This window comes from uncultured Corynebacterium sp. (assembly GCF_937999985.1).
Classification (GTDB): domain Bacteria; phylum Actinomycetota; class Actinomycetes; order Mycobacteriales; family Mycobacteriaceae; genus Corynebacterium.
Genome location: NZ_CALLDG010000019.1, coordinates 1 through 45,616, shown reverse-complemented (window position 1 = coordinate 45,616; position 45,616 = coordinate 1). Strand labels below are relative to the sequence as shown.

Below are 45,616 nucleotides of genomic sequence, written 5' to 3'. Positions count from 1 at the left end.
GGTGGCCAACGTTACGCACGAACAGCAGGGAACGACCATGCAGACGCAGCTCCTCGCCATCGCGGGAGGTAAACACACGATCCTCGTTGAGCTTACGGGTGAAGGTCTTGCCGCCCTTCTGAACTTCCTCGGTGAGGTTGCCGGTGTTCAGGCCCAACCAGTTGCGGTAGCCCAGGGTCTTATCGGTTGCGTCGACAGCGGCGACGGAGTCCTCGAAGTCCATGATGGTGGAGACTGCGGATTCGAGGTTCAGGTCCTTCACACCAGCCTTGTCGGTCTTGCCGATCGGGGACTCCGGGTCAATCTGGATGTCGATGTACAGCCCGTTGTTGTACAGCAGGATGTCGGTCGGGTTGGCCTTGTCGCCGCCGAAGCCTGCGTAGACCTCCGGGTTGCGCAGGTGCACATCGTTGCCGTCGATGGTGGCGGTCAGCTGGCCGGACTCAACGGCGTACTTGGTGACGTCCTTGTGGGAGCCGGACTCCAGCGGTACAACGCGGTCCAGGAACTCGCGACCCCACTCGATGACCTTGTCACCACGGACCTTGTTGTAACCGGTGCCCTTCTCCTGGCCGTTTTCCTCAGAGATAGCATCGGTGCCGTACAAAGCGTCGTACAGGGAACCCCAGCGGGCGTTCGCCGCGTTCAGCGCGAAGCGGGCGTTCAGGATCGGCACCACCAGCTGCGGGCCGCCGGTCGTGCCGACCTCCGGGTCGATGTTCTGGGTCGTAATCTCAAAGTCGCCCGGCTCGTCGACCAGGTAGCCGATTTCCTTCAGGAAGGCCTTGTACTCCTCCGGATCCTGAGCACCCTTGTGGTCGGCGTACCAGGCGTCCATCTTCTTCTGCAGCTCGTCGCGAGTGTTCAGCAGCTCGCGGTTGCGCGGGGTGTACTCCTCGACGATCTTGCCGAAGCCATCCCAGAACTTCTCCTGCTCCTCGGCGGAATCCTTGCCGATGGCGGGAAGCACCTCAGTGTTAACAAAATCGTAGAGAGTCTTGGCAACCTGAAGGCCGCCGGCTGTTACGCGCTCGGTCTGGGTCATAGTGACGTGGCTCCTCACATATCAATCGATTTACCTACTTAAAGGTCTCTACCCTCAAAGACTAGGTGAGTTCCCTCACGATCGGTATGAAGTTGGTCATAGATCGCACTCTGCCCACCCCCACCGACGGGGGCTATCGGGCAAGGTTGTTCCTCTTTTTCTTTTTGACGCCACGATTCAACCCGTGGCGCACCACACCTATAAGCGCAGCAAGAGAGCCACATCACGTTCAATCGTTAAGGCGTCACTTAGAAACAGTGTGGAGAAAATCTTTACAAGATTCACAAAAAGGAGAGCCACCCCCACACAGAAATATCCGCCTGACCGGCATTGACGTGGTTATTTAGGTTGGTACTCTCGTAGGTAGAGACACGGAACGCAGACTTCACCTAGGCTGCACTGAAGAGTGCTGTCGAGGTCCTCGAATATGCGGCTCGGTGTCCCCCCCGCCAGGAACCCCCGGGCAGGGACCAAGACATAACTCTCCCCTTAATTAGTAAGGAAGTGACCCCTACATGTCGAACGTCGGCAAGGCACGTACCGCTGAAGAAATCCAGAAGGACTGGGACGAGAACCCCCGCTGGGCTAACGTCGAGCGCGATTACACCGCAGAGCAGGTCGCTGAGCTGCAGGGCACCGTTGTTGAAGAGCACACCCTGGCACGCCGCGGCGCTGAGATCCTGTGGGAAGCAGTCAACAAGGATGACGACTCCTACATCAACGCCCTGGGCGCCCTGACCGGTAACCAGGCCGTTCAGCAGGTCCGCGCAGGCCTGAAGGCTGTTTACCTGTCCGGTTGGCAGGTTGCAGGTGACGCTAACCTGTCCGGCCACACCTACCCCGACCAGTCCCTGTACCCGGCGAACTCCGTTCCGTCCGTTGTTCAGCGCATCAACAACGCGCTGTCCCGCGCAGACGAGATCGCTCGTGTTGAGGGCGACACCTCCGTTGACAACTGGCTGGTTCCGATCGTTGCCGACGGCGAGGCTGGCTTCGGTGGCGCACTGAACGTTTACGAGCTGCAGAAGGCCATGATCAAGGCCGGCGCTGCAGGTACCCACTGGGAGGACCAGCTGGCCTCCGAGAAGAAGTGTGGCCACCTGGGCGGCAAGGTCCTGATCCCGACCCAGCAGCACATCCGCACCCTGAACTCCGCACGTCTGGCAGCTGACGTTGCCAACACCCCGACCCTGGTTGTCGCTCGTACCGACGCTGAGGCTGCTACCCTGCTGACCTCCGACGTTGACGACCGCGACAAGCCGTTCCTGACCGGCGGCCGTACCGCTGAGGGCTTCTACAACGTGCAGAACGGCATCGAGCCCTGCATCGCCCGTGCGAAGGCATACGCTCCGTACGCTGACCTGATCTGGATGGAGACCGGTACCCCGGACCTGGAGCTGGCTAAGAAGTTCGCTGAGGCAGTCCGCGAAGAGCACCCGGACCAGCTGCTGGCTTACAACTGCTCCCCGTCCTTCAACTGGTCCGCACATCTGGACGACGACACCATCGCCAAGTTCCAGAACGAGCTGGGCGCAATGGGCTTCAAGTTCCAGTTCATCACCCTGGCTGGCTTCCACGCTCTGAACTACTCCATGTTCGACCTGGCTTACGGCTACGCCCGCAACCAGATGTCCGCATTCGTCGACCTGCAGAACCGCGAGTTCGACGCTGCCAAGGAGCGCGGCTTCACCGCTGTGAAGCACCAGCGTGAGGTCGGTGCTGGCTACTTCGACAAGATCGCCACCACCGTCGACCCGAACTCCTCCACCACCGCCCTGAAGGGCTCCACCGAGGAGGGCCAGTTCCACTAAGCCGCTTGCTTCCAAGCGCTAGGAACTAGCTGCGCGGGCTGAAAAACCCGCACACTGCTAGGGCTCGGTCAGCACGAGAGTGCTGGCCGAGCCCTTTCTCTTTTCTGACAAACGGCTACTACGGATAAAGCCAATGGCAACTTCACCCATGCCCCAAAGCCTCCGAATATACTGGTGAGCACCATGGGAAAACCGACTGAACGCAGATCTGCACGCCCCCCTGCACGCAACTCAGAGCGCGATATCGAGCGTCCCTTCGTCGGCTCCCGCCTTCGCCAACTACGCAAGGAACGCGGAATCTCCCAGGCTCGCCTCGCGGAGATCTTGGACCTCTCCGCCAGCTACGTGAACCAGATCGAGCACGACGGGCGCCCTCTTACCGCCGCCGTGTTGGAACGCATCACCGCCGCCTTCGGCGTCGACCCGACCTTCTTCGCCGACCAAGACTCCACTCGCCTGCTAGCGGAAATACAGGATGCCACCCTAGATCCAGAAATCAGCCCCACCCCGGCTGACGTAACCGAGCTCGCAGCACTGGTGAAGAACCACCCGGACCTGGCACGTGCCTTCGTGGATCTTCACTCCCGCTATCGCAACGTCTCGGATACCCTCTCGCTGCTCACCGAGGAGCGCGTGCAAGGCTCTGCCATCCTCTCCATCACGCCCAAAGGTGAGCTCTTCGGCCGGGCCTCCGGGCCAGAGGCGTTCTCCATGCCGCACGAGGAAGTCCGCGACTTCTTCTACGCCAGGCAGAACTACATCGATGTTCTGGATGTAGCGGCGGAGAAGTTGGCGTCCAAAATAAACATCGGGGCGAACCAGATACACCACACAGAACAGATCATCGCCGAACGGCTCCAACAGGTGCACCACGTGCAGGTGATCTATTCGCGCGACCTGGGCGACACGCAGCACAAGTTCGACCCGAAGCAAAAGACACTCCACGTGTCGGCGAAGATGCGCCCCGGGCAGATCGCGTTCCGGCTAGCCACCGAGCTGGCGTTCCTCGAGGCCGGAACGACCATCAGCTCGCTGGTGGAGCTGGGTCACTTCCAGTCCGAAGAATCCCGCGCTCTCGCCCGGCGCGGCCTGGCCAGCTACTACGCCGCAGCGCTACTACTGCCCTACCGGCAGTTCCATAGTTCCGCGGAGGAATCGCGCTACGACCTGGAGTTCCTCATGCGCGAATACGGCGTGGGCTACGAGACTGTCTGCCACCGCCTCTCCAGCCTGCAGCGCCCCAGCCTGCGCGGTGTGCCCTGGACCTTCGTGCGCGTGGACCGTGCGGGCAACATGTCCAAGCGCCAGTCGGCGACGGGCCTGCACCTTTCGAACTCCGGCGGCACGTGCCCGCTGTGGAATGTGTACGAGACGTTTAGCTACCCGGGCAAGATCATGCGGCAGATCGCGCAGATGCCAGACGGGAGAACCTACCTGTGGATCGCGCGCACCGTGAACCACCACCGTGCGGCATGGGGCCAGCCGGGGAAGATGTTCGCCATCGGTTTGGGCTGTGAGCTGCGGCACGCCGACCGGACGGTGTATTCGGACGGACTGGACCTAGAGGACACGTCCGCGGCGGTGCCGATCGGCTCCGGTTGTCGTCTGTGCCCGCGCGATAACTGCCCACAGCGCGCATTCCCGCCGATCCACCGCTCGCTGGAGATCGACCCGCACCGTTCGAGTGTGTCCCCCTACTAGTTCGTCCCCCTACTAGTTCGTGCCTCCCAACTAGCGCTAGTCGCCGTCGAAAAGCCCGACGATCTGCCTGCGCTGTAGCTCTCTGCGGTTATATGTAGCCTCGCGCACCGATTCGTCGGTATCGAAGCTCGAGCCCAGGGCCCCGCCGAGGGTGCCTAGTGACGCCGCAAACCATGCCAGCGTCAAATAATCCAGCGGCGTGATAGTGGAGTTCACTCGGCTTTCGAAGAAGGGCACCGGCACAACGGCGGCGCTGACCAGCAGCATCGTTAGGTAGATCAGGGCATACACGCCGGTTGCCGAAATCAGTACTGTGCCGATGGTGGCCAGATTATCCATCCGGGCGCGCCACCACTCGACGCTGTCGGAGGAAGCCTGTGTGGAGGTTGCATCGGCGCCGACGCTCAACACGGACGGTTCCGCCTTACGGCTATAACCCCCGTTCCACAGGCCGTTTTTGTAGATCAACCAGAAGGTCAGCAGGGTTATGGAAAGGATAGTGATCATGATCTGCCGCCACGAGCTGATCAGGTAGGACATCTCCCACACCGAACCGTAAAAGATGCCGAAGCCGCCGGTGGCCACGCCCGTGGCCAGGCAGCTGGAGAGCACCTTGATCAACTGGCCGGGGCGGTTACCGCGGATCATTCCCAGCAGCAGGCGCAGGGTGCGCCCACGGCCTTCGAGTACGCGGGTGGTATCGGCCTCTACGTCGCCGCCCTCGATCTCGTCTACGCCCTTTTCGCGCTGGCCAGCTCCGGCGTGCTTGCCACAGACCAGGCGCGACAGCTCCTGCCGCAGGCCCTCCTTGGCCCGCAGCAGGCCGAAGGCGGGCAGGCACAGCATGGTGGCCTTGCCCTGCTCGACGGTCTGGCTGATTACCGGCCTGCGGGTGGTCAGTGGCAGGTCGGTGACGTACACCAGCCGGTCCCAGCCGTAGTCGCGCAGGATTCCGGGGGCGGTGTCGGCGAGGCGGACGTTGCCGAACTCGTCCATCGGCAGCGTTCCGGTGCGGAATTCGAGGATGGGTTTGGTCCCGGAGACGTGATTCTCCGAGGCCTTAGCGAGCTGTTGGAGCATGGCGCGCACGCGCACCGCTGGCAGTCCTCGGTCTGCCAGCAAGCCAATCTTCTCTGGCAAGTCTGGGCACCAATCGTGGCAGGGGGGGAGGGATTCGGAGGGATTTGCTCGAAATCCTACTCTACCTGCGTCTTAACAGGGAAATGCTGGCCGTTAAACGCAAAACCGGCCCGCGCCCCTTCTGGGGGAGCTTCCAGGAGAAGCTTCCGGTACAGGCGCGGGCCGGCCAGTGAGCCGATGAACCTTCTTAGAGGTTGATCATGTGGCCGCCGGCGATGCCGTGAGCGGCCTCCTTCATAGCCTCCGATAGGGTCGGGTGCGTGTGAACGTTGCGGGAGATCTCCTCGGCCGTCAGGTCGAAGCGCTGTGCCAGGGTCAGCTCCGGCAGCAGTTCGGAGACATCCGGGCCGACCATGTGGGCGCCCAGCAGCTCGCCGTATTCAGCGTCTGCCACCAGCTTCACAAAGCCCACTGCGTGGCCCAGGCCCTGTGCCTTGCCGTTGGCGGTGTAGGGGAAGGTGGCGACCTTCACCTCGCGGCCTTCCTCCTCTGCCTGCTTCTTGGCGGCTTCCTCGGTGTAGCCGAAGGATGCTACCTGCGGAGAGCAGAAGGTAGCTCGCGGCATCATCTGGTAGTCGCCGAGCAGTTCGGTCTCCTCGCCCGCGATAATCTCGGCGGCAACCACGCCCTGTGCTTCGGCAACGTGTGCCAGCTGCAGCTTAGCGGTGACGTCACCGATGGCGTAGATGTGCGGAACGCTGGTGCGCATCTCGTCGTCGATGTCGATCGCACCGCGCTCGGTCAGCTTCACGCCGGTGTTCTCCAGGCCGAAGCCCTCCACACGGGGAGCGAAGCCGATTGAGACCATCACGCGGTCTGCCTTCAGGGTCTCGGTCTTGGAGCCGTCGGCGGACTCGATGTCCACCTCCACGCCCTTGCCTTCGCCCAGGTCGCGGACAGCAGTGGTCTTGTGACCAGTCTTCAGAGTTACGCCCAGCTTCTTGTACTGCTTGGCGATTTCCTTGGAAACGTCCTTGTCCTCATTCGGCAGGACGCGGTCCATGAACTCTACGACGGTGATGTCCACACCAAAGTTGGACAGCACGTAGGCGAATTCCATGCCGATGGCGCCAGCGCCGATAATGACCATAGAGTCCGGCTTGTTCTCGTCCAGGATCTGCTCTTCGTAGGAGACGATGTTGCCGCCCAGCTCTACGCCCGGCAGGGACTTCACAACGGAACCGGTGGCGATGATGCAGTTGTCGAAGGTGATGGTCTTGCCTGCGTCGTCACCGTCGGAGACCTCGATGGTCTTGTCGTCAACAAAGTTGCCGCGGCCGTGGATCTCCTGAATCTTGTTCTTCTTCATCAGGTAGTGCACACCCTTGACGATGTTGCCCGAGACCTTGCGGGAGCGCTGGTGCGCAACCTTAAAGTCCATCGAGATGTTGTCGCCGGTAATGCCGTAGGTCTTGGCTTCCTTGGTGATGGTGTGCGCAAGTTCGGCGTTGCGGATCAGCGCCTTCGAGGGGATGCAGCCCACGTTGAGGCATACGCCGCCCCAGTACTGCTTTTCGATAACGGCGGTCTTCAGACCCAACTGAGCGGCACGAATCGCCGCCACGTATCCGCCAGGGCCTGCTCCGAGTACTACTACGTCAAAATGTTCTTTAGCCACAAGCCCCAAGGGTACTTAATGTTTGTCGCTCGTGTTTAGTGAGCTCCGTCTGGCTCTTGGTCTCTAGGTCTTCCTCTTTCTCTTTCTTATTGACGCCATTCCTCCTCCCATAGTGCCCACCTCAGCCTTCCAATTAACTTCCACACCACTTGCCCCCAAAGGAAACACCCCCGCTTTCGGGTTCAATAGAGAAAGTTTTTCCTCCTTTGGGTTCCCAAAATTCTCGCGGATTGGGTAAAGTCTCGTGTGTCCTTAGAGATTTGCTGTGGATTTCTTGAATATTCCCCGAATATCCGCCGAAAACGCCCTGCAGGTCTTTTTCACACATTCGACTGAGCACCTCACGCCCCGGGCAAGAATTACTGACGTTTCCCCCAGCGTGCCCCACAGAAGGATCAATTCTATGAAGCGAAGCATCGTCCGCACTCTCGCCGCTGCCACGGCTGCGATCGCCCCGTTCGCAACCGTCGCGGTCACCGCACCGGCCGCTCAGGCCGCTAGCGTCTCCGCCACCCAGAAGGCAGACGGCATCGCGCCGGCAACGCTGAAAATGAACTCCACGACTCCGAACCAGCCGGAGGATTCCACCACGTGGCGTAAGAACATCAAGTACTGGAACAACCAGGGCTTCGACAACGTGCAGGAAGTCTCCGCGTACTCCCCGTCGATGAAGCGCCACATCCCGCTGGTCGTCATCCAGCCGAAGGACAAGGCAAAGCGTGACAACGCCCCGACCCTGTACATGCTGAACGGCGCAGACGGTGGCGAGGGCATTGCCAACTGGATCCGTCAGACCGACATCGTCACTTACTACGGCGGTAACGATGACGCGAACAAGGGCACTGTCAGCCCGGGCATCGGCGCCAACATCGTGATCCCGATGAGCGGTGCGTTCTCCTACTACACTGACTGGGTCACCGAGCCGAACACCCCGTACATCAAGGGGCCGCAGAAGTGGGAGACCTTCCTGACCCGCGAGCTGCCGCAGGCCATTGAGCCGGCCCTGAAGGCTAACGACAAGCGCGCCATCGCTGGCATGTCCATGACCGGCACCACCTCCCTGCTGTACGCGCAGCACCACCCGGGCTTCTACGACTCCGTCGGTGCCTTCTCCGGCTGTGCCGCAACCACCACTGGCCTGACCCCGCAGTTCATCAACCTGGTTCTGAACCGCGGTGGCACGGACTTCACCAAGATGTGGGGGCCGGTAAACGGTGAGGTTGCCCGCAACAACGATGCTCTGATCAACGCTGAGAAGCTGCGTGGCCAGAAGAACATCTACGTCTCCACTAGCTCCGGCTTCCCCGGCGAGCACGATATGCCGTGGTCCGAGCGGGTGAACGGCCAGCTGTCCTCCGCAGCTCAGGTGATCTTCGAGGGCGCTGTCATCGAAGGCGCCACTAACGCCTGCACCCGCGACCTAGAGCGCAAGACCAGGGCGCTGAACATCCCGGTGAACTACAACTTCCGCCCGGCAGGCACCCACCAGTGGGGCTACTGGCAGGACGACCTGCGCGGCTACTGGGGCGACCTGGTTGCCGGCCTGGGCACGGGCGCCAAGCGCCCGCCGCTGGAGCCGACCAAGCCGATCTCCCCGGAGGACTTCTGGGAAGGTTCCACCGCGGGCTCCCGCTAGTTCTGGATTGCCGTTCCAGCCCGGTGCTCTTTCGCAGCGCCAAGTAGCCGCATAACCAGATAAAACACCACTTCCCCCGCCACAGACCACCTCCGTGGCGGGGGTTGTCCTATGCAGATAGTAGTGTGCCTTACATGAAGCAATCCCAACATCAGCCTCGCCCTTTCCGCAGCTCCCCCATCGCCGGAGCTCGGGATGCCTACACGGGCGTGGACTTCAACCTCGGGTTCCACGTGCTGCGCTACGACCTACAGTTGGACTACGACGTTGAACCCAACCACCTGCGCGGCGTGGCCCGCCTGGCGGTCGAGAACTACCGTCCCCTGAAAACCATGACGTTGGACCTGGCCAACAACTTGGCTGTCAACCGCGTGGAGGTCGCCGGCCACGGCGCGGCTGCCAACAACGGGGCAATGAAGATCCGTCGCTTCCGGCACAACGGCAACAAGCTAACGATCACTTTCGCAGACGAGATTGCCGAGGATCAGTCCTTCGACCTGACCATCAAATACGGCGGCTACCCGCGCCCGCTGCGCTCCAAGTGGGGCGAGGTCGGCTGGGAGGAAACCGACGACGGAGCCCTGGTGGCAGGCCAGCCCAATGGCGCCCCCAGCTGGTTCCCCTGCGACGATACGCCGGACGAGAAGGCAATGTTCCGCGTGGCCATCACCGCCCACCGGGACATCACCGCCATCGCCCACGGCACCTTGGTGGAGCAATACAACAAGGGCAACAACACCACCCGGGTGTTTGAAACCAATTACCCGATGGCCACCTACCTGGCTGCGGTGTACGTCGGCCCCTTTAGGCGGATTGATTTCCGCAGCGCGGAGCTCGGTCGCAAGACCGTCCCGGTGTTCGGCTGGCTCCCCGAGGGCACGGAGCACGCCAAGCGGGTCCGCGAGCTGGTCAACGAGGATTTCGGCCAGCAGACGGAGATGGTCGAGGTCTATTCGGAGCTCTTCGGCGCCTACCCCTTCCCGGAGTACTCCGTGGTGGTCACGGACGAAGAGATGGAGATCCCCCTCGAAGCCCAGGGCATGAGCATGTTTGGCTGCAACCACGCCGACGGCAAGCACACCTGGGAGCGCCTAATTGCCCACGAGCTATCCCACCAGTGGTTCGGTAACTCCGTCGGTCTAGTTGAGTGGCGGGATATTTGGCTCAACGAGGGCTTCGCCTGCTACTCCGAGTGGCTGTGGTTCGAAAAGTCTCAAGGCATCCCCGCCGCCCACCATGCATGGGCGCACCACCAGGCGCTCGCGGAGAAGCCGCAGGACATCCTGCTGATCGACCCCGGTGCGGAAGACATGTTTGACGACCGGTTGTACAAGCGCGGAGGTGTGACCGTCCATGCCCTGCGCGTGCTGCTGGGTGACGGGGCTTTCTTCGACATGGTCAAGCGCTGGACCACGCAGCACCGCATGGGGCTGGTGGAAACTCGCGACCTGGAGAACCTGGCAAACACCGTCGCCGAAGAAAACGGTGTGGCCCGAAGTGAGGTGCAGGGGCTGTTCGACCGCTGGTTGCGTCACCAAGAACTGCCCGACTTCCCCGGCGGCGAGGGCATCGAGCTCAGCGAGGAACAGCTGCGCGACCTGCCTGCGGGACCTGCCGCGGAAATGGTCGATGCCTCCGGGCCGGCGCGTGCCGTGGATGCGCTGAAGCGCGTCGGGCAGCGGCTCGGCGAGCTCGGCGAAAGGCTGCAGGACTAGCCCCCCTCTGGGCCGTCGGACGGGTTAACTAATGCGCGCCATATCGCTAGCCACAGTCTTCGTAGCCATCGCCGGTTACCTGGTGATTTGGGTTGCCAACAAGGGGCTGACCACCGCCGGGTACGAAGACTTCATGGTCTACTGGTCGCTGTTCTTCGCGATGACGGGCGTGCTGGATGGGCTGATGCAGGAGACCGCCCGGGCCGTCTCCACCCGGCGCGCAGCGATGGATGCCTCGCAGGCTGGCACTACGCGGGCAGGCACCCCGCGCCCGTTCGCACTGACAAGCTACATCGCCCTGGCTATCGGTCTGATAACACTCGTCACTGGACCGCTGTGGATCGGCCAACTCGTGCCCGACCTGACCGGGTGGGGGCTGGTTCTCATAGCCGTCGGCCTGGCCTGCTATGCCTTCCAAGCGACGGTCTGCGGGCTGCTGTCCGCCAACCACTCGTGGCCGAGCTTCGCCTGGTTGATGGCCATCGATTCCGGGGTGCGGCTGGCGCTGGCCATCGCCGCGTGGGCTCTGGGCTGGCAGTTGCTGGCCTTTCTATTCGTCACGGTCATCGGCGCGGCCACCTGGCTGCTGATTCTCGCCTGCTCCCCCGCTGCTAGAGCCACCCTGCGCGACCGGGCGGACGTGCCCACCCGCCCGTTTCTCTCGCGCACGGTCAAGGCCATGATCGCTTCGGGCGCGAACGCCGTGATGATCACCGGCTTCAGCGTACTGCTGCGCTACACCTCGGGCGCGGACGTGGGCCCCGGTGCGCTCGCCGCCACCATCACCGCTATCACGCTCACGCGCGCGCCGATCCTGGTGCCCCTCCAGCGCTTCCAGCCTGCGCTTATCGTGCACTTCACGAAACACCGCAAGCGCGTCCTGCGCGCCGCCGCGCTGCCCATAGCCGCCGTGGGAGCCGTCGCAGCCATCGGAGGTATTGCCGCCTACTTCCTCGCCGCGCCACTGATGGGGCTATTTTTTGACGCCGCCGTTATCTCCTCCCCAGCCACCCTCGGTTGGCTCACGCTCGTCTCCGGGGCTACGGCCATCCTGATGATCAGCGGCTCGGCAGCGCTTGCGGCGGATCGCCACAACCTCTACACCGCCGGGTGGCTGATTGCGATTATCCTGTCGACGGCGGTGCTCATGCTGGACTACTCCCCCGATACGCGCGCCATCTGGGCTCTGGCAGTCGGTCCGAGTGTGGGCGCGGCGGTGCAGCTGGGCGTGCTCGCGCTTGCTGCCCAAAGCACCGCCCAAGCCCCCGCTCAGACAAGGGAAACCGAAGCCTAGTCCCGCTGCTGCTCCGGGGTGGGAATGAACTTCTTGGAAGTCAGCGTCACCAAAATAAGACCAATAAAGGCAATGACCGCACCGAAGCCCAACATCTCGGTGTAGGTGAACCAATCTTTCAGGCGCGACAAGATCATCGGGAAGAAGAATCCGATGTAGGTGATTGTGTAGAAAAAGGCGGTGAGCCCGCCGAGGTCATCGGCGCTGGCGATTCGCTGTACTTCCGTCAGGCCGGTGATCAGGCACACGCCATAGCCGGTGCCCAGGATGAGGCCGACGGCGACCGTTCCGGCCAGCGAGCCGACGTGAGCGGTCCAGGCTGCAACGACCATGCCGATGATCACCAGTACCAGGCCGATCTGCTGGGCCTGGGAGTTATTTGGGTTGATGTACTTGGTGGAAACCTGCTGGATGCCAAAGCCACAGGCCAGCGCGATGGCTGTGATGCCAGCCGAAAAGGCGATGGGGTAAGGAACCTGATCCTGCGCCAGGCTCGGCATGATCGCATAGGCCACGCCCGCGCAACCGAAGACCCACGGCGCGATAGGAATCACGGCGGTGAGGAAACGCGGGTGACGCAGAGAGGGCACCTTGAGGTCCGACCAGAAGGAGCCCTCCATCTTGAGGTGTGCGTTCTGGCGGGTCTCCGGCACACCGAGGATTCCGATCATGGAGACGGCGCACAGCAGGATGCTGAGGATGTAGGGGGTCTGGCCCGGAGCGGGACCCCATTCCGCCAGCACGCCCGCCAGCGCGGCACCGACGGCGAATCCCAAGGTCAGAGACATGGTTGCGCGGCGGGCACCGGAACCCTCCTGCGCACTGGGGTCGAACGTCGGGGTAGAAAGCTCCTTGATCCACGCACCGCCTGCGGTCATCACAATGCCAACGGCAAAGCCGCTGAGCAGACGACCGGTGAAGATCAGTGGCTCATTCATTTCACCGGCGGCGATGAGGACACTGCCGACAAGGCTGATGATCGGGGCGGGAAGCATGACGACGCGGCGGCCGTAGCGGTCCGAAAGCGGGCCGCACAGCAGCAGGCCCGCTGCGATGCCGGCGGCGTAGCAGGCCAGGAGGGCATCGACGAAGACGGAGCCGAAGACGTTCTCACCCCGGTAGAAGACCATCATCGGGGTGAACTCGTTGCCCGCGTAGGCAACCGCCAGCACGGCGAAGGCAACCAGCAACCAGTACTTCTTCTCCGCGCGGGTCTTCGCCCCGCGAGTGGAAGGCGCTACCTTGCGGCTGCGCATGGCGTTGCTCTGCTTGCTCTGCTCGTTCTGCTCGGGCGTATCCACTTCCCGGTGATTCTCGTCAAATGTGTCCTCGGCCATAGGGGCAAGCCTAGTCACCCGGTAGGAGACCACCAACGCAACGCTGCAGCTACTACGCTCTGTCCAATGATTTAGTCATAGATTTATTAGCAAATTTTCGAGTTGCGGATCACACTCTTGCGTATCATTAATTTCATGTCACCAAACAATTCCGAGAACACAACCGAAAACATCGCAACGACTGATAGCTCGGTCACATCGAGCCCAGCCGATGGAATTGCTGACAAGTCTGGAAACAAACTCCGCCGCTCCACCTCGGCGCCCAAGACCTTGTCCACGGCTCCAACCGCTGAAGCGCAGGCGTCAATAGCAAAGGCTCTGCAGACCGTCCTCGACGGCGACTTCCCGGAAGCACGCGAGGAAACCCGCGGCCTGCTGGCAGACCCAGATATCCTGCCACGCACCGACCTAGACCTAGAGCAGTCCCGTGCCCGCACCACCGAGCACCTGCAGCGTGTGCTCGAATCCGGCATGCCGAACCACGCCTTCCGCGCCGACCAGGGCGGCACGGGAGAAACCGGCCGCTGCCTGACCTCCATCGAGATGCTGGGGCACGCCGACCTGTCGCTCATGGTGAAGTCCGGAGTGCAGTGGGGCCTGTTCGGCGGCGCCGTCGGCAACCTGGGAACCGAGCGCCACCAGGAGATAGTGGGGAAGCTGATGAACCTCGAGGCTCTCGGTTGCTTCGCCATGACCGAACGCGGGCACGGCTCCGACGTACAGCAGCTGGAGACCACGGCGACCTATGACGCGGAGACGCAGGAGTTCATCATCAACTCCCCCACCGCCTCTGCCGAGAAGTGGTTTATCGGCAACGCCGCACGCGACGGCCGCTGGGCGGCAGTGTTTGCACAGCTCATTGTCCCCGACGCTAAGAACGCGACCGAGGCTGGCGACGACGCGCAGGCCGAATCGCAGGGCGTGCACTGCCTGCTGGTGCGCATCCGCGAAGACGACGGCTCCCCCATCGACGGCGTACGCATCGGCGACCACGGCCACAAGGGCGGGCTGAAGGGCGTGGACAACGGCACCATCAGCTTCGATAACCACCGCGTGCCCCGCGAGGCGCTGCTGAACCGCTTCGCCGACGTAGACGAGGCCGGCAACTACACCTCCCCCATTGAAAACCCGAACCGCCGCTTCTTCACGATGCTCGGAGCCCTGGTGCGCGGGCGCGTGACCGTGGGAGCTGCCGCAGGCGCGGCCGCCCGCACCGCGCTAGACATCGCTGTGACGTACGCGAACCTGCGGCGTCAATTCGCTCCCGACGATTCGCTACCCGAAAACCGCCTAATCGAGCACCGTTGGCACCGCCTGCGCCTCATCCCGCGCGTGGCCCGCGCCTACGGCCTGCAGTTCGCCACGAACAAGCTGATCGCGCGCGTGCACGAGTTGGACCAGCGGGGCGTGGAGCCGACCGAATACACCAAGGAACAGCAGGCCGACCAGCGAGAAGTTGAAGCGCACGCCGCAGCGTTGAAGGCCGCCAACACCGCACACGCCACCGACACGATCCAGGAGGCCCGCGAGGCCTGCGGCGGCGCGGGCTACATGGCCGAGAACCTGCTGACCACGCTGAAGGCGGACTCGGATGTGTTCACCACCTTCGAGGGCGACAACGTAGTGATGATGCAGCTGGCAGGGAAGGAGCTGATGACGGGCTTCGCCAAGGAGCTCGGCGGCCTGAATCCGATGGAGATGGTGCGCTTCGGCCTGGATAGCTTCGGCAACCTGCTGCGCCGGCGAACCGCCGCGGACGCGCTGATCCAGAACCTGGTGGATACGTTCAGCGACTCCGAGGAGACCTCGCTGTTCGATCCGGCCTACCAGATCAACCTGCTGAGCGAGCGGGAGGATCGCCTGATGCGCTCCCTCGCCCGCCGCCTGCGCCCCGCCCGCAAGATGGATGTGGACGAGGCGGCGAAGGTGGTCGACCGCGCGCAGGATCACCTGCTGGCCGTCGGCTGGGCGCACGTGGATCGCATCATCTTCGAGGCCTTCTTGGATGCAGAGTCCAAGTTGGATTCGGAAGACGCGCAACGAGTACTGGAGCAAGTGCGTCTGGTGTACTTCCTCAGCTGCATTGTGGACAACGCCAGCTGGTACTTGGAGCAAAACCTGCTGACGGGTACTCGCACCAAGGCCGCCCGCGCAGCGCTGAACGACCTTGTAGATTCCCTGGGCCCCTGGTCGCAGACGCTGGTGGACGCTTTCGGCATCCCGGACCACATCACGGATCTGAAGCTGATGGAGGGCTACGAGGCGATGGTTCCCAAGTACGAGTCGGACCCGGCCGTGGGGCAGGCAGGGTAGCTACTCGGCCTCTTCGGACTGCGCGATGGCGTAACCGGCAAAGCTAAAGATAATGGCTAGCGCCGCACCTACCAGCGGGTTAGCCATCGCAACACCGGCGGCCACGCCAAACGTAGAGCCAACCATGGGGTAGGTCCATTCTTTCTCTGTGTAAGAAGCCATGTTCTGTGTCCTTTCCGTTGTGAGATGCTTACGCCATCCATGGTGCTGGCAAAGGAAGCTCCCGAAAAGGGCATCTGGGAAACACGGTACGAAAGTAGACTCCGACCTATCGATTATGTGAAGGAAGCTGTGGCCATCAAAGAGCAAGCACCGCAGGATGTATCCACGAAAACTCCACTCGTGGTGTTTGCCCTGTGCGCTCTCACCTTTGCTTCCAGCCTCGCGCTCGCACCCGATGCCCTGTCCATCGCCCTGGTTCTTGTGGCACTTGGGTTTTGCTTAGCGACCGCGCTAGGCATGCGTTATCCGCGCTGGGCAACTGCGCTCTTCCTTCTCACCTTCAGCGCTGCGATGCTGCTGCAAGTAGATGAGTTTCCCGCATTCGTCTTCCTTGCACCCTTCTTCTGTGGCGTAATCGCCTTTTCGGGAAAACGCCTGCTTACCACCGCAGTTACCCTCAGCGCGTTCGTGCTGGGCACCCTTGACCCTACAGTCACCTCCCCGCGAGACTATCTGGAAAGCCTCGCCCCTTCGGCGGTGTTCGCCTGGCTGATTTTCCTCCTCCTCGGAACCGGCGCAGGATGGCTCATCGGCTACCTGGATCGCAGAAACGCTTTCCTTAACGACAGCTGGGAAGCAGACCTCGAACGCACCCGCCAGGACCTGGCGGAGACCCTCCACGATTCCGTGGCCGGCCCCTTGACCTCTGTGGTTATGCAAGCGGAGACGATGGAGCTACAGCTAGACGCGGAACCCGATTCGCACCTGGACAGCGAAACCATGCGCAAAAATCTGAATGCCATCGCCGACAATAGCCGGGAGGCGATGGCACAGAGTCGCAAACTCCTCGACCTCCTCCGGTCGACGGAACAAGAATTATCGCATGCTAAGGCCCCCTCTCCCGGCCAGTCGCTATCGGCTTTCACCGAGCGGCTCAAGCCCCATGGCTTTCGGGTGGTCTTCACCCAGGGCTCTCCGGCAAAAGACTGGTTGGCAAACCCCTCCGCTGCCACGCCTGCCAATTCCATCAGCCAGAGCCAATGTGCCGCACTCCTCCCGCAAGAAACGCGACCGTGCATGCTGGTACACCGACTACTGATGGAGGGCGCGACCAACATTGTGAAGTACGCAGCTCCAGGCAGCCCCGTTGTGGTTGCTGTGGAAAACCCTACAAAAACCCATTCGCTGTGCATCTGGAACGAGGTGGCAAGAGACGGCACAGCTTCCTCTGCGCTCCCCGCCGACCTATCCTCCAATCTCGGCCTGGCCAACCTGCAACGCTGGGCCAAGCGAACCAAGAGCACGGTCAAGACAGAACAAGAAACCTACGGCTCGCGCACTTTTTGGCGGCTCAGCCTAAAGTCAGTATCACCATGAATAACGCCCCTGTCACACGAATCCTCGTAGTCGATGACGACGCCCGTGCGCTGACCGCCCTCCGCCACTACTTCTCTGTCGCCAAGGACATCGAGATCGTAGCCGAGGCCGAGAACGGCGCCGTCGCCCTCGAACAGATCGAGCGACTAGGGGGAGACCTCGACCTCGTGTTGGCGGACATCCACATGCCAGAGGTCGGCGGAATCGAGCTACTCCGCACCCTGCAATCTCAGGACAATCCCCCTGTGTTCGTCGCCATGACTTCCATGGACACCGACGAAACGATGCTGGAGATCCTCACCAGCGGCGGCGCGGGGTACATCATCAAAAGCGCCCGCCCCGTGCAATTCATCCAAGCCGTCCGGGACGCGATGAACGGCGGCACCGCCGTCTCCCCCGAGTGCCTTTCACGCCTCGTGGACTTTATCCCCGAACGCTCTGTTGGTGGGGCAGCTGTGCAGGCGGGGAAGTCGGCGTCACCAAATAAACAAGAGAAACCCGGCGCGGCGCCAGACCCGGATAGCATCCCGGAAGGCGAGCGCACCACCCTCCAACTTCTAGTCCAGGGGCACTCCAACGCGGAGATCGCGAAGGAGGCACTCTACGCGGAATCGACCGTGAAGAAGCACGTGTCTTCGCTGATGAAGCGCTTCGGGGTGGACTCGCGCCTGCGGCTCGCGATCAGCGCAATCCGCGCGGGGTACTAGCCGAAAACCCTTACGCGAGGTACGAACACCTGCGTTCTGTAGCGCCGAGGCTGATCCGAGTCTGGTTCAAGGCCGGTCCAAGGCTAGTCCAAGGCAGAGCCGCACCTGGCCAGGTCGTATTCTTAAGGAATGAGCTCTACCCCCTCCACCTCCCCAGATAACGCCAGTTCACACGCGAACTCGCGCACCGGCGATGACAAGCTAGGCAGTAACAAGCTAGGCGATGACAAGCTAGGCAACGGACTGAAGGTCCGCCACCTCACGATGATGGGCCTGGGCTCCACCATCGGCGCCGGGCTGTTCCTGGGCACCGGCGTGGGCATCGAGGCCGCCGGACCGGCCGTGCTGCTGGCCTACATTGTGGCGGGTTTCATCGCGATCCTCGTGATGCAGATGCTGGGCGAGATGGGCACCGTCATCCCCGCCTCCGGCTCGTTCTCCGAATATGCAGAACACGGCATCGGGCGCTGGGCTGGCTTCACTCAGGGTTGGATTTACTGGCTCGCCACGGTGGCGGTGCTCGGCGCCGAAATTACTGGTGCGGCGAGTTTTATGGGGGCATGGTTCGGTATTGACGCCTGGATCCCCGCCGCCGTATGCGTGATTTTCTTCGGCGTGGTGAACCTCCTGCAAATCCGTGCCTTCGGCGAGTTCGAGTTCTGGTTCGCGTTCATCAAGGTGGCGGTGCTAGTAGCCTTCCTGGTCATTGGGTTCCTGCTAGTCTTTGGTCTCCTGCCCGGGCATACCTTCATCGGCACTGAGGTGTTCACAGCCGACGGCTTTATGCCCAACGGGGTGGGCGGCGTGGCCACGGCGATTCTGGCTGTGGCCTTCGCCTTCGGGGGCATCGAGGTCGTGGCCATCGCCTCTGCGGAATCCGAGAATCCCCAGCGCTCACTGATCAACGCGGTGCGCTCCACCATCACCCGAATCTCGCTGTTCTACTTAGGTTCGGTGCTGGTGATCACCTTCCTACTCCCCCACTCTTCCCTAGGACAGGCGGAAAGCGCAGCCGATAGTCCCTTCACTAGGGTGCTGAATCTGGCCGGTATTCCGGGCGTGGTCGGTTTCATGGAAGCCATTATTGTTCTGGCGCTACTGTCTGCCTTCAATGCGCAGATCTACGCCTCCAGCCGCATGATGTTCTCCCTGGCTAATCGTCATGAGGCACCCCAAATTTTCACCCGTGTAGACCGTCGAGGCGTGCCCGTCGCCGCGATCATCCTCTCGGTGTGTTTGTCCATCGTGATGGTGGTTCTGAACTACCTGGATACCGGCTGGCTACTGACGTTTATGCTGAACTCCGCGGGTGCATCCCTGCTGATCGTTTGGACGTTCATCGTCGTCTCCCAGCTACGCCTGCGCCCCCGCCTGGAGCAGCAGGCGAGCGGAGCGTTGCCGATCCGCATGTGGGGCTACCCTTGGCTGACCATCGCCACGCTGGTTGTACTGGCAGGGCTGGCGTTGCTGATGCTGACGGATCCGGGTTCCCGGGTGCAGCTTTTCTCTGCAGCGACGATGTTTGCGATCTTGGTCGTGGCCAGCTTCGCCAACTCCGCCATCCGTGGGTTGAGCCCCTTCGAGAAACTGCCTCTGCCGGAAGTTTCCCGCCCCTCCCGCTAGCTCAGTCTCAATGCTTGCCTCCCCCCATAGAGCTCGCCATGGATACGCTAGCAGCACAGCAATCTGGATCTAAGTACGGTATCTAAATAAGGTTCCCCGCCTTCCCGTCGGGCGCATGTCCCGCCCACACGAGAATATCTAGAAAGGACTCCCCCGCATGATTCGCACCGCCATCATTGGCTATGGAAATCTGGGTCGCAGCGTTGAGAAGGTTATTGCCGACCAGCCCGACATGGAACTCGTCGGTGTGTTCTCCCGCCGCGATTCCCTCGATACGCAGGCCCGTGTTCTGCCAGCTGCGGACGTGGAAAAGCACAAGGATGAAGTAGACGTGCTCTTCGTCTGCCTGGGCAGTGCCACCGACGTGCCAGCGCAGGCCCCTGAACTGGCCAAGCACTTCACCACAGTCGATACTTACGACAACCACGGCGAGATCCCGAATTACCGGACGGTAATGGATAAGTCCGCGCAAGAGGGCGAGAACATTGCGATGATTTCCACCGGTTGGGATCCGGGCATCTTTTCCTTGAACCGTGTACTCGGCGGAGCGGTGCTGCCGGGAGCCGACCAGATGACGTTCTGGGGGCCTGGACTCTCGCAGGGTCACTCCGATGCGGTGCGTCGCGTGCCCGGCGTGGCCAAGGGCGTGCAGTACACCAAGCCAAATCCGGAGGCTATCGAAGCCGTGAAGCGAGGCGAGGGCGCGGACCTGAAGGCCAACGAGTGCCACCTGCGCCACTGCTTCGTGGTGGCGGAGGAAACCGGCGATGCGGCAGCGGATGAGAAATTGAAGGAGCAGATCCGCGAGGCAATCGTGACGATGCCGGACTACTTCGCGCCCTACGAGACGATCGTGGAGTTCATCTCCGAAGCTGAGTTCGAGCGCGACCACCAGGGCATGCCGCACGGCGGGCAGGTGATTACCCGCGGCCAGGCGGGCACTTCCGGTCACGTGATTGAGTTCGGCCTAGAGCTGGAGCGCAACCCCGACTTCACCGCTGCGGTGCAGGTGGCCTACGGCCGCGCCGCGTGGCGCATGCGCCAGGCTGGCGAGACGGGCGCCCGCACGGTCTTCGAGGTAGCACCTTACCTGCTTTCTGCAGAGCCTCTGGACGATCTGGTAGCCAAGAAGCTATAAGCCCCAACGCAAAACCCGACCTCCTCCTGCTGGCATTCCCGCAGGTTGGACGGTTTTTAGTGGAGCCGCTTACGAGAATCGCACTTCCGATACCGGGTTAAGAAAGACTGCCGTAGTATGGCGCGTCGGAGTTCTGAGCGCCAACTAGGCCGTAAATAACGGCCCAGATGAGTCCCAGCGGTGCAAAGAGGGGGAAGCGCAGCCAAGCCGGGGTGTTTTCCCAGATGGTGTTCACTGAGCCGAGCGGGGACTTGGTGTTCGGAGTTTCTGCAGCCTGTACTTGAGTGGTGGGGGTGTGGGTTTCGGCCTGGGCAGGTGTGGCGAGACACGCGGTGACGGTTGCGGCGGTAACACCAGCGATGAGCGACTTGCGAATCTTCATTGGGAGGAATCCTTTCTGAAGGAGTTCGGGTAGAGATGTGCAAAAACCTTCTTTGCCCCCGGGTGCGGTTCCATGGCTGATTGGACACAGACTCGTGAGCTTGGAAGTGCTTTGTCTAGCCAAACGCTTATAAGTGGCGAAACGTTAGCGGTCGCTAGCAATCACGAAGCAAAAATGTCCCACAGCAAACTGCCAAGAATGCTGTGGGACATCACATGGAGCCGCTTGCGAGAATCGAACTCGCGACCTTTTCATTACGAGTGAAACGCTCTGCCGACTGAGCTAAAGCGGCGCGTACATTAAGTACGAAGCGTAATCCTAGCCGACGCAAACCCTGAGCACCAAAACGCCATCTGGGGTTAGCCCGGATACCCGCTAGGCCACCCCACAGCACTGTTGCAGGCGCCCGGCCATCGCATCCAGCGCCACCTCCGGCCGCACGTTGTACCCCAGCACCTCGCGGCACTCCATCACAGCATCTATGCAGCTCACCAGAGCCGACGCACTATTACGCCGCGCTAGTTCCTTCGACGTCGCCGCCATGTCCGGGTGCTGGTGGCCGCCGACCGGCACGCCATCGCTATCCACCGCACCCGCGGCCTGCAGCATCGCGTCGCGGTACAGCCCGGCAATGTCGATCAGCGCCAGGTCAAGCGAGTCGCGAGTTCTTCTGGTGCGCCGGTTCTTCTGTTCTTTTTCTAGCTCTTTCATTCTTCCGGACGCCCCCCGCTGGGCCTTTGCAGCACCCTTGCCTTTCGCGCCCACGCCGAGGCTACTCTCCAGTTCCTCACGCTCCCGCTTATCCAGCTTTTCCAGCTCGCTAGCGGCCTCCTCCTCGGCTTTCTTCACCAGCTCGGAGGTGAAGCGGTACAGTGCGTTGGGTTCGTACACCAGCTGCGGCAGCTTCAGCGCGGTGGCGCGTTTAGTACGGGCGGCCTCGTCGCTGGCCAGGTGGCGAGCCCTTCCAATGTGTCCGGCCGAGACGTCGGCGGCCCACTGGGCTTGGGTTTCATTGAGGCTTAAGGTGGCGTCACTAAGCAAAACCCCCTTGACCGCCGCCGGCGAGGGAGTCGGCACATACACGTGGCGGCAGCGCGACCGCAGGGTGATCGCAATATCCGAAGGGTCGGTCGAGGGTGCGCACAGCAGGAAGACGGTGCGGGCGGGCGGCTCCTCGACGGACTTCAGCAAAGCGTTGGCGGCGGCATCGTTCAGGCGGTCGGCATCTTCCACAACCACCACGCGCCAGCGGGCGACGGTGGGCATGTTTGCGGCCTCGTGGATGGCACCACGGATCTCGTCGACCGTCAGTACCACGCCCGTGGTGGAGACCCACAGGATGTCCGGGTGCGTGCCCGCGGCGGCGCTACGGCACTGGTCGCACTCGCCGCAGCCGCCGTGCGGGCACACCAACGCGGTGGCGAAGACCTTCGCCGCGATGGATCGTCCCGAGCCAGGCGGGCCGGTAAACAGCCACGAGTGGGTCATCGCCTGCGGATCCTCCACCGCCCTTTGCAGCGGACGGCGGACAGATTCCGCGGTGATGCGCCCGAAAACCCCTGGCGCGTCTTCGGCGGCGGCCGGAGTGGTGGCCGTTGTGGCGGCCGGCGTGGTTTCCGTCATGGTTACTCAGTGTAGCTATCCACGAGGACAGGGCAGACGCACCCGGCGCGGGGCGGCGTGAGTTAATCTGAAGGGCATGAAACAACTGCTGCGCTACCTCTCGTGGGCCTGGGGAACCTCCTGGCCCCTGTACGCAGCAACCGTTCTGGCCACGAACGTCATCGGCGCAACCGCCGTGGCGACGTTCCTTCGCTTCTTCATCCCCCTGCCCGCCGCGCGCGAGCTGACGAGCCCGGATACCACCATCGCCTCGCTGTACCTGATCTACTTCGGGGTGGCTGTGGTCGCCGGCATCGCGATGACGTTGTACTTCTTCGCCCCCGTGCTGCGCTGGCAGCGCACGCCGCAGGCCTACGACCCGAACATGGTGCGCGACCTGGTGCTGCGCATTCCGTTGCTGCAGACAATCACGGGCATTGTGCTGTGGGGCATCGGGGTGGTGCTGTTCACCGTCGTGGCCTGGAGGCATAGCACTGAGTGGGGCATAACCGTCGGCGTGACGGCCACGCTCGGCGGCATGATGGTGAGCCTGATGACGTACATGGAGGCCGAGCGCCTGGTGCGCCCGGTCGCCGCGAAGGCGCTGGCCAAGGGCGCACCGGACCACTCGCGACTCTCCCCTCTTTCGCACCGCCTGATGACGACGTGGGCGCTGACCTCCGCCGTGCCCGTGCTGGGCATGGTACTGCTGCTCTTCGCTGCGGCCACCGAGTTCTACCCAGAAGACTCCGGCGGCATCATTCCGGCAATGCTGGCGCTGGCACTGACCACTCTGCTGACCGGCTTCATGGGAACCATGTTGTTCTCCATGGCTGTGGCCGACCCGATCCGCGAACTGCAATACGCCATCAACCGCGTGCGCCGCGGCAAGGTGAACACGGACGTGCGGATCTACGACTCTTCGGAGATCGGCGTGCTGCAGGCCGGCTTCAACGAGATGATGCGCGGTTTGCAGGAGCGCCAGCGGGTCTCGGATCTCTTCGGCCGTTACGTCGGCACCGAGGTTGCCCGCCGCGCGCTGGAGGAAAAGCCGGAGCTAGGCGGCGAAACGCGGCACGTGGCCGTGCTCTTCGTGGACGTGATCGGCTCCACCGGGTTTGCCACGGAGAAGGAACCGCAGCACGTGGTGAAGGCCCTCAACGAGTTCTTCGACCGCGTGGTGGAGGTCGTGCATGCCAACAAGGGCATCATTAACAAGTTCGAGGGCGATGCCGCGCTGGCTGTGTTCGGTGCACCTCTGCCGCTGGACGATGTGGCCGGCCACGCCCTGGCCGCTGCCCGCGAGCTGAAGGCGAAGCTGCAGGGGCTGGAGTTCGCGGCGGGAGTCGGCGTGGCCGCCGGGTCCGTCGTCGCGGGCCACATCGGCGCGAAGGATCGCTTCGAGTACACCGTCATCGGTGACGCTGTAAACCAGGCCGCTCGCCTGACGGATTTGGCGAAGAAGACCCCCGGGCAGGTGCTGACCAGTGCCGCGACCCTGCGTGCGGCTAACGAGGCCGAGCAGGCCCGCTGGACCATGATGAAGTCCGTGGAGCTGCGCGGCCGCCGCGAGATGACGCAGATTGCCCGCCCCATCCGCGCGACCTTGGCCGACCGTTCGGAGGCTTAGGCTCCGCGCCGTACTGCGGCGATGGGGAGGTTTCTTTTCGACGCCACCTCGTCCCACCACGCCGCCGTCTTCTGCCCCACTGCCGCGGCCAGCTGCTCGGCGGTGATCCCCTTGGATTGCAGCTGCTCGGCCGTGGTGCCTTCCGGCAGCAGGCCTTCGGCGTGCAGCGCCTCGATGAGGCCGACGAAGAAGTGCGGTTCCAGCGCGGCGATAGCCACCCAGCCCCCACACTCGGCCCGGTAGAGGCCGTAGCCCGGCAGCAGGCCACCCAGCAGCGTGTCCGGGCCGGTCAGGCGGAAGCGGGCGGGCGTGGCGAACTCCGTGGCCATGTCCGCCAGGGCGACCTCGTGGTAGCTGCCCTGGCCGGTGGCGCTAGCCTGCCACAGGGCTGCCAGCGCCTGCGAGACGGCGCGTTCTGCGCCCGCCAGGTCGGCGATGGGAACTACAGGCATGACGGGCTCATCGCCGTTGAAGGAAAGGGTGCCTGCGTGTGCTTCATAGGTTAGGTCGTGGCCGGCGACGTCGACGTGCTCGCCGGAGTGGCCGACGATCGCCACCTGCGCCAGGGACGGGTAGCGTGCGTGGAGGTCTTCCCAGCCGAGCCCCAGACGCTGCAGCGAGGCCGGACGGGAGCTGGTGAGCAGCAGATCCGCCTCTGCCAGCAGTTCGTGTAGTTCCTGCAGGCCAGATTCCTGCTTCAGGTCGATGCTGCGCACCTCCTGGCCCTCCACCAGGTGCTGGTAGTAGGGCTCGCAGTACAGGCGCATGGGGTCGGCGGCCTTGCCGGGGCCTTCGACCTTGATTACGGTGCCTCCGAGCTCATGCAGGCGCTTGGCGGCGACGGGACCGGGCAGGTTCGGAGCCAGAGTGACGACGGTGAAGTTCGGGAGCTGGTTCATGCTTATGAACGTATCAGTTCCCACCCAAAAGTAAGGGCGATTTAGCGAGACTTCTTCACCGTGCGCTTGGTCAGCGTCGGCGGCTTCTTGGCGGTCTTCTTCGTCGACTTCTTTGCGGCCTTCTTGGTCGTTTTCTTCGTCGTTTTCTTGGCCGACTTCTTCGCGGCCTTGCGGCTCGACTTCGCAGGTGCCGAGCCCTCGGCTGCCTGCTTGGCGCGCCGCTCCGACAGCAGCTCGTTCGCGCGGGCGTCCGTCATCGTCTCCGGGGTATCACCCTTGCGCAGGGAGGCATTGGTGGTGCCATCCGTGACATACGCACCGAAGCGGCCGTCCTTGACGGACATCGGCTTGCCGGACACGTCGTTATCACCCAGCTGCTTCAGCGGCGGCTGCGCGGCTGCGCGACCACGGCGCTTCGGCTCGGCGTAGATGCGCCGAGCCTCGTCGAGGGTGATCGTGAAGATCTGCTCCTCGTTGGCCAGCGAACGGGAGTCCTTGCCCTTCTTGAGGTAGGGGCCGTAGCGGCCGTTCTGGGCGGTGATCACCTCGTTGTCGCTCGGGTCGACGCCCACCTCGCGCGGCAGGCTCATGAGCTTCAGGGCCTCTTCCAGCGTCACACTGGCTGGCTCCATGCCGCTGAACAGGCTGGCGGTCTTGGGCTTCAGCGTCTCCTCGACGATCTGCTTGACGCGCTTTTCCTTCTGCGCTTGCGCGGTCTTCGTCTCGCGACTCAGCGGCTTCTTGCCCTCCGCCTCGCGCTCGCGATCCTGCTCGTCGCGCTCGGCCTCCCACACCTTCACGGCCTCCTCGGCCACGCGGGATTCCTCGTCCTCGCCGAGCACCTCGGTGACGTAGGGGCCGTAGCGTCCCTCGCGGGCGACGATGGTGCGCCCGTTGGCCGGGTTGGTGCCCAGCTCTCGGCCGCCCTGCGGGGTGGCGAAGAGCTTCTCGGCCACCTCCAGGGTCAGTCCGTCCGGGGTCATGGATTCCGGCAGGTTGGCGCGCTGCACCTCCGGCTCGGTGCCCTCCGGCGCCCCTGCCGGCACCGGCTTAATGCGCTCCAGGTAGGGGCCGTAGCGACCCACACGGACGACGATCGGCACGCCGTTCTCATCATCGAAGATGTGCAGGGAGTTCACCCGGCGGGCGTCGATCTGCTCCAGGTTGTCGCCCACGATGTGCTTCAATCCACCCAGGCGAGGCACGACCGCACCCGGGGCCTCCGGGCGGGAGCTATCGCCGAAGTAGAAGCCCTTCAGCCAATTCACTCGATCCTGATCGCCCGCGGCGATGGCGTCCAGTTCGTCCTCCATCGCGGAGGTGAAATCGTAGTCCACCAGCGCGCCAAAGTTTTGCTCCAGCAGGCCGATTACGGCGAAGGCCACCCACGAGGGCACTAGCGCGTTGCCGCGCGGCAGCACGTAGCCGCGGTCCTGGATGGTGCGGATGATGGAAGCGTAGGTCGATGGGCGACCAATGCCCATCTCCTCCATCTTCTTCACCAGCGAGGCCTCCGTGTAGCGAGCCGGCGGGTTCGTCGAGTGGCCGTCGGCGGCCACGTCGCGCGCGTTCAGCTCGTCGCCCTTGGTGAGCTGCGGCAGGCGCTTCTCCGCGTTATCAGCGACGTCGCGGCCGTCGGCGGTGCGGCTGACCTCCACGTATGCCTTCAGGAAGCCCGGGAAGGTCAGGGTGCGGCCGGTTGCGGTGAATTCACAGGTCTCTCCCGACTTTGCGTCGCCGGCGACGGTGAGCTTCATGGACTGGCCCTTCGCGTCGGCCATCTGGGAGGCCACGGTGCGCTGCCAAATCAGCTCGTAGAGCTTGAACTCCTCGGCATCCAGCTGGTTGCTCAGCTGGCCGGGGGTCTGGAAGGTCTCGCCCGCCGGGCGGATCGCCTCGTGAGCCTCCTGCGAGTTCTTCACCTTGCGAGAATACTGGCGCGGGCCGTCGGCCACGAACTTCGCACCGTAGAGCTCCTTGGCCTGCTTGCGGGCGGCCTCAATACCGGCGGTCGACAGGGTGGTCGAGTCGGTACGCATATAAGTAATGTGGCCGTTTTCGTACAGGCGCTGCGCAATGCGCATCGTGCGCTCCGAGGTGAAGCGGAGCTTGCGGCCGGCCTCCTGCTGCAGGGTGGAGGTCATAAACGGCGGATACGGGCGGCGGGTGTAGGGCTTTTCTTCCACGGCCGTCACGGCGAACTCCTGGCCCTGCAGCCCATCGGCCAGGGACTTCGCCTTCGCACCATCCAGCACGAATGTGTCCTTTGCGCTGGCCTTCAGCTTGCCGTCGTCGCCGAAGTCACGGCCCTGAGCCACGCGCTTGCCAGCGACCGTTGCCAGCCGTGCTTCAAAGGAGTCCGGGGCGGCGTCATCAAGAGAAGAAGAAACAGCATCTACCACGCCGAACGTGGCGCTCAAGTCCCAGTACTCCGCGGCGACGAACTTCATGCGCTCGCGCTCGCGCTCCACGATCACGCGGGTGGCTACGGACTGCACGCGGCCGGCAGATAGGCGCGGCATGACCTTCTTCCACAGCACCGGGGAGACCTCGTAGCCGTACAGGCGATCCAGCACGCGGCGGGATTCCTGCGCATCGACCAGGTCGTAATCGAGCTCGCGGGTGTTCTGCGCGGCCTCGAGGATGGCGTTCTTCGTGATCTCGTGGAACACCATGCGACGCACCGGCACCTTCGGCTTCAGCACCTCAAGCAGGTGCCACGCGATAGCCTCACCCTCACGGTCGGGGTCAGTCGCCAGGTACAGCTCATCGACCTGCTTGAGCTTGGCCTTTAAGTCGGAGACCTTCTTTTTCTTGTCCGGGCTGACGACGTAGAGCGCCTCGAAATCTTTATCGACGTTGACGCCCAGACGCGCCCATGGCTCCTTCTTATACTTGGCCGGTACGTCTGCCGCGCCCCGGGGGAGGTCACGGATGTGCCCGACGGAAGCCTCGACGATGTAGTTCGGCCCCAGGATCGGGGCGATCTTCTTGGCCTTCGTCGCCGACTCAACGATCACTAGACGTTTGACGTCATCGTTTGCCATCGGTTGATTTCACACATCCTTCAAAATTTTAAGTTTGCCGGGTGCCATTGTTTATACAGGTTTATGGCAATGGTTCTTTCCGGGGGCCACTTACGCATTTCTAAGCGACAGTACGCGGTTTGCGCAATTTATTTGCAACCGGGGTGGGCGCGACCTTAACCGGCGAAGCCCCCGCCGGGGCGCGAGGTGCACCGCGGAGGGGGCTTGCTAAAACCCTGTGGGTTTTAAAGAGCCGTGACGTTTTGGGCCTGCGGTCCCTTGGCGCCCTCGCCGATCTCGAACTCGACCTTCTGGTTCTCCTCCAGGGTGCGGAAGCCGCTGCCCTGGATTTCAGAGTAGTGGACGAAGACGTCGGAAGATCCGTCGTCCGGGGCGATGAAGCCAAAGCCCTTCTCCGCGTTGAACCACTTGACGGTTCCCTGTGCCATGAATTTCTACCTATCTTGTTGAATCTGTCCGGCGCAAGTCTTCTGCGACCACCAAACGCCGAGGTCGGAAGATACTTCGTTTCCAACCCAGTCGGCCCCAAAACCCAACGAGACCCCACCTCACGCCGAGGCGAGCGGAAAAGTTCCGAGGATTTTAATAACCACACGACAGTCTGCCACGTTGCGGGTTAAACATTCGGGCGAGTTTGGATTCCGCAGGACAATAACTTGTATCCACCCCCTAATGGGTCTAGAACTAACGTTAATGTCCGACCCCACGCCCCCTACCCCAGACTCCGCGCCCGAAGATTCGGCTCCGGGCGCTGTGCCAGGCCCGGCTGGCACCCCAGCAAACAGTTCGGCAAACAGTTCGGCCCCGTCGTTCGGCGAGGAACTTCTGGCCGATCTGACGCCCGAGTTTCCGCGCTCCACCGTCACCCATACGCGCACCATCCCCGCCCGCCCGTCGCAGACGGCTAAATGGCCGGAATGGGCCGACGAGACTCTGGTGGAATACCTGCACGAGCAGGGGATTTCTACCCCGTGGTCGCATCAGGTGGAGGCCGCGAACCACGCACATGCGGGGCGGGATGTGGTGGTTGCCACCGGCACGGCGTCCGGAAAGAGCCTCGGCTACCAGCTCGCAGCCTTGAGCGACCTGGCTACGGCGAGCACCGCGACGGCCCTTTATATTGCACCGACGAAGGCTCTGGCGCAGGACCAGCGGGCGGCGCTGGCGCGGATGTGCGCGGGCGCGGCGAACCTGAACGACATCATGGTGGCCACCTACGATGGCGACACTCCGCCCGAGACGCGGCGGGTGATCCGCGACCAGGCGCGTGTGATCGTGACGAACCCGGACATGCTGCACGCCTCGATCCTGGGGAACCCGCAGTCGTGGAGCCGGCTGCTGCGCACGTTGCGCTATGTGGTGATCGACGAGTGCCACGTGTACCGCGGGGTGTTCGGCGCGCACGTGGCGATGGTGCTGCGGCGGCTGCTGCGGCTGTGCGGGACGGCTCCGACGATCGTGTTGGCGTCCGCGACCAGCGTGGACCCGGCGGCACATGCGCGCCGGCTGACGGGGCGGCCAGAGGTGGTGGCAGTGACCCGTGACGGGGCGCCCGCGGGCGAGCGGACTGTCGCGCTGTGGGAACCCGGGTTCCTGCCGGACGTGGAAGGAGAAAACGGCGCGCCGGTACGGCGGGCGGCGAATTCCGAGGCCGCGGACGTGATGGGGTTAGCGATCGCTCAGGGCGCGCGGACGCTGACTTTCGTACGCTCCCGACGCGGGGCGGAGGTGGTGGCCGTCGCCGCCGCGGAGAAACTGGCGGCGCTGGGGCGCAGCGCAGATGCTGTGCGGGTGGCGGCCTATCGCGCGGGCTACACCCCGGAGGATCGCCGCGAACTGGAGCGTCGCTTCGACAACGGCGAGCTACTGGGCATCGCCTCGACGAATGCACTGGAGCTGGGCATCGACGTCGGCGGGCTAGATGTGGTGGTGACCAGCGGCTTCCCCGGCACGATCGCCAGCTTCCGGCAGCAGGCCGGGCGCGCGGGCAGGCGCGGGCAAGGTGCGCTGGTGGTGCTGGTCGGCGCGGACGATCCGATGGATACGTACCTTCTGCACCACCCGGAGGCTTTGCTGGATCGGCCAGTGGAGAACACTGTTTTCGACCCGACGAACCCCTACGTGCTGGCCGACCACGTGGTGTGCGCGGCCGCGGAGAAGCCCCTGTCCGAGGCGGAGGTTGCACACTGGCGTGCGGAGCGGGTGGTGGAGCACCTACTGCGCCAGGGATCACTGAAGCGCAGGCCGCGGGGCATTTTCGCAGACCTGAAGGTGGCGGAGCAGGTGCATTCGCAGGTATCGATTCGCGGCGGGGCGGCGGCCCAGGTGGCGATCGTGGAGGCTGATTCCGGCCGACTGCTGGGCACGGTGGATCAGTCGCGCGCGACGTCGGACGTGCACACCGGGGCGGTGTACATGCACCAGGGCGATACGTTCGTGGTGCAGCTGCTGGACCTGGAGGAATCCGTGGCGTGGGTGCGGCCCGAGTTCCCCGAGTACACCACCCAGGTGATCCGCGACACCGACATTGCAGTGCGGCGCACGCGGGGGACACGCAAGGTCTCCGACGGGGTGTGGCTGGCGGATGTGGACGTGGAGGTTTCACATACTGTCAGCGGTTATCGGAAGCGTCTGCCGGGTGGCGAGATCCTGGAGACCGTTCCGTTGGACGTGCCGCCGGAATCGCTGCGCACCCGCGCGGTGGCTTACACCGTGGATCCGGACGTGCTGCTGGATCTGGGGCTGCCGGAGCCGACGTGGCCGGGGACGTTACATGCCGCGGAGCATGCGGCGATTGGCCTGTTGCCGCTGATTGCGACGTGCGACCGCTGGGATATTGGTGGAGTTTCCACCGCTTTGCATGCGGATACGGGCTTGCCGACAGTGTTCGTGTACGACGGCTATGCGGGCGGCGCGGGCTTCGCCGAGCAGGGCTTTGCGCGCTTTGCCGAGTGGATGGCCGCCACCGCCGAGGCCGTGGAGACCTGCGAGTGCGAGTCCGGCTGCCCGTCTTGCGTGCAGTCGCCGAAGTGCGGCAATGGCAACGATCCGCTGTTCAAGGCGGGTGCGGTGTTGTTGTTGCGGGCACTGGCCGGGGCGGCGGGTTAGTTCACTGTTTTTTCTTGAGGACGCCCACATCTCGACCCGCCTGAGAATATACTTTCCTCCATGAAGTCTTTTTCTGGGAAAAATCATACTGGGTTCCGGCGGGGTTTCAAGGCGAGCATCGCCGCCACGATGTCCTTGGTTGCATTGTCCGGGATGGGCGGAGTGGCCACCGCACAGTCCGCAGCGCCGTCTGGGTCGGCGCCTTCCGGACCGCAGTCGAGCGCTGCCGCGCTGGTCAACAAGGGCGAGCCGATGCGCACCCCGGCTCCTTTCGCGGGCAGCCCGGTGGATAGTGGGCTGAAGATCGGCGCGGTTCCGGCTAAGGCGGGGGCGCTGATGAACACGGTTCCGCTCGACCCGGCTGTCGGCTTGACCGCTGCTGGCCAGCAGTTTCGCTTTAGCTACTCGACGACCAACCAGCACGGGGCGGTCTCGCCTTCCACCGGTGCGGTGTTCTTCCCGAAGGGCAAGGCTCCGGCTGGTGGCTGGCCGGTGCTGGCGTGGGCGCACGGAACGGTGGGGCTGGCGGATCAGTGCACCCCGTCGATGAATCCGCGCTCCCAGCGTGATCAGGACTATCTGAACCATTGGCTCAACCAGGGCTATGCGATCGTCGCCAGTGACTATGCGGGCATGGGCACCGAGGGGCTGATGAGCTACCTCAACGGCAAGTCCACCGCCGCTAACGTGGTGGATTCCGTGATCGCCGCGCAGGATCTGCCCGCGGTGAAGCAGGGTGGCCAGAAGCTTTCCCGCAACTGGGCGGTGATTGGCCAGTCCCAGGGTGGCGGCGCTGCCCTGCACGTCGCTTTGCGGGCAACGGAGCGGAGCCAGCAGGCGAACCTGAACTTCCTGGGCACGGTGGCCACGGGCGCCCCGGCTTATGTGGAGGAGATCGTATTGGCGGGCAGCCCGACCTTCCCGCCCGTTCCCCTGCCAGCCGGTTTGAACACCTACGCGATGTATATTGTCGCAGCGTTCCGCGAGGCGAACCCAAACGTCGATGTCGATTCCGCCCTGACCGACGAGGGCAAGCGCATGGTGAAGGCCGCCGAGGATTCTTGTTATCCGGAGCTTTCCGAAGCCCTGAAGGGCACTAATGTCGCGCGGGCGTTTTCCAAACCACTCCGCGAGGTGCCGGGGCTGGAGCCCGCGCTGCGCGAGTTCATGCAAACTCCTGCGACGGGCTACGACAAGCCGGTCTTCGTTGGCCACGGTCTGAGGGATATGGATGTGCCCACTCCTATCGGCATCATCTTGAACACGGACATGTGGATCAATCAGTTCATCGGGGATATGCGCAGCCGTAACCAGCGAGTGGAGGTTCACTGGTATCCCACCGACCACGGCGGCACCGTCCCTGCCTCGCAGGTGCACTCCACCCCGTTCTTGGCTGACCTGTTCCGTAACGCTTAGCCAGCGCAGGCACGCCTTCGCGCGACGGACCACAACCCAACGCACCGCAACCTCTCGCAGTGCCCCGCGTGGCTAACCCGCAGGCCCGGCGGTGGCCTGCGCCTTCTGCGGGAGGATGCGCGAGTTCGAGCCCATGCGGGTGGTGACGTTCACCGCCACGAACTCGCCATTGACCTCGCAGCTTTCCACGTCGGCTCCGTTGGCGTCGGCGATGCTTCGCGCCGTTTCGCACGGCTCGTCCTCGCCCGTCTGCACCGCCATCGCCGCCGATAGCGCGGCCAGGTCCGCGGCCGTGCTGGCCTGCTCCTTGTGGCCCAGCATGGCGCTGCCGATAGCCAACAGAGAAACCACCGACAGAATGCCGAGCGTGATCATCGCCCCATATACGGTGCTCATGAGCTAGTCTCCACCTTCCCTATTCCCCGTCGGGCTCCACCAGCGTGACGGCCTCGCCGTGAACGTCGAACAGCGCCCCGTCCTTGGTGACTTTCACCCGCACAAGTGGCGCTTCCGCGCTACCTTCGCGGGAGGTGGAGACGGCTGCGGTGGCGTCAATCTGTCTGGCGAGCGCAACCCCATCGCCGCCGCGCGCTTCGGCTCGGGCTGCGGTCCGCGCCAGCGATTGCGCCGAGGCGGCCTGCGACATGGTGACCAATCCCGCAGCGGATCCACCCGCGACGAGCGTTATGGCGGACAAGACGATGGCGCCTTCGACTGTGTTCATGTTCGTTCCTGGTTAAAGATTGTTGTGTAGTTCGCGGTGTGTAGTTCGCGGTGCGTGGTTTTGGGTGACGCCCACGCGCCCACCCCTCGAAGGGTTCAGGCGCGCGGGGCGTGGAGTAAGGCTCGTGGCTAATCAAGAGCCTTCCGGGTTACTTCGTGTTCAGCGCCCTATCGAAGATTCCGCTGAGTGCCTGCTCGACGGTGTCCGAGGTCACGACGGTGTATAGCAGCGCTCCGAGGGCAGCTGCCGCCACGCAACCCAATGCGTATTCCACCGTGGACATGCCCCTCTCATCGGCGTATCGACTATAGATAGCGCCAATAATCTGGTTCCACCAACGGGTGATTGGGTACAGGTCAGAATAGGTTTCTTCCGAGATTCCAATGCTCGGATCCGTCTTGACCGGCGCAGCTTGGAATTGCTCCGGCGCCACATCCGGCGTGAAAGCGGTTGACGTGGGTGTAGTTGGAGTGAGGGTAGTTGGAACGGTGATGGTTGGAGTGGTCATGGTCAGTGTCCTTCCCCGGCGGCACGAAAGGCGCGCCGCCGTGTTGAGTGAGTTGTGATCGGTAGACGTCGGATGTCGGTGTGAACCACTGTGAACTGCTTTCCCCGGGAGTGGCTTCCCCCTGCGTCGGTACCCATAGCTCCTAGAGCGAGGCCATTCCGATGGCCAGCGGTATCAAGCCGACGAAGACGAAGGCCGGGAGGAAGCAGAGGGTCAGTGGTGCCGCCAAAGCGATCAAGACCTTTTCGGCTCCAGCGGTTGCCTTGTCGGCGGCAACGCGGCGGAGGTGTTCGGCCTGTTGATGCATTCCATCGGCAAGCGATGTTCCGGCGCGGGTCTGCTGCGCCGCTTGGCGGGCGATGGGGCCAAAGAGGGAATGCTCGGCCAGCGTAAGCCAGGCGTCTTTTCCCCCACCGAGGTTCAGCAGCGCCATGGCGCGGCCGAGCTCCCCTTCCCCATCGTGTTCACCATCCTGGATTAGCTGCCCCACCCCCACGTCCCAGGCTGGCAACAATGCCTTTCCGGCACGCAGCGCAGCCGCGGAAACGTCGAGGGCACGGGCCGCGTCCAGCGGACCCATGGGTGTGGAGCCGGCAGGTCCGGCGCGCACACCCACTCCGCCCAGCGGTGATGTGGTCAGCGATTCGCTCAGATGCTCCGTCCACAGGGTGCCGGCGCACACCAACCCCACCCCGGCCAAGAAAAGCAGTACTCCCAGCACATTCGTAAGCAGGAAAGTCAGCGTGCCCAGCCCGCTGCTCTGCCCCAACGCCACCGCGCCAACCGGCAGTGCCAGCAGCACCGTGACCGTTAGCCGCGCGCCCGCCGTCGCGGAGGTCGACTTGGAGATGTGCGCCAGCTGCGCATCAATGTCGGTCACGTGTGCCCGTGCCAGCGCTGACAACCCCACGCCGTGGCGGTGGGAAATGCCCCAGATATGGAATAGGTGGTCAAGGAAGCTCGGGGCGTCACTGCCCGGTGCGGCACCAGCAGCCCCTGCACCCGGCGCGGCGCCCAGGCGCACCTTCACGCAGGCAACGTCCAGCTCGTGGCGCAGCGCCTCGGGTTTCAACCCCTCAGCCGCGTGTTCGACAGCCTCCAATGGTCGGGCACCTGCGGCCACTTCGCGGGCGATGGCATCCACAACATCGCGCACCTCGGCCAAGGTTTTCATCTGTCGGCGGATTTTCATCATCCGCCCGACCACAATCTTGAGGGTGAAGGCCACCATCAGCGCGGCGGCCACCACCGCGAGTACCGGAATCATCCTTCGCCCCTCCCATCAGCCCAGCTCATCGCAGAACTCCTCGAATCCCTCACGGGCGCCGTCGCGCCAGTGCCACAGCGCCTCGATGCGCGCCCGCTCGTCGCCGACTAGCCGCCCGATGTGCGTCAGCCGTCGCCCCTGCTCCGTGCGGGAAACATGCAACACAACATCTATTCCGTCGATTACCTGGCGAGTCAGTGCAATCCGATCCAGCCCAGCCATCGCGCCCAACGCCTCCAGCCGCCCTGGCACACTGGCCGGGTCGTTCGCGTGGATGGTGCCCGCACTGCCCGCATGCCCGGTGTTCAGGGCAACCAACAGATCCGCCACTTCGGGGCCGCGGATCTCGCCCACCACGATGCGGTCGGGGCGCATGCGCAGGCTCTGCTTCACCAGCGCCGTCATGGAGATTGCACCCGCCCCCTCCGCATTGCCCTCGCGGGTAGCCAGCGCCACGACGTGCGGATGGTCGATCAGCAGCTCCGGGGTGTCCTCCACCACGAGCAGCCGCTGGTCGTAGGCCACCTCTGCCAGCAACGCGGCGAGCAGGGTTGTCTTCCCCGCACCCGTTCCGCCGCTAATGAGGATGTTCCGCCGCGCCCGCACGATCCGCCGCAGCACGCCTGCCATCTCCTCGCTTGCCAGGCCACCCTGCACCAGCGCATCTAGGGAGTTCTTCTGCCCCCTAATCGCGCGCAGGCTAATGCAACTTCCGCCCGCCGCCGGTGGAGCCAGCAGCGTATGCACGCGGATCGCCTGCGCCGGTACGTCCGGAGGCAGCTGGCGCAGCACCCCGTCGGCAAAGGGCCGGGCCTCGTCTAGCCGCTCCCCGCACAGCGTCGCCATCCGCACCGCCAGGTCGCGCGCCGCCTCCGCGCCGATCTGCACCCCGTCTATGGGCTGCATGCCCTCGCCCCGATCCGCCCACACGCTGCCATCCCCGTTGAGCACCACGTCCGTCACCTGCGAATCCTGTAGCGGTCCGGCAAGCGGCCCCAGCCCACTGAACTCTCGCTGCAGAGTCCGCACGTTCTCTACACTCGCCTTCCCGATCAGGTGCAGGCTGCGCGAAAGGTCGTGCTCGTCCGGCCTACTAATCCCCTGTTCGGCCAGGTCGTCGCGCACGATCGCCAGCAGCCCGCGCTCTGGTTCCGGCTGGCTGTTCTTGTTCTTCCTTCTTAGTGACGCCACCTGCGTCTCCCCCGTCCCTGTTATCCCCTAGCTCGCGATTGGTAGCGCGCAGTTGCCGACAATGTGCTGGATCTTCTCCCACACCTCGCGCACCGGCCCGCGGACGCGGTCGTGCTTCAGCGAGCTTTCAATCCAGTACTCGGCCTCGCCTCGGTCAAGGGCGGGGGTGCACTGGTCGTCGTGGCGAATCACCGTTACGGGAACCTCGTCCATCATCATCGCGGCGACGGCCACGGAGGTGGAGGCGCCGGGGACTTCCCGCAGCACGATCAGCGGCTTGGTTCGGTCGTTTTCCAGCATTCGGTTTCGCAGCGCGCTGGCGGCGGTCACTCCCTGGATGGTCAGGGGTGCTACCAGAATGTGCACGTCGGGTTCCCCTTCGCCCCACTGCTCCTGCCATCCTGCGCTCGCGCTATCGGCCACAGGCAGGCTACGCCCGCAGTCCACCACCAGGTCATCCGCATGCATCAGCCCGGCCAGCTGCCCCACGTCCAGTCCCCTGCCGCCGCTGTGCGCGCCGAATGTCGGGTAGCGGTCGGCGTAGATCACGGGAACGGCTCCGCCTTCGGCGCTGAACTTCTTTCCACCCGCACTGTCGAAGCCCAGCATCAGCAAATGGCTGCGCAGCTGGTCGAAGTCGCAATCGGCGGGAATCTGGTTGCGGGTCAGCCCCGGCAGCCTCTCCTTGCCCAGCACCAGATCCAGGCCGCAGGAGTGCGGGTCGGCGTCCACCAACACGGCAGGCCTCCCCTCGCAGGACATGTAATAGGCCAGCTGTGCTGCAAACAGGCTGGATCCCGCACCACCCACCGCGGAGCTCACCGCGATGCGCACGGCGTCGTTCGATCCGATCATCTCCGCCAACACCATCGCCCCGCCGGCATCCAGGGAGGGCTCCAACTGATCCACGCGGATCGCCCGCACCAGCCTGTGGCGGGTCAGCTCGCTCTCCCTATCACTCAGCACGATCGCCGAGTTCTGGCAGGTAAACCCGTCTTTCTGATCTAGCTCACGGAGGAGGTTCGCCTCAAACTCCTCCGTACCATCGTGAATGATCATCGGCCGGCGGGTCACCGCCACGACCATGCGGGCCTCGTTGTTCCACAGCGGATCGGCGATGTCCACGATCACCGGCCGAAGCTGTTCAGTTCGCTCCCACCCCTTCTTCCTTGCTGCTGCTTTTGCCTTCTTGGCTACTGCTTTGCTCTGCTTCGCTGACTTCCCTGCGCCCATGAACCAAAGGCTCCCAGCTGCGCGCTGGTAAAAGTACCCCTGATTTTTCGGCTGTGGAAAAGTCAGGTTGGCGTCATAAAAAAGGGTCTAGACCCTGTGAATAACCCGAAACGCAAAAAGATTAGAGTGACATAAGTGGTGCGATTTTACTAGAATGACGCATGTGAATCAGCACCAAGACCCACCGCGCGCAAAGGGCGCAGAGCGAGTTTTGGCCATTTTCGACCTCGATAAGACCATCATCGACACGTCGGCATCCCTGGCCTACCGCCGCCCGATGGCCGAACGTGGCCTGCTCAACACCGGCGAGGTGCTGAAGATGATGGCGATGCTGGGCAACTACATGCTCTCCACCCACTCCGAGGAGGGCCTGGAATCCACAAAAGAGGCCCTGACGAGAATCATCAAGGATCGCGAATCTGAGCCCCTGCGCCAGGTCGCCCAAGACGCCCTGCAGGAAGTCATAACCCCATTCATCTACGCCGAAGCGCGCGAACTGATCGAGTGGCACCGCAAGATGGGCCACCGCATCGCCATCGTGACCGCCTCGGCCTCCGTCATGGTGCAGCCCATCGCCAAGGAACTCGGCGTGGACCACCTCTTCGCCACCGAACTAGAGGAAAAAGATGGGCGCTTCACCGGTGCCGTCACACACTTCAACAAGGGGCACGCCAAGGTCGAGCGCATCCTAGAGCTCGCCCGCAAACACGGCTATGACCTGGGGAAAAGCTACGCTTATTCTGACGCCGCCACAGACATCCCCATGCTGAAGCTGGTGGGCAACCCGGTTGCAGTGAACCCGGACCGTCCCCTGAAGAAGCAGGCGACGGAGGCCGAGTGGCCGATCCGCCAGTTCATCCGCCCGGAACCACTGTTCCCGCAGGCAGCGGTGATCGCCGGCGCGGGCGCCACCCTGGCACTGCTCGGCATTGCCGCGACCGGACTGGCGATGTGGTGGCGGGGGCGCGAGGAAGGGCACGAAGAAGGCTGAGGCGGAGCCTAGCGGCTACTTCTACTTCGCGTCCGCGATCGACTTGCCCTCCAGCGAGCCCTCGGAGAGCCCCATGGCGTGGAAAACAATCCACTCGGCCACGCCCTCCGGGGTGCCGCTGGCGAATCCCTCGGCCTTTGCCTGGTACTCGTCGCGCCGACGGTTCCACCAGACCTCCGGCACGCCCAGACCACGTGGATCCAGGCCGGTGGCGATAGTCGCCAGGCGGGAGCAGGCGCGGGCGGTCACGCCGGTGGCGTCCGCAAAAGGCTGCAACGTCAGCAGCTCGCCGTGGATCACCGCAGACAGCACCGTCGCGTTCACCTTGGTGCCGCCGGTGATGAACTTGCCCAGCAGCTGCAGGCGCGCATCCGTGGAGCGGCGGGGGCGGCCCGGCACCAGGAACTCCGCATCCCCCGCGGCCTTCTGGCGAAATGCAGGGTCGGACATCTGCGGGCTGGCAACCGCGTTGATGCGCGCCATGATCTGCAGTGGGGCGCGCCGCCAGGTGGTTACCGTCTCCGTCACACCGTCGGGTGCCAGCAGCTCCGCGGCGCGCAGGGCACCGGCTAGGATCGGATCCTCCACCTGGCCGTCCTCCGGCAAGCGCGGGGAGCCACCGTCTAGCTGCGCCGAGGCACGCGCGCCGCGCAACACTGATTCCGCACCCGTGACATCCCAGCCACGCAGGTTGGCGGGATGGCGGTGCAGGCGCGCCAGGTGGTCGTTGGCCTGGGCCACGGCCTCCGGCACTCCGGGCAGTTCAGCCAGTCCAGCGAGCGGGTCTTGCGCAGAATTGTCAGACATATTTAAGACAATAATGCACCCGCGCGCGCAATCTTCTCCGTGGTCTGGCAAACTAGGGGGAGTCAATTAGGTGTAACCCCCAGGAGTTTTAACAGTGAGCAACAACGATCACGATGGCATGTTCACCGACCGCGATAGCTTTAACCCGAAGGTTAACGCTATTCCGCTGTCGGATGTGGATACCCATGCCAAGGGTCAGGCCAGCATTAGTGACCTGGTGAAGGATGCCTCCGCGCAGGTTTCCTCCCTGGTTCGTTCCGAGGTCGAGCTGGCAAAGACCGAGATCGCTACGTCCGCAAAGAAGGCCGGCATCGGCGTGGGCCTGTTCGGCGCTGCCGCCATCATCCTGGCCTACAGCTCCTTCTTCCTCTTCTTCACCATCGCCGAGGCACTAGATACCTTCATGTGGCGTTGGGCGGCCTTCCTGGTCGTCTTCCTGTTCATGCTGGTGCTGGTCGCCATCCTGGCTCTGGTTGGCCTGAAGCAGGTCAAGGGCGTGAAGAAGCCGGAGAAGACCATCGAGTCCGTCGGCGAGCTGAAGACCGTGATCCCGCAGAAGGGTAAAAGTTCTTCCTCCGCGCGCCGCCCGGGAATGTACACCTAAATCCCCCGCGCGCCTGAGATGACTTCCGAAGATTCTCACGCTTCAGATCCGCACACCCCGCATGCCACCTTCGTGCATTCGCGGGGTGTGCGTCTTCGCGTAGACGTTCAAGGCCCCCGTAATGCACCATTGGTGCTGCTGATTCACGGTTTCGGCGGTGGCGCTTTCGACTGGCACCCGCTGATGCGGCAACTCGCGGGCGAGGATCTGCGCCTAGCCGCAGTGGATCTGCGCGGCTATGGCCGCTCGGATAAGACCCCACGCGGCTACGACCTCACCACCGCCGCCAGCGACATGGCCGGGGTGATCCGCGGCCTGGGCCACACCACCGCCACCGTCGTTGGCCACGGCTACGGCGGCATGGTCGCCTGGACTTTGGTGGCTCACAACCCGGAGCGCGTCCGCAGTTTCGTCACCCTTTCCGCCATCAATCCGCTGCTGCGTTTCCGCAAAATCCTGGCCCAGCCGTTCTCGCAGCCGCACTTCGCTCGCCGTCTGCTGTCTGCCCAGCTGCCGCGCCTTCCGGAGCGCAAGCTGTTGGCCGATAACGCCGCGGCCGCCGAAAAGATCTTTAGGGCGGGTGTGGCCCCGGGTTTTAGGGATACGGACGCCTACTTCCGCAGCGCCGCACTCCGCCGCGAAGCAATGCAGGTAGATAAGGTGGCCCACCTTTCCTGCGAGTACCTGCGCTGGCCTTTCCGTAGCCGCTTCCGCCCCGAGGCGATGCGCTTCGAGCGGACCTTCCCTGCGACCACACCTGTGCCGCTGCTGGCGGTAGACGGCAGCATGGATCCCATCTACGACGAATCCCTGGCGCAGAAGTCCGCCCGGAAGGCCGATACCGCCGAGCACAAGGTGCTTTACGGCGTGGGCCACTACCCGCACGTGGAGGATCCGCCGTGCGTCGCGGAGCTACTCCGCGAGTATCTGCGCGCCTAGAGTCGCTAGTCGCTAGTCCGCCACGCAAGCACCCGTCGCCGGGCTGCCCTGGTGCGAGGTCACGTCCCCGACGTGCTTCATTACCTCTTCCCGCGTCAGGGCGTAGCCTGTGTCCTTCTCGTTAATATCGGCCCCAAACACGACTCCCAGCACGTGGCCGTCCTTGTCGATCAGCGGACCGCCGGAGTTGCCCTGCACCACGGAGCCGCGCAGCGAATACGCCTCGCGCTCCACCCGATCATCTGCATAGATGTTCGGTCCGCTGACCACGAACTTCTCGCGGATGCGCGCAGGGGTGGCCTTAAACGGCCCACCGTTGGGGTATCCCATGACGATCGCGTCCTGGCCCTGCTGCCCCTCGCCTTCGGCCCACTTCATCGGCACAAAGGGCAGGTTCTCGCTGCGGAGCAGCGCGATGTCCACCTGCGGGTTGTAGTACACCACCCGTGCCTCACGCGGGCCGTCCTTCGTCATCAGCGTGACCTCGTTAGTTCCGGCCACCACGTGCGCGTTGGTCATCACCGTATCCTCGGCAACCACCCAGCCGGTTCCCTGCAGCATGCGGCTACACTGATCCGCCTGGCCAACCACGCGCAGCACGCTGTCGCGGGTGTTCTGCACCGCCGGGGAACGCATCAGCGCATTGTCCGGCGGGTCGACCTCCGCGGTGGGCAGGTTCTCCATCGGATCGGCGATCATCGGGAAACCCGAGTCGTTGATCAGCTGCGAGGTCTGCGCGGGCAGCTGCTTAAACCACACCGGGGCGGCATTGCCCACCGCGCTGAGGATCTTACTTCCCTTGATCGTCTTTCCGAATCCGCCGACGTTCCCGGTGGCGATCAACACGAGGATCAACCACACGATCAGCAGCGTTGTAAAAACCTGCACGATGGAACCGACGGCGGAATCCGCCCTTAAGCCCTCCCGCGTGCGGATATTATCCCGCAGTTTCGCGCCCATGCCGGAGCCGATGGCGTAGCAGACCACCACTACGACAGTCACGGTTAGCAGTGCTGCGAAGAAGCGTGCACTGGCGCTATCAGGCACTTTGTCCTCAGCAAAGTGCACCGCGAGCGGAATCAGCTTCAGACCCAAGTAGCCGCCCAGGGCCACCCCAACGAAGCTCAACGTAGCGCTAAACCCGCCCTGCCGGTACCCGGAGATCACCGCGCCGAGGCAAACGAACACCAGCACAATGTCAAGGATCATCGACCCCGTCGCTCCGCTCATGGTGCGCCTCCGTTTCTGCCCATCTCGTTGGCTCTGTCGAACCCTTCCCGCATCTCGCCGAGAGCCTCGCCATTGGCGGAGCCGGCCAGCGTCTCGAAGAGGTTCCACGGCCCCTTCGCACCGCTATCGCCGCCGCTGGACCACGGTTCCTCCCAGCCCGCACGGCGCAGCAGGGCGCTGATCACCCCACCTGTGAAACCCCACAGAACCAGCGGGTTTTCCTCGCCGATGTGCAGGTTCCAGGCCGGCCCGCGCCAGCCGGCAAAGCCCACCTCGAAGCGCCGCTGCGGGTTCACTAGCTCGCCCAGGGGGTAGGGCTCGACCCAGTCGTTTTCGGTTGTAGGGCAGCTTACCGCATGGGGTTGACGCCACCACGCCACCACGGGCACCACTGCGAAATTTGAGCGATCAATGTAGATCGGCTGCAGCACTGCAAACGGCTCCACAGTGTCCGGGTTCAGCCCCGTTTCCTCCTCGGCCTCTCGCAGGGCGGTCTCCACCGGCCCAGCGTCGGCTTCCTCCAAACGCCCGCCGGGGAAGGCCACCTGTCCGCTGTGGTTGCGCATGGTCGGCGCGCGGTGGGTCAAAAGCATGGTTGCGTCGGTGGGGATGGACTGCCTGCCTGTGGTTCCGGCGGGGCGGGAGAAGGTGGCGTCACCAGAAAGAAGAATCAGCACCGCCGAGTAGCGGGGCGGGCGGCCGTGCTCGTCGACCTCCGGCACGATCCGGGCGGAGTCGTTGAGGTACTGATGGATGTCCACCTCGCGGCAGTCGCGAGCGAAGTCGTGCAGCCATTCGGGCAGGTCTGCGGGCATGTCCGGCTGCTCTTGCACGCGTGCGAGCCACCGGTCTAGGTGGGTGTTCGGCTGCGAATTCGAGCTGGTCATAGAACCTCCTGCACCGCCTTTTCCATTTCCTCGGCACTGCGGAAGGTCTGTGCGTACAAGTGCGCGCGGGTGCCGTCCGGGTTGTAGACCACGGTCAGCGGCACCACCTTCGGCAGGTTCGCCGCGGAGTCGAAAGTGTGGTTGGAATCCTGGAAGCTGGGCAGCTTATCCACCTCCAGGTCGCGCAGCATGTCCGCTCCGGCCTGGCCCTTGGCATCCAGGTGCACTCCTACGACATTCCACTCGGGATGCTGTTCGGCGAGCTCTTGCAGCACCGGCAGTTCCTCGCGGCATGGGGCGCACCACCAGGCCCAGACGTTCACGACCGCGGGCTTACCCGCCAGGCGTTCGGCCAGGGAGGTCTGCGACGCGCCTGCGCTGCCTGTACCGCCTTCTGTCAGGCACGGAAGGTACACGTCCTTCAGTTCTGCCTCGGGGCTCACGGTGGCCTCGCCCGCACCTTCGCCCGCGCCTGCACCTTCTGGGCAGCGGACCTCGTTCGCTACCTCGACAGGACCGTCGTCCGCTGGGGCCGAGGGGGTGCCATCCTCCACAGAAGAAGTAGGCGCACCTACGTCATCCGCAGAATCTTCGCGCAGCGCGGCAATCAGCGGCACGCAGAGAATCGCAATGCCAACAACCAGCGTGACCGCGATGATGATCGCGCGCGTGCGGGCGGAGTGTTCGACAGGTGCAGACATAACAGGAAATCAGTCTACCTGGCCGTCTGCCCCAAACCCCGCCATATCTAGCAGGTGGTCGCGGTCGTCCGACCTAATCATTGTTGACGCCACCTCAGGGTCAGCCGGCCCCGCCATCCCGAAGCTAGGGCACTGCCGCGCCAAAAAGCAGGCTCCGCAGGCCGCTCGGCGCGAGTGGCAGATTCGACGACCGTGGAAGATCGCCCGGTGGGAATAGAGGGTCCATTCCTTGCGCTCGATGAGCTCCATGAGGTCACGCTCGACCTGTACTGGGTCTTCGTGCTCCGTGAGCTTCCAGCGGCGAGCCAGGCGCCCCAAGTGCGTATCCACGGTGATGCCCGGCACCCCAAAAGCGTTTCCCAGCACCACGTTTGCGGTCTTGCGCCCCACGCCGGGGAGCTTCACCAGCTCCTCGAGCGTGCCGGGGACCTCGCCGCCATGCTTCTCCACGATGGCCTGGCCAAGCCCCACGATGCTCTTGGCCTTCGAGCGGTAGAAGCCGGTGGACTTGATGAGCTGCTCGACGTCCTCGAGATTCGCCTCCGCGTAGTCGGCGGCGGTGGGATAGCGGTGAAACAGCGCAGGGGTGACGGCATTGACGCGCTTATCGGTGCACTGTGCGGACAGGACGGTAGCCACCAGCAGCTCGAGGGGATTGTCAAAATCCAGCTCGCAGTGTGCGCCCGGGTAGGCCTCGGCGAGCATACGATTGATCTTGCGGGCGCGGCGCTTGCGGCCCAGCGGAGTTTCTTTGCCCTTCGCGGCGATGTGAGCGCCGACGCGCGGCAGAGTTGGTTGGCCGGACTGGCCGGGCTGGCTAGGCTGGCTGGGCTGGCCGGACGGGGCGGTGTGGCGAGTCATAGAACCTTCCACTTCGACGAAAAAGAAGTTCTGCGAGCAAAAGCGGCAGCTAATAATATTTTCAAATGTACCTTCACCCCGAATTGCGCTGTGACATAGTTGGGTATGATCTAACAAAAGAGACGAACCATACATATTTGGCGTGATGCACGCTACACAGATGAGGTGGTCACCCGCGCCACCGCGATGCCAGAAACGGAAGTGAAACTAAGGATGGCAGAAGTATCCGAAATACTATCGAGGGCAGGCATCTTCCAGGGTGTTGAACCCACCGCAGTCCGCACCCTCATCGAGCAACTGGATACCGTCAAATTTCCTCGTGGCACCACCATCTTCGACGAGGGCGAGCCGGGCGACCGGTTGTACATCATCATCAGCGGCAAAGTGAAGCTCGCCCGCCACTCGGTGGATGGGCGCGAGAACCTGCTGACCGTCATGGGCCCCTCCGACATGTTCGGCGAGCTGTCCATCTTCGACCCGGGCCCGCGCACCTCGTCCGCCGTCTGCGTGACGGAGCTGCACGCGGCGACGATGGACTCCACGATGCTGCACAATTGGATCAGCGAGCACCCGGAGATCGCCGAGCAGCTGCTGCGCGTGCTGGCTCGCCGCCTGCGCCGCACCAATAACTCCCTGGCAGATCTGATTTTCACGGACGTTCCCGGCCGCGTAGCCAAGGCTCTGCTGCAACTGGCGAACCGTTTCGGCACCCAGGAGGGCACCGCTTTGCGCGTGCACCACGACCTGACTCAGGAGGAGATCGCCCAGCTGGTTGGCGCATCCCGCGAGACCGTGAACAAGGCGTTGGCAGAGTTTGCCCACCGCGGCTGGATCCGCCTGGAGGGCAAGTCCGTGCTTATCTCCGATACCGAGCGCCTGGCCAAGCGCGCCCGCTAGACAGAAAGCCCGCACCGGATTGAACTGCTCCCCATTAGTTGGACTGAGAAATCAGTTACCGACTAGTGGGGAGTA

The 45,616-nt window shown here is 63.7% G+C and carries 37 protein-coding genes, 1 tRNA gene and 1 pseudogene; 17 read left to right on the top strand and 22 right to left on the bottom strand.

The window, feature by feature from the left end; all coding sequences use genetic code 11:
* A pseudogene (locus tag Q0331_RS00970) lies at positions 1-1,045 on the bottom strand (malate synthase G); the annotation flags it as partial.
* 515 nt (positions 1,046-1,560) lie between these two features.
* Between Q0331_RS00970 and aceA the strand changes: the two are divergent.
* Both aceA and ramB read left to right on the top strand, forming a co-directional pair.
* Positions 1,561-2,856 (top strand): isocitrate lyase, encoded by a 1,296-nt coding sequence (gene aceA / locus Q0331_RS00965; RefSeq protein WP_298074071.1) that lies wholly within the window; start codon positions 1,561-1,563, stop codon positions 2,854-2,856.
* A gap of 183 nt (positions 2,857-3,039) precedes the next feature.
* On the top strand, positions 3,040-4,557 hold the full coding sequence (ramB, locus tag Q0331_RS00960) for an acetate metabolism transcriptional regulator RamB (RefSeq protein WP_298074069.1): 1,518 nt from the start codon (positions 3,040-3,042) through the stop codon (positions 4,555-4,557).
* A 36-nt stretch (positions 4,558-4,593) separates the two neighbouring features.
* Here the strand turns inward: ramB and Q0331_RS00955 are convergent, their stop codons facing one another.
* Entirely contained in the window at positions 4,594-5,697 is a 1,104-nt protein-coding gene (locus tag Q0331_RS00955; RefSeq protein WP_298074066.1) for a hypothetical protein, read from the bottom strand.
* A 187-nt stretch (positions 5,698-5,884) separates the two neighbouring features.
* Complete coding sequence (gene lpdA, locus Q0331_RS00950) at positions 5,885-7,315, bottom strand: dihydrolipoyl dehydrogenase (protein ID WP_298074064.1); 1,431 nt, start codon at positions 7,313-7,315, stop codon at positions 5,885-5,887.
* A 403-nt stretch (positions 7,316-7,718) separates the two neighbouring features.
* On the opposite strand from lpdA, the gene Q0331_RS00945 reads away from it, so the two are divergent.
* From Q0331_RS00945 to Q0331_RS00935, 3 genes are all read left to right on the top strand, one after another.
* The gene (locus tag Q0331_RS00945) at positions 7,719-8,951 is read left to right on the top strand and encodes an alpha/beta hydrolase family protein (protein WP_298074062.1); all 1,233 of its coding nucleotides are present in this window, start codon (positions 7,719-7,721) and stop codon (positions 8,949-8,951) included.
* 134 nt (positions 8,952-9,085) lie between these two features.
* On the top strand, positions 9,086-10,666 hold the full coding sequence (locus Q0331_RS00940; protein WP_298074060.1) for a M1 family metallopeptidase: 1,581 nt from the start codon (positions 9,086-9,088) through the stop codon (positions 10,664-10,666).
* Between the two features lie 31 nt (positions 10,667-10,697).
* Positions 10,698-11,960, top strand: a complete 1,263-nt coding sequence (locus Q0331_RS00935) for a hypothetical protein (protein WP_298074058.1) — start codon at positions 10,698-10,700, stop codon at positions 11,958-11,960.
* Here the strand turns inward: Q0331_RS00935 and Q0331_RS00930 are convergent.
* A complete protein-coding gene (locus Q0331_RS00930) occupies positions 11,957-13,297 on the bottom strand; it encodes an MFS transporter (RefSeq protein WP_298074056.1) in 1,341 nt (446 codons plus the stop codon). The genes Q0331_RS00935 and Q0331_RS00930 overlap by 4 nt on opposite strands.
* Positions 13,298-13,432: 135 nt before the next feature.
* Here Q0331_RS00930 and Q0331_RS00925 point away from each other — a divergent pair, with 135 nt between their 5' ends.
* A complete protein-coding gene (locus tag Q0331_RS00925) occupies positions 13,433-15,610 on the top strand; it encodes an acyl-CoA dehydrogenase family protein (protein ID WP_298074054.1) in 2,178 nt (725 codons plus the stop codon).
* On the opposite strand, the gene Q0331_RS00920 is transcribed toward Q0331_RS00925, so the two are convergent.
* On the bottom strand, positions 15,611-15,772 hold the full coding sequence (locus tag Q0331_RS00920; RefSeq protein WP_298074052.1) for a hypothetical protein: 162 nt from the start codon (positions 15,770-15,772) through the stop codon (positions 15,611-15,613).
* 39 nt (positions 15,773-15,811) lie between these two features.
* Between Q0331_RS00920 and Q0331_RS00915 the strand changes: the two genes are divergently transcribed.
* The 4 genes from Q0331_RS00915 (at position 15,812) to Q0331_RS00900 (ending at position 20,617) form a co-directional block, all read left to right on the top strand.
* Positions 15,812-17,149, top strand: a complete 1,338-nt coding sequence (locus tag Q0331_RS00915; RefSeq protein WP_298074049.1) for a histidine kinase — start codon at positions 15,812-15,814, stop codon at positions 17,147-17,149.
* Entirely contained in the window at positions 17,146-17,856 is a 711-nt protein-coding gene (locus Q0331_RS00910; RefSeq protein WP_298074047.1) for a response regulator transcription factor, read from the top strand. Before Q0331_RS00915 ends, Q0331_RS00910 begins: the two co-directional genes overlap by 4 nt.
* Before the next feature lie 264 nt (positions 17,857-18,120).
* Positions 18,121-19,479, top strand: a complete 1,359-nt coding sequence (locus tag Q0331_RS00905; RefSeq protein WP_367274944.1) for an amino acid permease — start codon at positions 18,121-18,123, stop codon at positions 19,477-19,479.
* A gap of 157 nt (positions 19,480-19,636) precedes the next feature.
* The gene (locus tag Q0331_RS00900; protein ID WP_298074043.1) at positions 19,637-20,617 is read left to right on the top strand and encodes a diaminopimelate dehydrogenase; all 981 of its coding nucleotides are present in this window, start codon (positions 19,637-19,639) and stop codon (positions 20,615-20,617) included.
* A gap of 97 nt (positions 20,618-20,714) precedes the next feature.
* Here the strand turns inward: Q0331_RS00900 and Q0331_RS00895 are convergent, their stop codons facing one another.
* The 3 genes from Q0331_RS00895 to Q0331_RS00885 form a co-directional block, all read right to left on the bottom strand.
* The gene (locus Q0331_RS00895; RefSeq protein ID WP_298074041.1) at positions 20,715-20,999 is read right to left on the bottom strand and encodes a hypothetical protein; all 285 of its coding nucleotides are present in this window, start codon (positions 20,997-20,999) and stop codon (positions 20,715-20,717) included.
* Positions 21,000-21,215: 216 nt separating this feature from the next.
* Positions 21,216-21,291, bottom strand: a tRNA-Thr gene (locus Q0331_RS00890).
* An 83-nt stretch (positions 21,292-21,374) separates the two neighbouring features.
* On the bottom strand, positions 21,375-22,622 hold the full coding sequence (locus Q0331_RS00885; protein ID WP_298074039.1) for a DNA polymerase III subunit delta': 1,248 nt from the start codon (positions 22,620-22,622) through the stop codon (positions 21,375-21,377).
* 76 nt (positions 22,623-22,698) lie between these two features.
* On the opposite strand from Q0331_RS00885, the gene Q0331_RS00880 reads away from it, so the two are divergent.
* Positions 22,699-24,231, top strand: coding sequence for an adenylate/guanylate cyclase domain-containing protein (locus Q0331_RS00880; RefSeq protein WP_298074037.1), 1,533 nt, complete (start codon positions 22,699-22,701; stop codon positions 24,229-24,231).
* Here the strand turns inward: Q0331_RS00880 and Q0331_RS00875 are convergent.
* From Q0331_RS00875 to Q0331_RS00865, 3 genes are all read right to left on the bottom strand, one after another.
* Positions 24,228-25,130: a CoA transferase gene (locus Q0331_RS00875; RefSeq protein WP_298074035.1), complete on the bottom strand. Its 903-nt coding sequence runs from the start codon at positions 25,128-25,130 to the stop codon at positions 24,228-24,230. The two genes, Q0331_RS00880 and Q0331_RS00875, sit on opposite strands and share 4 nt — an antisense overlap.
* Positions 25,131-25,171: 41 nt before the next feature.
* On the bottom strand, positions 25,172-28,177 hold the full coding sequence (gene topA / locus Q0331_RS00870) for a type I DNA topoisomerase (protein ID WP_298074033.1): 3,006 nt from the start codon (positions 28,175-28,177) through the stop codon (positions 25,172-25,174).
* 224 nt (positions 28,178-28,401) lie between these two features.
* Positions 28,402-28,605: a cold-shock protein gene (locus tag Q0331_RS00865; RefSeq protein WP_005292238.1), complete on the bottom strand. Its 204-nt coding sequence runs from the start codon at positions 28,603-28,605 to the stop codon at positions 28,402-28,404.
* Positions 28,606-28,870: 265 nt separating this feature from the next.
* On the opposite strand from Q0331_RS00865, the gene Q0331_RS00860 reads away from it, so the two are divergent.
* Both Q0331_RS00860 and Q0331_RS00855 read left to right on the top strand, forming a co-directional pair.
* On the top strand, positions 28,871-31,285 hold the full coding sequence (locus tag Q0331_RS00860; protein ID WP_298074030.1) for a DEAD/DEAH box helicase: 2,415 nt from the start codon (positions 28,871-28,873) through the stop codon (positions 31,283-31,285).
* A gap of 129 nt (positions 31,286-31,414) precedes the next feature.
* Positions 31,415-32,701 (top strand): lipase family protein, encoded by a 1,287-nt coding sequence (locus tag Q0331_RS00855; protein ID WP_298074029.1) that lies wholly within the window; start codon positions 31,415-31,417, stop codon positions 32,699-32,701.
* A gap of 72 nt (positions 32,702-32,773) precedes the next feature.
* Here the strand turns inward: Q0331_RS00855 and Q0331_RS00850 are convergent, their stop codons facing one another.
* The 6 genes from Q0331_RS00850 to Q0331_RS00825 all read right to left on the bottom strand — a co-directional run bounded on the left by Q0331_RS00850 (position 32,774) and on the right by Q0331_RS00825 (position 37,624).
* Positions 32,774-33,097 carry an Rv3654c family TadE-like protein gene (locus Q0331_RS00850; protein ID WP_298074027.1) on the bottom strand — a complete coding sequence of 108 codons (324 nt, stop codon included), beginning with the start codon at positions 33,095-33,097 and terminating at the stop codon, positions 32,774-32,776.
* Between the two features lie 19 nt (positions 33,098-33,116).
* Positions 33,117-33,425 carry a hypothetical protein gene (locus tag Q0331_RS00845; protein ID WP_298074025.1) on the bottom strand — a complete coding sequence of 103 codons (309 nt, stop codon included), beginning with the start codon at positions 33,423-33,425 and terminating at the stop codon, positions 33,117-33,119.
* A gap of 148 nt (positions 33,426-33,573) precedes the next feature.
* Positions 33,574-33,771, bottom strand: a complete 198-nt coding sequence (locus Q0331_RS00840) for a DUF4244 domain-containing protein (protein ID WP_298074075.1) — start codon at positions 33,769-33,771, stop codon at positions 33,574-33,576.
* A gap of 304 nt (positions 33,772-34,075) precedes the next feature.
* On the bottom strand, positions 34,076-35,200 hold the full coding sequence (locus Q0331_RS00835) for a type II secretion system F family protein (protein ID WP_298074023.1): 1,125 nt from the start codon (positions 35,198-35,200) through the stop codon (positions 34,076-34,078).
* Positions 35,201-35,215: 15 nt separating this feature from the next.
* Positions 35,216-36,391 carry a TadA family conjugal transfer-associated ATPase gene (locus tag Q0331_RS00830; protein ID WP_298074021.1) on the bottom strand — a complete coding sequence of 392 codons (1,176 nt, stop codon included), beginning with the start codon at positions 36,389-36,391 and terminating at the stop codon, positions 35,216-35,218.
* A 27-nt stretch (positions 36,392-36,418) separates the two neighbouring features.
* The gene (locus Q0331_RS00825; RefSeq protein WP_298074019.1) at positions 36,419-37,624 is read right to left on the bottom strand and encodes a hypothetical protein; all 1,206 of its coding nucleotides are present in this window, start codon (positions 37,622-37,624) and stop codon (positions 36,419-36,421) included.
* Between the two features lie 154 nt (positions 37,625-37,778).
* Between Q0331_RS00825 and Q0331_RS00820 the strand changes: the two genes are divergently transcribed.
* Complete coding sequence (locus Q0331_RS00820; protein ID WP_298074017.1) at positions 37,779-38,615, top strand: HAD family phosphatase; 837 nt, start codon at positions 37,779-37,781, stop codon at positions 38,613-38,615.
* Positions 38,616-38,636: 21 nt separating this feature from the next.
* Here the strand turns inward: Q0331_RS00820 and Q0331_RS00815 are convergent, their stop codons facing one another.
* Positions 38,637-39,422 carry an oxidoreductase gene (locus Q0331_RS00815; protein WP_298074015.1) on the bottom strand — a complete coding sequence of 262 codons (786 nt, stop codon included), beginning with the start codon at positions 39,420-39,422 and terminating at the stop codon, positions 38,637-38,639.
* A gap of 118 nt (positions 39,423-39,540) precedes the next feature.
* Here Q0331_RS00815 and Q0331_RS00810 point away from each other — a divergent pair, with 118 nt between their 5' ends.
* A complete protein-coding gene (locus Q0331_RS00810; protein ID WP_298074073.1) occupies positions 39,541-40,026 on the top strand; it encodes a phage holin family protein in 486 nt (161 codons plus the stop codon).
* Positions 40,027-40,044: 18 nt separating this feature from the next.
* Positions 40,045-40,965 carry an alpha/beta fold hydrolase gene (locus Q0331_RS00805; protein ID WP_298074013.1) on the top strand — a complete coding sequence of 307 codons (921 nt, stop codon included), beginning with the start codon at positions 40,045-40,047 and terminating at the stop codon, positions 40,963-40,965.
* A 12-nt stretch (positions 40,966-40,977) separates the two neighbouring features.
* Here the strand turns inward: Q0331_RS00805 and Q0331_RS00800 are convergent, their stop codons facing one another.
* The 4 genes from Q0331_RS00800 to nth are packed head-to-tail and all read right to left on the bottom strand — an operon-like array spanning position 40,978 to position 44,644.
* Positions 40,978-42,195 (bottom strand): MarP family serine protease, encoded by a 1,218-nt coding sequence (locus Q0331_RS00800; protein ID WP_298074011.1) that lies wholly within the window; start codon positions 42,193-42,195, stop codon positions 40,978-40,980.
* Positions 42,192-43,082, bottom strand: a complete 891-nt coding sequence (locus Q0331_RS00795) for a CoA pyrophosphatase (RefSeq protein WP_298074009.1) — start codon at positions 43,080-43,082, stop codon at positions 42,192-42,194. The genes Q0331_RS00800 and Q0331_RS00795 overlap by 4 nt, the downstream gene beginning before the upstream one ends.
* Complete coding sequence (locus Q0331_RS00790; protein WP_298074007.1) at positions 43,079-43,783, bottom strand: TlpA disulfide reductase family protein; 705 nt, start codon at positions 43,781-43,783, stop codon at positions 43,079-43,081. Before Q0331_RS00790 ends, Q0331_RS00795 begins: the two co-directional genes overlap by 4 nt.
* 9 nt (positions 43,784-43,792) lie before the next feature.
* Positions 43,793-44,644 (bottom strand): endonuclease III, encoded by an 852-nt coding sequence (gene nth / locus Q0331_RS00785; RefSeq protein ID WP_298074005.1) that lies wholly within the window; start codon positions 44,642-44,644, stop codon positions 43,793-43,795.
* Between the two features lie 213 nt (positions 44,645-44,857).
* Between nth and glxR the strand changes: the two genes are divergently transcribed.
* The gene (gene glxR / locus Q0331_RS00780) at positions 44,858-45,541 is read left to right on the top strand and encodes a CRP-like cAMP-activated global transcriptional regulator GlxR (protein WP_298074003.1); all 684 of its coding nucleotides are present in this window, start codon (positions 44,858-44,860) and stop codon (positions 45,539-45,541) included.
* Positions 45,542-45,616: the final 75 nt, after the last annotated feature.

Bases quoted from the DNA above. Each gene is read 5' to 3' on its own strand.
- aceA (WP_298074071.1), top strand. From the start codon at position 1,561: ATGTCGAACGTCGGCAAGGCACGTACCGCTGAAGAAATCCAGAAGGAC.
- ramB (WP_298074069.1), top strand. From the start codon at position 3,040: ATGGGAAAACCGACTGAACGCAGATCTGCACGCCCCCCTGCACGCAAC.
- Q0331_RS00945 (WP_298074062.1), top strand. From the start codon at position 7,719: ATGAAGCGAAGCATCGTCCGCACTCTCGCCGCTGCCACGGCTGCGATC.
- Q0331_RS00940 (WP_298074060.1), top strand. From the start codon at position 9,086: ATGAAGCAATCCCAACATCAGCCTCGCCCTTTCCGCAGCTCCCCCATC.
- Q0331_RS00935 (WP_298074058.1), top strand. From the start codon at position 10,698: ATGCGCGCCATATCGCTAGCCACAGTCTTCGTAGCCATCGCCGGTTAC.
- Q0331_RS00930 (WP_298074056.1), bottom strand. From the start codon at position 13,297: ATGGCCGAGGACACATTTGACGAGAATCACCGGGAAGTGGATACGCCC.
- Q0331_RS00925 (WP_298074054.1), top strand. From the start codon at position 13,433: ATGTCACCAAACAATTCCGAGAACACAACCGAAAACATCGCAACGACT.
- Q0331_RS00920 (WP_298074052.1), bottom strand. From the start codon at position 15,772: ATGGCTTCTTACACAGAGAAAGAATGGACCTACCCCATGGTTGGCTCT.
- Q0331_RS00915 (WP_298074049.1), top strand. From the start codon at position 15,812: ATGGTGCTGGCAAAGGAAGCTCCCGAAAAGGGCATCTGGGAAACACGG.
- Q0331_RS00910 (WP_298074047.1), top strand. From the start codon at position 17,146: ATGAATAACGCCCCTGTCACACGAATCCTCGTAGTCGATGACGACGCC.
- Q0331_RS00905 (WP_367274944.1), top strand. From the start codon at position 18,121: ATGATGGGCCTGGGCTCCACCATCGGCGCCGGGCTGTTCCTGGGCACC.
- Q0331_RS00900 (WP_298074043.1), top strand. From the start codon at position 19,637: ATGATTCGCACCGCCATCATTGGCTATGGAAATCTGGGTCGCAGCGTT.
- Q0331_RS00895 (WP_298074041.1), bottom strand. From the start codon at position 20,999: ATGAAGATTCGCAAGTCGCTCATCGCTGGTGTTACCGCCGCAACCGTC.
- Q0331_RS00885 (WP_298074039.1), bottom strand. From the start codon at position 22,622: ATGACGGAAACCACGCCGGCCGCCACAACGGCCACCACTCCGGCCGCC.
- Q0331_RS00880 (WP_298074037.1), top strand. From the start codon at position 22,699: ATGAAACAACTGCTGCGCTACCTCTCGTGGGCCTGGGGAACCTCCTGG.
- Q0331_RS00875 (WP_298074035.1), bottom strand. From the start codon at position 25,130: ATGAACCAGCTCCCGAACTTCACCGTCGTCACTCTGGCTCCGAACCTG.
- topA (WP_298074033.1), bottom strand. From the start codon at position 28,177: ATGGCAAACGATGACGTCAAACGTCTAGTGATCGTTGAGTCGGCGACG.
- Q0331_RS00865 (WP_005292238.1), bottom strand. From the start codon at position 28,605: ATGGCACAGGGAACCGTCAAGTGGTTCAACGCGGAGAAGGGCTTTGGC.
- Q0331_RS00860 (WP_298074030.1), top strand. From the start codon at position 28,871: ATGTCCGACCCCACGCCCCCTACCCCAGACTCCGCGCCCGAAGATTCG.
- Q0331_RS00855 (WP_298074029.1), top strand. From the start codon at position 31,415: ATGTCCTTGGTTGCATTGTCCGGGATGGGCGGAGTGGCCACCGCACAG.
- Q0331_RS00850 (WP_298074027.1), bottom strand. From the start codon at position 33,097: ATGAGCACCGTATATGGGGCGATGATCACGCTCGGCATTCTGTCGGTG.
- Q0331_RS00845 (WP_298074025.1), bottom strand. From the start codon at position 33,425: ATGAACACAGTCGAAGGCGCCATCGTCTTGTCCGCCATAACGCTCGTC.
- Q0331_RS00835 (WP_298074023.1), bottom strand. From the start codon at position 35,200: ATGATTCCGGTACTCGCGGTGGTGGCCGCCGCGCTGATGGTGGCCTTC.
- Q0331_RS00825 (WP_298074019.1), bottom strand. From the start codon at position 37,624: ATGGGCGCAGGGAAGTCAGCGAAGCAGAGCAAAGCAGTAGCCAAGAAG.
- Q0331_RS00820 (WP_298074017.1), top strand. From the start codon at position 37,779: ATGACGCATGTGAATCAGCACCAAGACCCACCGCGCGCAAAGGGCGCA.
- Q0331_RS00815 (WP_298074015.1), bottom strand. From the start codon at position 39,422: ATGTCTGACAATTCTGCGCAAGACCCGCTCGCTGGACTGGCTGAACTG.
- Q0331_RS00810 (WP_298074073.1), top strand. From the start codon at position 39,541: ATGTTCACCGACCGCGATAGCTTTAACCCGAAGGTTAACGCTATTCCG.
- Q0331_RS00805 (WP_298074013.1), top strand. From the start codon at position 40,045: ATGACTTCCGAAGATTCTCACGCTTCAGATCCGCACACCCCGCATGCC.
- Q0331_RS00800 (WP_298074011.1), bottom strand. From the start codon at position 42,195: ATGAGCGGAGCGACGGGGTCGATGATCCTTGACATTGTGCTGGTGTTC.
- Q0331_RS00795 (WP_298074009.1), bottom strand. From the start codon at position 43,082: ATGACCAGCTCGAATTCGCAGCCGAACACCCACCTAGACCGGTGGCTC.
- Q0331_RS00790 (WP_298074007.1), bottom strand. From the start codon at position 43,783: ATGTCTGCACCTGTCGAACACTCCGCCCGCACGCGCGCGATCATCATC.
- nth (WP_298074005.1), bottom strand. From the start codon at position 44,644: ATGACTCGCCACACCGCCCCGTCCGGCCAGCCCAGCCAGCCTAGCCAG.
- glxR (WP_298074003.1), top strand. From the start codon at position 44,858: ATGGCAGAAGTATCCGAAATACTATCGAGGGCAGGCATCTTCCAGGGT.